Source organism: Aliiglaciecola sp. 2_MG-2023 (genome assembly GCF_030548145.1).
Lineage (GTDB): Bacteria > Pseudomonadota > Gammaproteobacteria > Enterobacterales > Alteromonadaceae > Aliiglaciecola > Aliiglaciecola lipolytica_A.
Genome location: NZ_JAUORY010000009.1, coordinates 1 through 57671, shown reverse-complemented (window position 1 = coordinate 57671; position 57671 = coordinate 1). Strand labels below are relative to the sequence as shown.

General features: G+C 40.1%; 48 protein-coding genes (1 of these 48 running past the window's edge). 22 read left to right on the top strand and 26 right to left on the bottom strand.

Annotated elements, in window-relative coordinates; translation table 11 throughout:
* The 3 genes from Q4567_RS11165 to Q4567_RS11155 all read left to right on the top strand — a co-directional run.
* A protein-coding gene (locus Q4567_RS11165) for a magnesium transporter (protein ID WP_216049090.1) crosses the window boundary here: on the top strand, positions 1-93 show its 3' end. 1245 nt of this gene lie to the left of the window's left edge; only the last 93 of its 1338 coding nucleotides appear in the window; its start codon lies beyond the left edge, outside the window; the stop codon is at positions 91-93.
* 109 nt (positions 94-202) lie between these two features.
* On the top strand, positions 203-1951 hold the full coding sequence (locus Q4567_RS11160) for an autotransporter assembly complex family protein (protein WP_303500442.1): 1749 nt from the start codon (positions 203-205) through the stop codon (positions 1949-1951).
* Positions 1948-5694 (top strand): translocation/assembly module TamB domain-containing protein, encoded by a 3747-nt coding sequence (locus tag Q4567_RS11155; protein ID WP_303500441.1) that lies wholly within the window; start codon positions 1948-1950, stop codon positions 5692-5694. Before Q4567_RS11160 ends, Q4567_RS11155 begins: the two co-directional genes overlap by 4 nt.
* A 153-nt stretch (positions 5695-5847) precedes the next feature.
* Here Q4567_RS11155 and Q4567_RS11150 read toward each other — a convergent pair whose 3' ends face one another.
* Positions 5848-6324, bottom strand: coding sequence for a MarR family winged helix-turn-helix transcriptional regulator (locus Q4567_RS11150; protein ID WP_216049093.1), 477 nt, complete (start codon positions 6322-6324; stop codon positions 5848-5850).
* Between the two features lie 327 nt (positions 6325-6651).
* On the opposite strand from Q4567_RS11150, the gene proB reads away from it, so the two are divergent.
* On the top strand, positions 6652-7755 hold the full coding sequence (proB, locus tag Q4567_RS11145; protein WP_216049094.1) for a glutamate 5-kinase: 1104 nt from the start codon (positions 6652-6654) through the stop codon (positions 7753-7755).
* Positions 7752-8999, top strand: coding sequence for a glutamate-5-semialdehyde dehydrogenase (locus tag Q4567_RS11140; RefSeq protein WP_216049095.1), 1248 nt, complete (start codon positions 7752-7754; stop codon positions 8997-8999). The genes proB and Q4567_RS11140 overlap by 4 nt, the downstream gene beginning before the upstream one ends.
* A gap of 61 nt (positions 9000-9060) precedes the next feature.
* On the opposite strand, the gene Q4567_RS11135 is transcribed toward Q4567_RS11140, so the two are convergent.
* Positions 9061-9471 (bottom strand): DUF2177 family protein, encoded by a 411-nt coding sequence (locus Q4567_RS11135; protein WP_303500437.1) that lies wholly within the window; start codon positions 9469-9471, stop codon positions 9061-9063.
* A 249-nt stretch (positions 9472-9720) separates the two neighbouring features.
* Between Q4567_RS11135 and Q4567_RS11130 the strand changes: the two genes are divergently transcribed.
* Positions 9721-10155, top strand: coding sequence for a hemerythrin domain-containing protein (locus tag Q4567_RS11130; RefSeq protein ID WP_216049097.1), 435 nt, complete (start codon positions 9721-9723; stop codon positions 10153-10155).
* A 122-nt stretch (positions 10156-10277) separates the two neighbouring features.
* On the opposite strand, the gene Q4567_RS11125 is transcribed toward Q4567_RS11130, so the two are convergent.
* Positions 10278-11306, bottom strand: a complete 1029-nt coding sequence (locus Q4567_RS11125) for an endonuclease/exonuclease/phosphatase family protein (RefSeq protein WP_303500435.1) — start codon at positions 11304-11306, stop codon at positions 10278-10280.
* 235 nt (positions 11307-11541) lie between these two features.
* Here Q4567_RS11125 and Q4567_RS11120 point away from each other — a divergent pair, with 235 nt between their 5' ends.
* The 6 genes from Q4567_RS11120 to Q4567_RS11095 all read left to right on the top strand — a co-directional run bounded on the left by Q4567_RS11120 (position 11542) and on the right by Q4567_RS11095 (position 17615).
* Complete coding sequence (locus Q4567_RS11120; RefSeq protein ID WP_216049099.1) at positions 11542-12468, top strand: phospholipase A; 927 nt, start codon at positions 11542-11544, stop codon at positions 12466-12468.
* Between the two features lie 165 nt (positions 12469-12633).
* The gene (locus tag Q4567_RS11115) at positions 12634-14256 is read left to right on the top strand and encodes a diacylglycerol kinase family protein (RefSeq protein ID WP_303500434.1); all 1623 of its coding nucleotides are present in this window, start codon (positions 12634-12636) and stop codon (positions 14254-14256) included.
* Positions 14257-14564: 308 nt separating this feature from the next.
* Positions 14565-15050: a hypothetical protein gene (locus Q4567_RS11110; RefSeq protein ID WP_303500432.1), complete on the top strand. Its 486-nt coding sequence runs from the start codon at positions 14565-14567 to the stop codon at positions 15048-15050.
* A 19-nt stretch (positions 15051-15069) separates the two neighbouring features.
* The gene (locus Q4567_RS11105) at positions 15070-16047 is read left to right on the top strand and encodes a mechanosensitive ion channel family protein (protein WP_216049102.1); all 978 of its coding nucleotides are present in this window, start codon (positions 15070-15072) and stop codon (positions 16045-16047) included.
* Between the two features lie 240 nt (positions 16048-16287).
* A complete protein-coding gene (locus tag Q4567_RS11100; protein WP_303500430.1) occupies positions 16288-16752 on the top strand; it encodes a hypothetical protein in 465 nt (154 codons plus the stop codon).
* Positions 16653-17615 carry a sensor domain-containing diguanylate cyclase gene (locus tag Q4567_RS11095; protein ID WP_303500428.1) on the top strand — a complete coding sequence of 321 codons (963 nt, stop codon included), beginning with the start codon at positions 16653-16655 and terminating at the stop codon, positions 17613-17615. Before Q4567_RS11100 ends, Q4567_RS11095 begins: the two co-directional genes overlap by 100 nt.
* Positions 17616-17716: 101 nt before the next feature.
* On the opposite strand, the gene Q4567_RS11090 is transcribed toward Q4567_RS11095, so the two are convergent.
* On the bottom strand, positions 17717-19117 hold the full coding sequence (locus Q4567_RS11090; protein ID WP_216049104.1) for a hypothetical protein: 1401 nt from the start codon (positions 19115-19117) through the stop codon (positions 17717-17719).
* A gap of 337 nt (positions 19118-19454) precedes the next feature.
* Between Q4567_RS11090 and Q4567_RS11085 the strand changes: the two genes are divergently transcribed.
* A complete protein-coding gene (locus tag Q4567_RS11085) occupies positions 19455-20789 on the top strand; it encodes an MATE family efflux transporter (RefSeq protein WP_303500423.1) in 1335 nt (444 codons plus the stop codon).
* Positions 20790-20841: 52 nt separating this feature from the next.
* Here the strand turns inward: Q4567_RS11085 and Q4567_RS11080 are convergent, their stop codons facing one another.
* The 11 genes from Q4567_RS11080 to tatA all read right to left on the bottom strand — a co-directional run bounded on the left by Q4567_RS11080 (position 20842) and on the right by tatA (position 30198).
* Positions 20842-21393, bottom strand: coding sequence for a BON domain-containing protein (locus tag Q4567_RS11080; RefSeq protein WP_216049106.1), 552 nt, complete (start codon positions 21391-21393; stop codon positions 20842-20844).
* Between the two features lie 391 nt (positions 21394-21784).
* Positions 21785-23104: a DUF2254 domain-containing protein gene (locus Q4567_RS11075; RefSeq protein WP_303500421.1), complete on the bottom strand. Its 1320-nt coding sequence runs from the start codon at positions 23102-23104 to the stop codon at positions 21785-21787.
* Between the two features lie 337 nt (positions 23105-23441).
* Positions 23442-23636 carry a hypothetical protein gene (locus tag Q4567_RS11070; protein WP_216049108.1) on the bottom strand — a complete coding sequence of 65 codons (195 nt, stop codon included), beginning with the start codon at positions 23634-23636 and terminating at the stop codon, positions 23442-23444.
* Positions 23637-23695: 59 nt separating this feature from the next.
* Positions 23696-23872: a DUF1328 domain-containing protein gene (locus Q4567_RS11065; protein ID WP_216049109.1), complete on the bottom strand. Its 177-nt coding sequence runs from the start codon at positions 23870-23872 to the stop codon at positions 23696-23698.
* 517 nt (positions 23873-24389) lie between these two features.
* Positions 24390-25388 (bottom strand): porphobilinogen synthase, encoded by a 999-nt coding sequence (hemB, locus tag Q4567_RS11060; RefSeq protein ID WP_216049110.1) that lies wholly within the window; start codon positions 25386-25388, stop codon positions 24390-24392.
* A gap of 24 nt (positions 25389-25412) precedes the next feature.
* Complete coding sequence (locus Q4567_RS11055; RefSeq protein WP_303500419.1) at positions 25413-27311, bottom strand: diguanylate cyclase; 1899 nt, start codon at positions 27309-27311, stop codon at positions 25413-25415.
* Positions 27301-28095 (bottom strand): TatD family hydrolase, encoded by a 795-nt coding sequence (locus Q4567_RS11050; RefSeq protein WP_303500417.1) that lies wholly within the window; start codon positions 28093-28095, stop codon positions 27301-27303. The genes Q4567_RS11055 and Q4567_RS11050 overlap by 11 nt, the downstream gene beginning before the upstream one ends.
* Before the next feature lie 212 nt (positions 28096-28307).
* Positions 28308-28859 carry a hypothetical protein gene (locus Q4567_RS11045; protein ID WP_216049113.1) on the bottom strand — a complete coding sequence of 184 codons (552 nt, stop codon included), beginning with the start codon at positions 28857-28859 and terminating at the stop codon, positions 28308-28310.
* Positions 28856-29620, bottom strand: a complete 765-nt coding sequence (gene tatC, locus Q4567_RS11040) for a twin-arginine translocase subunit TatC (RefSeq protein WP_216049114.1) — start codon at positions 29618-29620, stop codon at positions 28856-28858. The genes Q4567_RS11045 and tatC overlap by 4 nt, the downstream gene beginning before the upstream one ends.
* Positions 29621-29926: a Sec-independent protein translocase protein TatB gene (tatB, locus tag Q4567_RS11035; protein ID WP_216049115.1), complete on the bottom strand. Its 306-nt coding sequence runs from the start codon at positions 29924-29926 to the stop codon at positions 29621-29623. It abuts the gene before it with no gap.
* Positions 29927-29946: 20 nt separating this feature from the next.
* A complete protein-coding gene (gene tatA, locus Q4567_RS11030) occupies positions 29947-30198 on the bottom strand; it encodes a twin-arginine translocase TatA/TatE family subunit (protein ID WP_216049116.1) in 252 nt (83 codons plus the stop codon).
* A 118-nt stretch (positions 30199-30316) separates the two neighbouring features.
* Between tatA and Q4567_RS11025 the strand changes: the two genes are divergently transcribed.
* Together Q4567_RS11025 and Q4567_RS11020 are read left to right on the top strand one after the other, a co-directional pair.
* Positions 30317-31234: a hypothetical protein gene (locus Q4567_RS11025; protein ID WP_252729262.1), complete on the top strand. Its 918-nt coding sequence runs from the start codon at positions 30317-30319 to the stop codon at positions 31232-31234.
* A gap of 93 nt (positions 31235-31327) precedes the next feature.
* A complete protein-coding gene (locus tag Q4567_RS11020) occupies positions 31328-32290 on the top strand; it encodes a glutathione S-transferase family protein (RefSeq protein ID WP_303500411.1) in 963 nt (320 codons plus the stop codon).
* Between the two features lie 114 nt (positions 32291-32404).
* Here the strand turns inward: Q4567_RS11020 and Q4567_RS11015 are convergent, their stop codons facing one another.
* From Q4567_RS11015 to prlC, 7 genes are all read right to left on the bottom strand, one after another.
* Positions 32405-33382, bottom strand: a complete 978-nt coding sequence (locus tag Q4567_RS11015; protein WP_303500409.1) for an MDR family oxidoreductase — start codon at positions 33380-33382, stop codon at positions 32405-32407.
* A 56-nt stretch (positions 33383-33438) separates the two neighbouring features.
* A complete protein-coding gene (locus Q4567_RS11010; RefSeq protein WP_216049119.1) occupies positions 33439-34074 on the bottom strand; it encodes a TetR/AcrR family transcriptional regulator in 636 nt (211 codons plus the stop codon).
* Between the two features lie 93 nt (positions 34075-34167).
* On the bottom strand, positions 34168-35793 hold the full coding sequence (ubiB, locus tag Q4567_RS11005) for a ubiquinone biosynthesis regulatory protein kinase UbiB (RefSeq protein WP_216049120.1): 1626 nt from the start codon (positions 35791-35793) through the stop codon (positions 34168-34170).
* A 4-nt stretch (positions 35794-35797) separates the two neighbouring features.
* Entirely contained in the window at positions 35798-36439 is a 642-nt protein-coding gene (locus Q4567_RS11000; protein ID WP_303500406.1) for an SCP2 domain-containing protein, read from the bottom strand.
* Complete coding sequence (ubiE, locus tag Q4567_RS10995; protein ID WP_216049122.1) at positions 36439-37281, bottom strand: bifunctional demethylmenaquinone methyltransferase/2-methoxy-6-polyprenyl-1,4-benzoquinol methylase UbiE; 843 nt, start codon at positions 37279-37281, stop codon at positions 36439-36441. Before ubiE ends, Q4567_RS11000 begins: the two co-directional genes overlap by 1 nt.
* 77 nt (positions 37282-37358) lie before the next feature.
* A complete protein-coding gene (locus Q4567_RS10990) occupies positions 37359-38057 on the bottom strand; it encodes a DNA-3-methyladenine glycosylase I (RefSeq protein ID WP_216049123.1) in 699 nt (232 codons plus the stop codon).
* Positions 38058-38083: 26 nt separating this feature from the next.
* Entirely contained in the window at positions 38084-40138 is a 2055-nt protein-coding gene (gene prlC, locus Q4567_RS10985) for an oligopeptidase A (protein WP_303500404.1), read from the bottom strand.
* A 187-nt stretch (positions 40139-40325) separates the two neighbouring features.
* Here prlC and gorA point away from each other — a divergent pair, with 187 nt between their 5' ends.
* Positions 40326-41672, top strand: a complete 1347-nt coding sequence (gene gorA / locus Q4567_RS10980) for a glutathione-disulfide reductase (RefSeq protein ID WP_216049125.1) — start codon at positions 40326-40328, stop codon at positions 41670-41672.
* 100 nt (positions 41673-41772) lie between these two features.
* Here the strand turns inward: gorA and Q4567_RS10975 are convergent, their stop codons facing one another.
* Both Q4567_RS10975 and Q4567_RS10970 read right to left on the bottom strand, forming a co-directional pair.
* Positions 41773-45270 (bottom strand): ATP-binding protein, encoded by a 3498-nt coding sequence (locus Q4567_RS10975; protein WP_303500402.1) that lies wholly within the window; start codon positions 45268-45270, stop codon positions 41773-41775.
* 141 nt (positions 45271-45411) lie between these two features.
* Entirely contained in the window at positions 45412-46335 is a 924-nt protein-coding gene (locus tag Q4567_RS10970; protein WP_303500400.1) for a diguanylate cyclase, read from the bottom strand.
* A gap of 747 nt (positions 46336-47082) precedes the next feature.
* Between Q4567_RS10970 and Q4567_RS10965 the strand changes: the two genes are divergently transcribed.
* From Q4567_RS10965 to Q4567_RS10940, 6 genes are all read left to right on the top strand, one after another.
* Entirely contained in the window at positions 47083-47778 is a 696-nt protein-coding gene (locus Q4567_RS10965; protein WP_216049128.1) for an RNA polymerase sigma factor, read from the top strand.
* Between the two features lie 62 nt (positions 47779-47840).
* Positions 47841-48488 carry a hypothetical protein gene (locus Q4567_RS10960; RefSeq protein ID WP_216049129.1) on the top strand — a complete coding sequence of 216 codons (648 nt, stop codon included), beginning with the start codon at positions 47841-47843 and terminating at the stop codon, positions 48486-48488.
* A gap of 2 nt (positions 48489-48490) precedes the next feature.
* A complete protein-coding gene (locus Q4567_RS10955; RefSeq protein ID WP_216049130.1) occupies positions 48491-49756 on the top strand; it encodes a peroxidase family protein in 1266 nt (421 codons plus the stop codon).
* 9 nt (positions 49757-49765) lie between these two features.
* A complete protein-coding gene (locus Q4567_RS10950; RefSeq protein WP_303500397.1) occupies positions 49766-50245 on the top strand; it encodes a hypothetical protein in 480 nt (159 codons plus the stop codon).
* Positions 50246-50331: 86 nt separating this feature from the next.
* Positions 50332-53622, top strand: coding sequence for a CHAT domain-containing protein (locus Q4567_RS10945; protein WP_303500395.1), 3291 nt, complete (start codon positions 50332-50334; stop codon positions 53620-53622).
* 103 nt (positions 53623-53725) lie between these two features.
* On the top strand, positions 53726-55261 hold the full coding sequence (locus Q4567_RS10940; protein ID WP_216049133.1) for a DUF3369 domain-containing protein: 1536 nt from the start codon (positions 53726-53728) through the stop codon (positions 55259-55261).
* Positions 55262-55341: 80 nt separating this feature from the next.
* Here Q4567_RS10940 and hslU read toward each other — a convergent pair whose 3' ends face one another.
* Both hslU and hslV read right to left on the bottom strand, forming a co-directional pair.
* Entirely contained in the window at positions 55342-56670 is a 1329-nt protein-coding gene (gene hslU, locus Q4567_RS10935) for an HslU--HslV peptidase ATPase subunit (RefSeq protein WP_216049134.1), read from the bottom strand.
* Positions 56671-56723: 53 nt separating this feature from the next.
* Positions 56724-57248, bottom strand: coding sequence for an ATP-dependent protease subunit HslV (gene hslV / locus Q4567_RS10930; RefSeq protein WP_216049135.1), 525 nt, complete (start codon positions 57246-57248; stop codon positions 56724-56726).
* Between the last annotated feature and the right edge of the window lie 423 nt (positions 57249-57671).

Genomic DNA, 57671 nt, shown 5'->3' with positions numbered 1-57671 from the left:
CCTGCATTGTCTGGCTCAGTGATTTTGACCACTGTCACTGACATTGTCGGATTTGTGTCTTTTCTTGGTTTAGGAGCACTCTTCTTACTCTAATCACGCACTATCTAATTAAGTTGTCATGGTTTTTGCTTAATCATAATTTTTGCAGTGATATAAAACCGTTTTCGAGTATGTGGGTCTAATCAGTAGGGTTATTTATTTAGTGTTTAAGAAATTAAAAAATGCTTGGTTTTTAAGCTTCTTGCTTGTTTTGGCTTGTCGCCAAGCTGTTGCTATTGATGTGTCTTTAGAGGGCGTTGATGATAGCGATTTGGAAACCAATATTGCGGCACACCTAAGCACGCTCTCAGCTCCAGCGGATTGCAATTTATCTGTAGATGAGCAAATAACCATTGAAAACAAAGTCACTGAAGCTGGCCGCGCATTTGGCTATTACAATCTCTCCATCGATTCGATTGCTTACAATTCCAGCGAGAAATGTAGCTCACTCAAGTTAAAACTTGAAACAGGTCCACAAGTAAAAATTACTCAACTAAATGTCATAGTTACTGGTGATGGTAAAGAAGACGAAGGATTCAAAAGTATTATCAATAAGTTTCCAATCAAAAAAGGGGAGCCATTAATTCATGGTAAATATAAATCTGCCAAGTCTAGATTCGATTCCGTTGCGTTAAACCGAGGCTTTTTTGATAGTAAATTTATTATTAGTGAAATAAAGGTGGATGTAGAACAAAACAGCGCGCAAATCCGTCTCGAATACCAGACAGGTCCACGTTATCAATTTGGTAAATTAAAGATACCTGAGGATCAAAGAGCCTCTGAACTTATTATGCAAGTTCTCCCATTTAAAGAGGGTGACCCCTATCTCGCGTCTAAGCTAGGCGAATTTAACCAAAGCTTGGGGCAAACTGAGTACTTTCAGCAAGTTGTTGCCCGTCCATTATTGGGCGAAGCTGAGCAACATCAGATTCCAATTGAAGTTGTCGCAGTAAGTCGTCCCAGAGATATTTTTAATGTAGGAGTAGGCGGCGCTACGGATACAGGTCCTAGGGTTACATTGGGTTGGCAGCGACCATGGGTAAATAGCGATGGGCACAGTATGAGCGCAAATATATATGTTTCTGAGCCCAAACAAACGGCTAGTGTGAAATATAAAATTCCCATTGAAGATCCGTTAAATAACTATGTATCAGCCCAACTTGGTGTGAAGTCGCTATATGATAATGATACTAACAGTGACACGATTTCACTGGCTTTACAGCGACATTGGACTGGTGAAGATAATGAGTGGAATAAAATTGCGTTCGTCCGTTTAGAGCAATCTCGCTTCCAACAAGCAGAAACACCTTTGCAAACTACCACGCTATTAATTCCAGGTTTCACCCTATCCCGTCATCGCAGTAGAGGCGGTTTAGATGTGAATTGGGGGGATTTGCAGTTGGTAACTATTGAAACAGCAAGCGACGCTGTTGTTTCAGATATCAACTTGGCCAGAGTGACATTTCAAACCAAGTGGTTACGAAGTATTGGGGAACATCGGTTCTTAATGCGTGCCGAAGTCGGCGCTCTATCAACCAATGACTTTGACCAAGTACCATCAGATTTACGCTATTTTACCGGTGGCGACCAAAGTGTCAGAGGATTCGCCTATCAATCACTTGCGCCTAGGCAAATCGATGATGATGGTGAAGATGGTGAGCTACTTGGAGCAAAATACTTGAATGTGGCAAGTATCGAATACAGCTACCCGGTTTCAGATGAATGGCGAGCGGCAATATTCACGGATGTGGGGGGCGCAAGCAACAAGCCTTTAGAAAAATTAGCCTACAGTCTAGGTGTCGGCGCAAGTTGGATGTCTCCGGTAGGTCCAATTCGCTTTTATCTTGCCAGTGGACATGGTGATTACGGTAATTCAGTACGTTTTCATTTAGCGATGGGGCCTTCTATATGATGTGGTTAAAGCGCACGGGGAAATGGACCGCATACATACTAATCATTTTAATTTGTCTAATCGGCTTTTTATTCACGCCATGGGGAACCTCAAGCGTCATAGCCATCGCCAACAGTTCCGTTGATGGCCTGAACATTAGGCACAAATCAGGTGGTTTACTAGGGACGCTTGAGTTTCAAAAAATCAAATTCCAATCTAGCACTATAGATATTGATGCCAGCAATTTAAAAACCAATATTGATTGGTCATGTAGCTTATTAATGCAAGTCTGCTTGAGCGAACTTTACTTAGGCAAAACCACAATTACTGTGGGCGAGTCTGAGCCAACTGAGACACAAGAAGCCTTGCAAAAAATCAGCTTACCCGTGGCTGTAATTGCACCGAACATCCAACTCAATAATCTCTCAGTAGAGATTGAAAACGTCGCCAAAATATCCTGGCAGTCGTTATTGGCCAACCTAAACATGCACAAGGTATTGAATATAGAATCATTGGAAATACGCCAGCCAAAGATCGTTTTAGCCAATAAGGAACCGCCTGAGCAAGCTGCTACAGATCAACAACCCACGATTAATATTGGGCAAATATCTAACTGGCAATACCAACCCGTTGAGTTACCACCATTGATGATTCCCATTGATATTAATGGCAAAAAGATAGTTATTCGCAATGCCCGTATTATGCAAGTAGATGAGGAAATTTTTGCATTCAACCGTTTATCAACCGGAGTAATTATTGAGGACAGCAGTCTTACTATTGAACAGTTCGAATTGGAACATGAATTGATCAATGTGCAAGTCGATTTAGCGCTAAGCAAAGATTATCTGTTGGCCCTTTCTAGTAAGGCGCAAACCACCGACAACAACCAGAATCAACTAGTGCTCCAGGCTAACGCCAATGGTGATTTAAAAGCCTTAGAATTCGACACCCAAATAACTGGGGACATTAATGCTACAGCACAAGGAAGCGCTACATTAGACTCACCTAAGCTACCAATAAATCTTAAAATAAACTGGCAACCAGTGACCTTGCCTGCAGAACAACCGATACATATTTCGTCAGGAAATCTTAGTTTAGTGGGCGATATGGAGAACTATCAGCTCGATTTGCAAACTAGCCTATCTGCTACCGGAATTCCCACCAGTCAGGTGCAGGTTGCAGCAAGTGGTAACAACCAAAAAATTCAACTGACTAAGGCTCAAATCAATACTCTTGGGGGAAATATTCACACCTCCGGCGTAGTTGTGTTAACCGATGTAGCCCGCTGGCAAGGTAAAGCTCTAGTTGAACAGATTCAACCTGGGTTATTCTGGTCGGATTTAGAGGGCAGTATTAACGCAAGCCTTATGCATAGTGGCGTGTTCGGTTCAGACGTATTGCAAGCCAAAATAGACAAGCTGAGTGCCGATGGGAATTGGTTAGGTTATCCGCTCAAAGCAGCTGGTAACGCTTCCTATGATAAAAACTCGGGGTTAGACATTCCGAGTTTAAGTTTGGCCAATGGTGAAAACACGCTCACCGTCAAAGGAAAACTCGACAGTCAAAATACTCTTGCAGCAAAATTAGACTTTATTGGCAAAGAGTTAACTCAACTGTATCCGGATTTGGACGGAAGCACAGGACTAAGCGCCAATATTTCAGGTACTTTAACTGAACCGAAAGTTGAATATGAATTAACAGCATCGCAAGTTAACTATCAAACAATTTCATTGCACAGCTTAAGCTCAAAAGGAAGTGTAAATTGGGATGAAAATAAACGCTTTGATATTCGCACCAACCTTGAACAGCTGGTGATTAATCAAGAACCTATCAATACGATTCAATTCGAACTAGCCGGTGACGCAAAGCAACATAAACTGATTACCAAAGTCGATAGCCAAGCATTTCAGATAGATTCCACAATCGAAGGTCATCTTGAAGAAACAAAATGGGTTGGCCAGTGGATAACTGGTAACTTCAGCAGCCAATGGGGTGCATATTCTCTAGATCAGCAAAACACCCAACTTTTAGCTGATTGGCAGAACCAGCACTACCAAATAGATGCACATTGTTGGAACGACCAACAGGCCGAACTATGTGTTAATCAAGCCTCCTTTAAAAACCAAATTGCAGAATTCGATATACATGGCAATCAACTGGAACTATTACAAATAATCAGTCAGTTTGTTCCGCAGTTGCAGAACATATCCACTGATACTCAATTCTTTTTCACCGCAAAAGGCAAATGGCAGGCAGATTCCCTACCTGTTGCCAAAGTTGCAGGACATTTTTCACCTACATCTGTAAAAATAAAGGGCTTAAAAAAGCCTGTAGATATGCAAAAACTCGCGTTTGATATGTCTGTGGATGGGCAACAAGTCATTTCCCATTTTGACTTTCAAACACAGAGCTCTGGCGCAATTGATTTAGATTTAACCATCACCGACCTCGAACAAAAGCGCAACTTACAGGGGGAGTTAAAACTAAAAGATATTTTAGCTAAGCCATATCAAGAACTGATCCCCCAATTAACAGAACTATCAGGAACTGTGAATGGCAACTTAGCACTATCTGGCGATTTAAAAACCCCACTTCTAGACGGCAAATTACAACTCAAAAACTTCAACTTTGCTGGAGAAGAAATACCTGGGCGGGTTTCAGACTGGAACCAAGATATGGAATTTGCCGGCCAGAGTGCCAAACTCAAAGGTGACTTTATGTTTGGTAATGGCAAAGGTAGCAGTGCTGGGACATTAGATTGGACGGAAGAGTTAATCGGTGATTTCAGCCTTAAAGGAGATACATTTGAATTGGAGTATCGCGATTTAGTCAGAACCCGCTTTTCTCCCAACTTACAGGTAGAAATGACGAAAGAGGCAATCAATGTGTCCGGCAGTACAGATGTCTTTTATGCCCGCATTAAAGTTAAAGACTTACCGGCCAATGCGCAATCACCCTCTGACGATACCATTATAGTCAATCAACCTGTTGAGGAAAAAACCGTAACTCGTGACCTAAATATGGTTTTTAACGTCAACATTGATCCGAAAAAAACTGACGATGTAAAACTGGAAGCATTCGGCTTAAAGACCGACCTTCGCGGTTCCTTAGAGCTAAAACAGTCAAACCAGAGGTTAACTGGTAACGGCAGTCTTAATTTAGTTAATGGGACTTATAAGGCCTTCGGTCAAGATTTAGTCATTCAAAAAGGTAATATTTTATTTTCAGGTCCATTGGACAATCCGCGCTTAGATATAGAAGCTATTCGTGACGAAAGCAAAACCGAAGACGATGTTATTGCGGGTGTCCGAGTATCAGGTGCTGCGGAGCAACCATCAGTCGAGGTATTCTCGACTCCTACGATGATCCAAAGTGAGGCGTTATCATACTTACTATTGGGTAAAAGCATGTCTAGCGAAAGTCAAACGTCCAATGATCAAGTTCTCGCTGCAGCACTGCTAAGCCAAGGACTTAAAGGAAGCGAAAATAAGGTCGACCAATTAGGCCGCAAATTAGGTATCGAGGATTTAGCCTTAGGCGCCAACAGTGACGACGATGGTACGCAAATTTCATTATCAGGAAATATAGCACCGGGAGTGCAGTTACGTTATGGCGTAAATGTGTTTGACTCTTCAACTGAGGTAGCCTTGCGTTATCAGATATTACCTAAATTGTTTTTAGAAGCAACTAGCGGAATAGAGCAAGCTTTGGATGTTTATTATCAATTTAGCGTAGGAGGGAAATCAATTTCTGATGACGAATAATGACAACCTGAGATTTTGATAACGGGCATACGATTGTTCTAATCTAGCTGGGCATGGGTCATCAAGTGTGGTGGTTAAAATAGAGCCACAAAAATCAATTAGAACACTAAACAATTTAGAGACTGGCCGCACTGTAAAAAGTGCTCTTTTAAACTACTCAGGAGCTTGAATTCCGCCCACTTGCAATAGTGGCGCTGCATCAATATCTTCAGCATTCATCATCATAGCCATTCTCTCCATTGTCGCCAGCATTTGCGATTGTTCCCATTCTTCCATGGCTTCAAATCGTGCAATAAAATGCTGCTGCAACAAGGTTGGAGACTCTTTAATTGCGTCTTTTCCCTCTTCGGTAAGGTGAATTTCTACCTTACGCTTATCAATAGAAGACCTTTCACGGATCACAAAGCCCCTACTCTCTAAACGATCAAGAATACTGGTTACAGTAGCAGAGCTTAAATTTATGCTGTTAGCAATATCCTTCACCATCACGCCATCGCTAAACGAAATATGCTGTAAGACAATAAGTTGCGGCGAAGTTAAGCCTGTTTCTTTACTTAATTTTTTTGAGTACAAGTCAATCGCGCGGATGACCTTACGCAACGAAACCAAAAGCGATTCGTATTTTTTCATAGTGGTAACTACCTATTAATTTGCATTGAACTCTACCAAATAAAGGAAATAGCGCAATAAAAAAGCGTTTTAATATAATAATTTACAATTAATTATATTATTCACAATGATTAGTTATTCGCATTAAATGCATACATATTCACATAGGGTTGATTAGGGTAAATAGCTATCCAGACAGATCTTTATATTAACATCTATAACAACTCGCTCAGAGCCCCCGTCGTTGCTTATTTGAGCAAAAAAAGGCATAATATCGTTCGTATACTAATTAATTCAATACGATTAATTAGCTCAAATCAAATTATTAATAGTTAAAAAGCAGGAAAAATGAATACGTTTAATTGGAAACGAATCGTAATTAAAGTAGGAAGCGCACTTATTGCACCTAAAAATCAGGGGTGTAGCTCACACTTTTTATTGGGAATCGCACAATTTATTGTTAAATGTCGCGCTAAAGGAATCGAAGTAGTATTGGTTTCGTCTGGTTCAGTAGCGGCTGGCCGTCACCTATTCCAAGGTGAAACAGAAAGTATCGCCATCAAAAAAGCTATGGCTGCCGCAGGGCAAACTGAAATGATGGCCACTTGGGACCGTTTATTTGACTTTCCTTCAGCACAGATATTACTAACTCACGGCGACCTACGAGATAGGGAACGCTACGTGAGCATACGCGAAACAATTTTTTCATTATTGCAAAACGGCATCATTCCGATCATCAACGAGAATGACACTGTGACAACCGACAATTTGCGCGTAGGTGACAATGATAACCTTGCTGCCATGGTTGCAGGTGCAGCCGATGCTGATTCTCTCATCATCTGTTCTGATATCGACGGTCTTTATGACAAAAACCCTCATACTCATGACGATGCAAAACTCTTATCTTGGGTTTCAAAGATTGACGAAGACATTTACAAAATGGCTGGTGGGACGACTAGTGCAACAGGCACAGGCGGAATGCGCACTAAAATCGAAGCGGCAGAAAAAGCAGTTTCTCACGGCATCGATACTTTTATTGTTAACGGGTTTACCGAAATCACCTTCAACATGCTGTTAGAAGGTAAAAATCCAGGAACTCATTTTCAGCCACACGAAACACCAATGAAAGAACATGAGCATTGGATGAAACACACATCCAAAGAGCAAGGTGTGGTAGTGGTTGGCAACGACGTCGACATTACTTCATTGGACGATGATGATGCTCTAACCAGTGATGAAATCATCGAAATTAAAGGTAGCTTTTCAGTTGGTGATACCGTTCTTGTACGCAAAGGCGACGGTACAAGGTTAGCAAAAGCTCGGTCAAACTACAGCAGTTGTCTTTTGACATTTATTGCTGAACAAACGGACCAAGATTTCGCCAACGAATTTCAGCGTCAGACGGGTCCGATTATATCAGACAAAAATATAGCACTATTGGAGAAACAATGAGTTTAATTAGAGACCTATCTCTACAGGCTGCAAAGGCAGCCAGAAAACTAGCGGTATTGGATACCGAGAAGAAAGACCGTGTATTACGAGACATGGCAAAAGCACTTAGAAATGGTGAGCAACACATATTGAAAGCAAATCAAGTGGATTTGGATAACGCCAAGCAGGCCCAGTTATCTGATGCCATGATGGACCGACTCACTTTGAATACTCAGCGAGTAGAAGATATGGCGGTGGGTATCGAAACCATCGTTAATCTTGCTGACCCTGTGGGTATCCAACGTGAATTGGGCCAACGTCCCAATGGTTTAGAAATTAGTAAAATGCGCGTGCCTTTGGGTGTTGTGTGCATGATTTACGAAGCCAGACCGAATGTAACAGCCGATGCAGGAGCCTTGTGCTTCAAATCTGGCAATGCGGTTATTTTACGCGGCGGTAAGGAAGCTCTAGCCTCAAGCAAAGCGATTTCCGAAATTCTACAAAACGTACTGGTTGAGCATGATTTACCAGCAGAACTCATTACGGTTGTACCTAATCCTGATCGTAAATTGATGCAGGAACTACTAGAACAGCGTGAGTTTATTGATGTTGTTATCCCTCGCGGTGGTGAAGGCCTGATAAATTACGTAACTGAAAACAGTAAAATACCAGTCATTCAGCATTTCAAAGGTGTCTGTCATTTGTATTTTGATGCTGACGCCGACTTTGAAACCGCTATTCAGTTGTTGATCAATGGTAAAACACAACGTACTGGTGTGTGTAACGCAATTGAAGGTTTGGTTGTTCATAAAGACATTGCTGAACAGATATTACCCATCGTTAGCGATGTGCTGATTCGCCACTCAGTTACAATTAATGCCTGTGAACGTTCTGCTGAACACATAGCCCGCTGTAACGTAATTCAAGATGAGGACTTTGGAGAAGAGTATTTAGATTTGGAAATTGCGATAAAAACAGTGGATAGCATGGATGATGCTCTGGATCACATTGCAAGATTTGGCAGTAATCACACTGAAGTTATTTGTACACAAAACGAAGTATCAGCAAAACGTTTCCAACGCAGCGTTGATGCCTCAGTGGTTATGGTAAACGCCTCTTCACGGTTTTCAGATGGCAGTCAATTGGGCTTAGGCGCTGAGATTGGTATAGCAACAACTAAATTGCATGCTTACGGACCTATGGGTTTAGAGTCTTTAACCACCGAAAAGTACTTAGTTAACGGCAACGGTCAAATTCGGGCTTAAAAAAGTCTTAGATAGCCAATACAATGCGAAAGCTGCCCGTCAGCTTTCGCATTTTTTTGACTCAAGGCGCGTCTTGACTAAACTGAGAAAGTAGTAACCATCCTGATAAACAGCTAGCCGCAGTTACAAAGGTTCCCCAAGCCCAATCTTTTAGCGTGATTCCCAAAGGCCATCCTTCTAATATTGCGTAATTAGTGAGGTTATAAGCGCCATAAGCCGCAGCCCCTAACACAGCACCATCGAGGAATACTTGCCACCACTGCGCATGTTGGTTCTTTAGAACCACTAAATACACAGCCGCAGCGCAATACAATAGATAAAATGTTATCCAAGGCATTAACGGGTAAGACTCCCGCAACATACCTTGCATCGCCTCCAGATAGGTATTTTTAGCAATGAGTCCTAGCCATATACCGTCTAAAATCAGATAGCAAACTGCCACCCCTAAATAAGCGACCAAAAACGATTTCATATTTTACTCCCTGCTATTTACTGAATTTGAACATCAACTCTTTATACCCCGCAAGTCTGAAAAAGATACATTTGTCCTGTAATAATTTCCGTATCAACCTATATTCAGTTTAATTTCACGCGCTAAAAATAATATTTTAATCTTTTAATATCAAAAAGTTAGATGAAACTTGACGTTATGGCACCAAGTTCGCAATAGCTAACACAGAAACGCAAATTAAACGAAATTACATTCTTTAGGGAGAATCCAATGGAAATTTTTGAAGCTATTCGTAGAGACCATGAAAAACAACGTCTACTGATGAAAATACTTGTAGAAACCTCTGGTGACACACAGAGCCGTCGTGATTTCTACGGCGAACTTAAACAAGCATTAGTAGATCACGCAATTGCTGAAGAACGTTATTTTTATTCGCCACTGATGAAGTCTGACCAAACCATTGAACAATCGAGACACGCAATTGCAGAGCATCACGAAATTGATGAGCTAATTGAAAAGCTAGACGAAACTGAAATGAGTTCACCAGGCTGGTTAGCTACTATGAAAAAACTTAAACACTTAGTTGAGCATCACTTGGAAGAAGAAGAACACGAATTTTTCCAGCAAGCTGGAAAGGTATTGTCAGCCAATCAAAAAGACCAACTGGCTGATAAATATCAGGTGGAAATGCAAAAACCTCATTAACGATTTAGTTCCTCTCCCCTACTTAGGGTCCTGTTGCTCTGATTAAGTTCTAGAGCAAGCCACTGTCTTCAACACTACTGGGGGCAGTGGTTTTTTTTATTGTTTAGATGCGTTAGTAAATGTTATCGCCATTCAAAGTGAGTTATCACTGGTAGATGTTCAGATAGCTTAGAAAAAGTAAGCGATTGAATCCCCATACTTTTTTTCTCCGTTGCGGTAATGTCATCGGGATCAAATATGTAACCGCCGACCAACTGAAGTCTATTCGGACTGTAAATTACTAAATCCATCACTCTAGAGGGAAACTTTTTACCTCGACCATCCCAAGTCCAAGTTTGTTTCCCATCCAAATGCTTCAACTCTGCGGCGATCAAACCAAAATGGGGTTTAGAGTAAGGCCCTGAAAGTATCAGCAAAGGCATTACTGTACTAACCAGATTGAAATCTCCCGCTAAAATTATTCCATCCACATGGGTGCGTTCAATTACTTTTCCAATTAATCGGCGTATTTCCCTTGCCTCAATTCTTCTTTTATCTTCAGCCCAACTGCTCGGGTCACTACCACAACATTCTAAATCAGCAGAAACCACCAACAATCTATTTCCACCCTCGAGTAATATCACTCCGTTAACTGCTATTCCGTCATCTAAGGTATTGGCGTACTTCACATCACCTGCATTAATCATACGCTGGTGTATGCGCTTTTTTTCAGACTTTGGATAGGGGATTATGTTTGAGAATTCCGGCAAGACTTCGTGAGGAAAACGGCTAATCACAACATTTCGTTGCCGTCCCCCACTGCTGCCAAAATTGATATGCCAATCCGTGTTTTGTGCCAAACTATCTTTAGGTAAAGCGTTATATAAGTGCGATTTATTGGTTAAAGGGGAAACTTCGTCTAATAATAAAATATTCGACTTGCCTCTAGCGACAAGTGCTTTAAGTACCTCAGGAGACTTCACAAACGCATCTCCTGACACATTCCAAGATAGCACGTTGATATTCCCTTTATGACTTCCCCCCTGCGCTGCAGCATCAGGTTTGAAGTCGACAGAACGATTAGTTGATAAGTTTGCAGTAACAATTGTGTTTTCAGCTGATATGGCAGTTAAAGGGATGAACATCAGCAAAACGGTGAATATGATTGGCATAATCGTGTTTTTCTTATTGTGAATAAAAAACGGAGATTAGATTATAAACAATTTACTATTTAATGTCCGCAAACTCTCAGCCCCGCAGTAAGCTAAACAACTAAGCATTGTCATAAAACGAAAATACTGGTTTAACGAATTCTGAATATTTAAAGAAAAGTTGCCTTTTGTGCTTTTAAAAGTCAGTAATTAATGAAAAGATCTGTTTACTTTATCTTCATCGAGCAGCAACCCCATGGAACGTTTAAAACAAAGGATAGTGATTCTTGTCAGTCTGATAAGTTTAACTGTTAGCCAATTTGCCGTGGCGCAAGTAATTACCGATTCAGATCTGGAAGAAGAATCAAGTAAGGTTGAAGAAACCTTAACGGAAAAACGCGACGCCTCAGATGACTTAGCATTAAAAATTCCCTTTGCAATAACCCAATATAAAACCAATTATATTTTGCCAGTTACTTACGTAAAAGATCCTAACACTATTGGCGTAACTGAGCTGGATTCAGAAAACGTCGATAATCTAGAAGCAAAATATCAAATCAGTGTGAAGCTGCCAATTCACATTAACGATGACAACTTATCTGGGATATACGCCGGTTTCAGTGTGACATCTTTTTGGCAGGTGTATAACGATGAGGCATCAAAACCATTTCGTGAAACTAATTATGAACCGGAAATATTCTATTTTTGGAAAACCCATTATCGATTCCTAGGCATAAAATTTGATCAAGTTCACTTGGGGTTAAATCATAATTCCAATGGCCAAAGCGGGTTAAAATCGAGGAGCTGGAACCGTTTATATGCGTCTGCATTGTTTAGTGACAAAGACTCAGTGTATTACCTTAAAGCCTGGTATCGGATCCCAGAAGATGAAAAAGAAACAGTAAATAGCCCAGAAGGGGATGACAACCCAGACATTACCGATTATCTCGGGCATTTTGAGATCGGATATGGAAAAAAGGTCGGCAACTTCAATTTTCTCACTTTAGTCAGAAATAATTTAAAATCAGATAATAAAGGCAGCATTGAGTTGAATATCACCTATCCTTTAAACAAAAGGTACGATGTCGTATTCCAATATTTTAACGGTTATGGTGACTCTTTGATTGACTACAACCGTCACCAACAACGTTACGGTATAGGAATTCAACTCAAATATTTGTAATGTGTAAAAAATGCGAAAGCGCCTGTATTTATTGCGCCCATTTAACCTTTAAACACATAGGACTATAATTTTTATTTATATATCAATAAGATAGAAAACATTAAGGTTGGCACGTAGTTCGCTTTACTTTGTCGAGTAGATTCAATTTTCGAAATAGGGTGAAGTATGTTTATTATAAAATACTATGGACTGGGCGGGATTTTATCATTAGCTCTTGCCTTGCTGATTGATAGCTTTTTGTTCAAAGTATTGTTTATCTGGATTGGCCTTTCGCTTATTTTGGTCACCTTTGCCTATTCAGTCCAATCACCTAAAATTTTTAGAAAAAAAATTGATGGTTCAATCCCATTCTATGTGAAGTGGGTTTTTGTGCCCTTTTTTGTTGGTGTGCAGTTGTATAACGCTTGGGCTCGTAAAAACGACAGCGTCCCGCCAATCCAAAAAATTCGTGACAAGCTATTTCTTGCCTGCCGCTTATTTCCTTCCGATATGCCAGAGCTAAATCATTTAGAAGTCAAAGCGGTACTCGATGTGACGGCTGAATTCGATGGGCTAGATGTTTCTGCCCATGGTGAAAATATGGACTATCTGAATGTTCCCGTATTAGATCATCAAACTCCTTCGAAAGATGATTTGATGCAAGCCATTAGCTGGATAGACAATCATATTAAAACCGGCAAAGCCGTCGTTGTCCATTGTGCGCTAGGTAGAGGTCGCTCAGTATTGGTTATGGCCGCTTACTTGTTAAGTAAAAGTCCAGAATTGTCAGTAGAAGAAGCCATCAAAGAAATCAATCAAACCCGCGCCACCGCAAGGTTGAATAAACATCAGTTAAAAAAGCTAAAAGACTTGCACAGCCAAGGCGTATTTACTCAAAAAAATCGACTCGCTATAGTTGCCAACCCTGTTGCTGGCGGCGGTAAATGGCAAGACAGCAAAGAGGAAATTATTCAACGCCTGTCACCTCACTTTGATTTGCAAATATACCAAACAACGCCAGAACAAGATGGCAAAGAAATGGCTCAACAAGCCATAAAAGAAGGTGCAAAATGCATTATTGCATGCGGCGGTGATGGCACCTTGACAGAAGTTGCGACTCAATTGGTCAACACAGATTTAACGTTGGGCATAATGCCTATGGGAACCGCTAACGCGCTTGGTCACGCACTCTATGGCCCTTCTTCGAAAGTAACGCCTGTAGCAGTTGCCTGCGATGCTATTATTGCCGGTAATGTTATGCAAATTGATACTGCAACTTGCAATGATGAACTTGTACTTTTAGTGGTAGGCATTGGCTTTGAACAGAAAATGATAGAAAAGGCTAATCGTGATGAAAAGAACAATAGCGGTCAATTCGCTTATTTAGGGGCATTGTACGATGCCATAGAAGTCAATAACAGCGCCAACTTAAATATCCAAATTGACGACAATGATCCGCAATCGATTCATACTGGAAGTTTAGTCATTGCCAATGCGGCGCCAGCCACCACTGTATTAGCACAAGGTGGAGGACTACCAGATTTTACTGACGGTTTGTTAGATGTTACTTGGCTTACTAATACCTCAAGCGCCAGTGAAAATTACTTAAAATTAGCGCAACTAGCGCTGCGAACCATGTTTGATAGTGGCGACGACGAAACTATTCAGCACACCACAGCTAAACGCATAACAGTCAAATCCGAAGGCAAACTAAAGTATGTAGTAGATGGGGAAAACAGAGAAGCTGATAGCATTCAAGTAACCCAGAACCCGCAGTCCTTGAAGGTCTTTTCTCAACCCAAAAACTAGGCTGGATGCCATGCAAGCGATACGATTTTCAATCAAGCAGTAGGTATTTACTGCTTGATTGAATTCGGCAAACTTACAACTCCCTCGAACATAAGTAAGTAATATTTACTCAAGCTCAATATATCACCAATCAAGAATTGCCAATAAATACATATAAATCAGTAAGTTAAACTATGGCGTAAATATTGAATAACAAGTAAAGCATAGCGATTAAACAAGATTGGTAAGTAGCAATACTTTTCACATAGCGTAAACAAAGAACACATGCGCACCTAAATTTAAGGTAAAGATTCACTAAGGAGCTCAGAATGTCAGTGGTTAACAATAATAAAGAAGATAGATTAGAAGCCAACCGGACGCTTCTCAAAGCGGTAATTCAAATGTGCCGATTAGGTGGTGATTTTTATAACCTTATAGGTCAAAACATTAAACACTATGCCATTAAACAAGTCTGTTTTGACATGGCGAAAAGCTATTTCAAACAGATACCTGAACTTGTCGAAATTGCCCAAGACCGCTATCAATTATCCGAACAAGAAACCATGACTTCTACTTCCATAGAAGACTATTACCATAATATTTTGAGCAAGCAGGTCAAATTAAATCCCCCAGACCTACTTAAGCATTTGATTGAAGTTGAAGAACAGCATTTAGCAGAATTAAATAACGCGATCGACGCAACAAGTGAACTTGATGTTAAAGGCGCTATTTCAAAAGTAGTCGCGCAAATAATCGTGACTTACCAAAAGTTAACGGACCTAACACATTCAATTTCAGATAACCAAACCTCATAGAAAATGGGAAGTATTGAATATGGAACTTATTGAAATAGATAAATTTTGGACATTAATTCACGACAAGCTTGAAGGGTGGCTGGAATCTGGAATCAAACATTTACCTAATTTTGTAGTGGCCATACTACTCGCCATTGTTTTTGGCCTTATCGCTAAGTTTGTGGGTAGAGCGGTTCGAAATGTACTGCGAAGAACCTTAGAGTCAAGACAGATAGCTGACTTACTAGCATCCATTATTAAAGTAATGGTGCTAATTGCAGGACTCTTTATAGCTTTAGACTTCCTTGGATTGACCGGCACAGTGACGTCATTGTTGGCAGGGGCTGGAATCGTAGGTTTGGCGCTAGGTTTTGCGTTCCAAGATATGGCAGAAAACCTAATTGCAGGTATTGCCATGGGGATAAGAAAACCGTTCCAAATTGGTGATGTGATAGAAGCAGATAAAGTATTTGGTACTGTGCAAACCATAAATCTGCGAAACACCTTAGTTGAGACCTTTTTCGGTCAAATTGAAGTCATTCCTAACAAAATTCTGTTTCGAAACATACTCACTAATTATTCTGCTACAGGAAGACGGCGAATAGAAGTTCCTGTTGGCATATCCTACGCCGATGATCCCGAACAAGCAGTTAAGGCAATAGTCGAGGTAATTAATCAGTGTGATTTTGTGATAAATAAGGAAGAAACAGACGTGTTCGCTAAGGGCTTTGGTGCAAGTAGTGTTGATCTACTGGTTTGGTTTTGGATTAGATATCCAGGAGAAACGGGATTTATGCAAGCCAGACACAAAGCGGTTGTGGAAATTAAAAAAGCTTTAGAAGCCTCAGATATTTTAATCCCGTTTCCAATCAGAACTCTGGATTTTGGCGCCAAAGGTGGCGAGAAACTGAATACAATGCTGAGCGATCGGCACAGAAAAGACAGTAACGAAAATCCTGAACAAGGCTCAGAGTCGGCTTCTCAGTCAGCCGAGGATTCAAATCCGGATTCAGAATAATTATTGGGCAAGATTAAAAGTCCGATTGATGTAATTTTGCAGTGGATTAATCGATAAATCGACCTACCGCCAGCTAAGTAAAATTAGCTGGCTTTTAACCATCAAAGTATTCTTCAAAGCATCTACCTATTGAATTTATGCTAACGTTATTCACTATCGTGTTAAATACTCGTTCATTTTTATCTTTTATCTGTAAAATATCGCAAAGAGGTGATTTCATGAATAGGATATTAATCTAGCATGGCATTAAAAATCGAAGATCGGACTTTAGAAGATAAAATCCTGTTAGCTATTACGGCCTCCGCAACCCTAATATTATTCCCTTTCCTGATGATTAGTCTTTTGGCTGACGATCGCGCTCATATTCTGGTGGATCTGGTCGCGGTTGGCGGTATCTTTACTATTTTTCTTGGCGTATGGTTTACTAGTAGAATTAAGTTATTCAGGGGGTTATTCGCGGTTGTTGCTCAAGTTACCATTTTGTTGGGCATTTATTTTAAAGGGGCTGGATTAATATATTGGATTTTCCCAATCATCATTCCCAGTTTCTATTTATTACCAACCATAGCCGCTAGCTTATTTAATTGCCTTTTAGTAACGGTTGCGTGCTTACTAACCTATCAGCAATTACACAAGCTATTGAGAATGAAATTCCACATGCCGTATGCAGTATTTTATTACTCGACAAAGAAGGCAAAAAACTGACTCTAGGTGCAGCGCCTAGATTGCCAGATTTTTTCAATGAAGCCATTGACGGTCTAGCTAATGCTTCAGGAGTCGGATCATGCGGAGAAGCTGCTTTTACAGGTAAACGTGTTGTCGTTTCTGATATCGCAACCCATCCCAATTGGAAAGCTTGGGCAGACATTGCACAAAAAGCAGGGCTGGCGGCTTGTTGGTCTGAACCGATAATTGGTAACCAAGGAAACGTACTAGGCACTTTTTCCATTTATTTTCGTGAAATATCCACTCCTACAGCCGATGAATTCAAACTCATAGAGCAATTTGTTAATCTCGCACGTATTGCAATTGAACGACAAAAAGCGGATAAAATCATATGGCAGCAGGCACATTATGACAGCTTAACAAACTTACCTAATCGCAATTTATTGCATGAACATTTAAGCAGCGCTATTGCCAACGCGCAACGTGATAAAAAACAATTAGCTATTGCGATGTTGGATCTAGATAACTTTAAAAATGTTAACGATACATTGGGCCATGAAGCTGGCGATACAGTGCTGAGAGAATGTTCGAAACGGATAACAAAATGCATAAGAAACAATGATATAGCGGCTCGCTTAGGTGGCGATGAGTTTATTGTGGTATTTATTGGTACGTCTGCACCTAAAGACATCGAAAGTGCGGGTAAAAAGCTATCTAGCGCACTGGCTGAAGCATACAATATTCAAGGCAAAGATGTTTATTGTACTGCCAGTATTGGGATTGCGTTATTTCCTACTGACGCACAAAGTATTGAGGCATTATTCAGGAATGCTGATCAAGCAATGTATCGAGCTAAAACCCAAGGCCGCAATAAAGTCCATTATTACAGTGCTGACAAATGAGCATGATTTTAATCCTAAATCATGCTCAACATTAAGTCACAACTAGCCCATGTGCTCAATTAGGCGATAACGACAGCGACTGCCTGCTTATTCCCGTATCACTACCAATCCACCAATCCCAGGCTTTCACGGAGTTTTAAGATGTGGTCTGGTGCTCCATCGCGGTCGAAATTGTCGTGCCATCGCCAATAATTTGTGTGCGTAAATAACCGTGGATTTCGCTTAGGATACGCAGCCTCCACGTCAATATCTAAAATAGGCGAAGCCGGTTGTTCTTCAGACACCAAATCTTTGGAAATTTGCGGATTTGAAAAAGCTCTACTCACTGGGCCTGATATAAGGTCACCACAGAAAATGTTGAAAGGCTTTGAATAAATATTAGTCCATCGAACCAAACTAAACACGGCACCATGATGCAAAAACTTGGCGTCTGTAGTTTGATAGTAGTAATGCTCATTTTCCTTCACCGGCGGAGAAGTTGGGTATTCACGATCTAACTTCCTATCAACAAAGTCCATTTTATTATCGAACAATAAAAAATCTGCATAGGTTAAGGGACTGCCCAAGGTTACCAAGTCGGACACCAGCCACTGCGACATCCCAGATGCTTCACCATGGGCTTCGCTGTCTAGCTTTAGTTGCTCAAACAGCTGGTACTGGAGTTTGCGGTACTCTTCAACTTTAGGCTGATGATCCATTTCTTCCATGGCATGAATGAGTTTTAAGGCGTTTTCAGATAATGGAAGAGACTCACCCGCGGCATTTTTAAACTTGTTTTTGCGAGCCCAGTATTGGGTTAAAACATCATATGCAATGATGGAACCTAAGCTATGACCCACTAAAACGATACGATCGTATTTCCCAGTTTGAGCGATACTTTCCAGCAATTTAACACCGCCATCACGGATCTCTTTTCTTACCTTAATATTCGATGGCGTAGCAGTAATGTATCGTGCGACGTCGCCCAAATAACTGACAATTTTAGCCACTGCAATACTCAGCACAAAAAGCAAAATAGGACTAATATAACTTTCATAGATTCCATGCAGACTGGCTCCTCCCTGCCCTTTTTCTGTGGGTTCAAAAAAGCCAATGGAAATCAAAATTAATAAAATCGTAAAGATTAAGCCCCACAATAAATAAATCATGGGTTTTAACGCCGAGGGATAATCACTTGGTTTGCGTCTTAGCATCGAAAAGACCCAACCACGTAAATGTTCCAGCGTAGTGCCGACGGTATGATGCGCCCAATAATATTCGTAGAAATCCACTCTAGATGTGGTTTTTTTCTCGGCATTATTTTTTATAGTGGCATAATCTGTAGTAAGCCGGCGATGTTCAAAAGAACCTGACACCTCACTAGGTTTATTCCAAAACCGAGTATTTTCAATGTTGCTGTCTTTTACCCAAACCGATTTTACAAATTCTCTGACCGTTTCCATTGGCCTTTGCTCACCAATACCATGAACCAGTACTACTGCTTGTTTTTTTGTAGTCGCCATAAGATTCCCTCCTGTTAATTACAATAGTATAAACATTAAGCTATTTTTCGCTATTCAATATTTGATATTCTGAAGCCGTAAAGAGCCACCTATTTCAGTCGAATTAAACATAAAACAGGTACTTTCAGGCTAGCCTTAGCAATGATTCCGTTATGAATCGCGCTCGCCTTAGTTATTCCCTTGTAAATTCCTTTGTTACATAATAGTTTGCTATGTAGAATAATGTTATTCGTAATATCGCTGTATCCATCAAAAATGGCTCGATTTACATTTCACTCGAGTCAAATGAGTCCACAACCTTTAATTATTGTGGCGCGTTTTTAATAAAGATAATCCATTGATAAATTCCAATTCGCAAATTAAAAGAAACTTTGCACTTGCGTGGCCCTTAGCTTTTAATGCCTTGCTCGTTCAATCCATGTTGATGATTGATACCCTGCTCGTTGCTCCCTTGGGCGAATTGCCCGTGGCCGCTATGGGCATTGCAACGACCATAGTGGCGTTTGTGTTGGGCATAGAAATAGCTATTGGTAATGGCATACAGCTGCTGGTTGGCAGAGCATTTGGTTCAAAAAGCCAAGCAGAATTAGCCATTGCCTATTGGTCAGGCTTAGTTATAAATATATCTACATCATTGATTTTTATATTTATTTTGACCTTTTTCAGTTCCGATATAGTGGCTGGAATTACCGACAACCCCGAACTTGCAGAACTCACCGAATCTTATATTTCAATTACTAAGTATATTGTTTTGCTGACCGCATACACTCAAGTGTGTACTGCATTTTGTAATGGCATTGGCAATACTATGGTACCGCTTAAAGGCTTTATGATTGAGTTGCCCGTCAACGCACTATTGAGTTATGTGTTGATTAATGGATTTGCTGATTATAAAGGTCTAGGTGTAGAAGGCGCCGCTTGGGGAAGTTTAATATCGATATTTTTAAGGGCTAGCTTCCTTTATTTAGCCCTGAAACTGGATAACAAAGTCGACCTCACTTACCCCAAAAATAGGCCATTTCTAACAGAAATTGGCCCACAATTTGCCGAAATTTATCCTATCGCCGCGAATTTTTTTGTGCTTTATGTTGGCGCCACCGTTTATCAACTGTTATTTGCTCAATTAGATTTATTTGCATTCGTTGCAATCACTTTGATCTTCCCCTGGGTCCGGGCAGGCACCCAATTTCCTAATGCTTGGGCGCAAGCTTCGGCAATCAGTATAAGTCAGGCACTAGGACAAAGGGGTAGCAAAGAGCACAAAACCTTTATCTCTAAATGTACCAAAGTGGGAATGATCATATCGCTTTTTATCGCTGCCATATTTTTACTACTCAGCCAAAATATTCATTTTATTTACCCAGATATTGAAGCAGAGGTACAAACTGCGTTGATGGTAATAGCTCCTTTATATATCGTGCTGCCGATTATAAGAGCCTACAATACGGTTGCAGGAAACATCTTGCGCGCACTGGGAAACAGTAATCTTGTCCTGAAAATTCACTTTATCACCCAATGGGCTATTGCTTTGCCAATTTGTGCTTTACTGATTCTATACTTCGAGGTGTCAATTTTTTGGGCATTTGCGATGATCCCAATTGAAGAGTTACTTAAAGTTATCCCCTTTTATCGATACAAAGAATTTTATATAAAACGCTTACACACAACGTAAAAAAGCGCCCGAAGGCGCTTTGGAATTATCAAATTGTAGACTTTAGTGAATACTATTTGCCAATTGTAAGATTAGAAACAACGTTTTTCACGTCGTCTGTATTCTCGGCAATAGTTACCGCTAAATCACGTTCAGCGTTTGAGTCTAGCGTACCTGTTAGGGTCACCACACCGTTTTCAACTTCAACTTCAATGTCAGTACCACTGACTTCAGATTCGAATAGTAAACGGGTTTTAACCACAGACTCCACTTTTGAGTCTTTCAGGGTTTGCATTATTTGGGCGGTGTCAGAATCATCTTCATCTTTGATAACGGTTAATTGATTATCAACCTCTTCTACACCTTCAAGTGACAACATTAACTCTTCTGCTAACGCTTTATCCACATCGGTATCAACTTTACCGGTTAGCACAATCACGCCATCATTTACGTCAGTATTAATGTCGAAAGAATCTAGGTTGCCATTGAATAATAAAGTTGTTTCAGCTTTACCGTCAATCCATGCATCTTTTGCTTTATCTGACCATTCGTTTTCTGCGTTAGCACTCATTGAAGCAGTTGTTAAAGCAGCGGCTATAATTAGTGAACAAGTAGTACGTTTCATATCAGTCTCTCCTTTTTGTTTAGACACTTTAGCTAATGCCAATTCGATGCCAACTAATAACTAATTGTTTTTTATATAAATTAAATAATTCCCATGTTCATAGCGTAAAAGGAGTATGTATTTTCGAAATACTCAAATGTAATTTCTACAGCTTTAAGCGCAAGCAAATTTTTCACTGATTAGAAGTATTCGATATTGGCAATTAGAGATTTTGCGGGGCGGTATTTGCAGGCTTGTAAAATAAACTTCAGCGCTACTTAGCGCTGAAGTTTATGGAAGCTGTAGGTTATTAGTATGTAGCAGATTTAACGACAGTGACCTTGTAGAGCAGTGATACAGATCATCACCTAAGCATTTCACTAAATGGTTTATTCTAGTTGCTCTACAAGATCTAATTCAAAGTTTCAACAGTTAGAAGAGTTTTAACATTTTGTGCTATTTTGACAAAATCCTTTGTGTCTTTTTCAGTGTATTGTGCGCTTTCTTTGCCTTGCTCAATAGCATGCAGTTGACGTTGAATCACCCTATGCACGTCGATCTTATCTGATACCAATGCAATACGTTCTAGACTCTCAAGTAGCCGAATTGTCACCGCCACAGAGCCGACAGCATATTGACGAATCTGATCAAATGCAGAGTTCGCTAACCCCACAAAATCATAAGGTTTGCGAGATAATCTTAATCGGCCACTTTGATCAAAATATTGTCCGGCGTGCAACTTTTGAATGGATAAGTTACATAGCACTAAACACAATTTATCAACGCAGGTTATCGCCGTATAGGGATCATTAACCCCTGGAGATAGCGCGCGTACCGCGATTTCTACCATTTGGTGTATGGCATATTCAGGATCTTGAATCGGTGTTCTATTACTGCCGATGACACAACATTCATTTACCGCGTTATTTAAGTCACTTGTAATGGGCGTCAGACTCTTCACGCTAGCCAGTTCCGTGCTTTGGTTAATCAGATCGCCGGGTCGCCAATTCAACTCGATTAAAACATCATGCTCAGTGGCGACATCAAGTAACTTATCATTACTTAAAAGTTGCAAATAGCCACTTTGCTTCGCTTTCACTGACAAAGTATAAGAAAAGCTGCTGTCCGCCTTATTCTGTAAAACAGAGGTTTGCTCATTACAAAATAACGGTTCTATTGCGTGGTTTATTTCCTCACACAATTCATTAATGACGTTATCTGCTTGAATTGAACGGGCTACATGATGAATAAAATAGATGAGAACAATGACACTAAATAATGTGGCCAGTAGACACCAAATAATAGCCAAGCCCATTTTGATGCCTTGATTTGAATCCAGACTCATGGAGTAAATTAGTACTACGCAGTATGAGAAGATTGAAATGAAAGTTCCTAGTACGACTTGGGTTCCTCTGTCGTCCATAAAATTACGAATCAAGCGCGGACCAAACTGAGAAGATGCTAAGGTTAAGGTAACAATTGTTATTGAAAACGCGATACTAGTAACCGTTATCATTGAAGCGGCGATGGTATTAAGTAATGAAAGAAGCGTGCTCTGATCGGTTTGATAGAGGAAAGGTAACCAATCTAAAGCCCCCCAAGCTTGAGCATGATCAATCCATACCATTAACCAAGCTGAAGTAATCGATGTCACAACCATAAGTAGCGGGACAAACCAGAAACTAGTCTTTATTGAGTCAAACAGTTTATCTAATCTGGCTAGGTTTTTCATTCATACATCCTTATTGTAACCGCCACCGCCAATCAAACATGAAGTAACCTCACTTTCGTGCATCGAGTGAGGTTACTAAATCAATTTATTTTTTCGATCTTTTCTTGGCAAAAAGTAGCATGCTAACTACCAGTATAATCATAAATAGACCAAAGGAAGCCAAGAATGTGTAGATTGGACTGCCACCTGCTAGTCCGGTAGATGTCACAAAAAATCCTACACTGATGACAATTGCGATAATAATTATTTTAAAGTCCATAAATCACCTCATCTGAAAATAAAAAAGGGCTCATTGAGCCCTTTTATTCTGCGTGAAAGCGCTTCGGGTTGACATTTATTAACAGTCTTTGTCTTCTGCTTTAACGCCTTCTTTAACGTCTTCGCAAGCATCTTCTAGCGCATTACCTGCGTCTGTTACCATTTCATCAACTTTCTCACCAGCGTCCTCTGCAGGACCTTGCTCACAAGCAGCTAGAGCGAATACTGAACCAGCGATTAGTAAGATTTGTAAAGTATGTTTAAAATTTTTCATGTGTATCTCCATTAATTATGAATTTTTATAAAGTTCATTTAGCGTGATGATCGAGTTCTCTATACTTTCGGACCTTTACCGCGAACGGCATTGGCTACGAGTGAAATCACCAGTAAAACTACGAAAACAAAAAAGATGATTTTAGCGATACCAGCTGCAGTACCTGCAATTCCACCAAAACCAAATACAGCTGCAATAATTGCGATAACCAAAAATGTTAGTGCCCAGCTCAACATGATATTCTCCTTTTGTTTGTGTTCGATATTCTTAATGCGCATTACGTGCCAACATCGAACAACAAAGTAAGTCATTGATATATAAATAAAAATAACAACTCTAAATAATCCCTATACCTTCAACGTTGAGTTTAATTTGCAAAAAGTACACTGAATCTAGAAACTTTTTCACATCTACAATGTGATTGTTCTGTATTTGCTTGGTTGAGCTGATATTGCTTGACTATAAACGCTTAAATTTAGGTTGGCTGTCATGCTTAGTTCTTTTATCATAGGTCAAAGCAGTATTTAATTGACAGCGGTGAGCACTAGTCAACGAAGTATTTCGCTGCATAAACGGCTAGCTATCCGAACTAATCTTAGTTTCATATTAAAGTGTGAGCGTCATTGCCCAAAGAGGGGGAAGAGTTTAAGCCAAGCACAATTAAGGTTAACTATGCTTGGCTATGTAACTTCGATATTAGATGCAAACCTTGCCGTATCTGGAATATGGCGCGATTAGCAAACCGGCGAATAATTACCTTGCCAGTATTTGCGCGGCTTGCTTTGCAAAGTAGGTCAAAATGCCGTTTGCTCCAGCACGTTTGAATGCCACCAAAGATTCCATGATTACGGCTTCTTCATTTAACCACCCATTTTCAAATGCAGCTTTGTGCATCGCGTACTCACCACTAACTTGATAAACAAAAGTGGGAACTTGAAAGGTATCTTTGCAACGCCGAACTATATCTAAATACGGCATACCTGGTTTAACCATCACCATATCTGCACCTTCTTTTAAATCAAGTGCGATCTCGTGAAGCGCTTCATCGGAATTAGCAGGATCCATCTGATAACTATGCTTATTTCCCCCTTTAATATTGCCAGCTGAACCGACTGCATCACGAAAAGGGCCATAGTAGTTTGACGCGTATTTAGCGGAATAAGCCATGATACAAGTATTAATATAGCCATGCTGTTCTAGGGCTTGCCTAATCATTCCAATACGTCCATCCATCATATCTGAAGGAGCAACGATATCTGCGCCAGCTTCCGCGTGTGATAAAGCCTGTTTCATCAATACTTCACAGGTTTCATCATTTAAGACATAACCTGACTCATCAATCAAACCATCTTGTCCGTGAGAGGTAAAAGGGTCGAGTGCGACATCGGTAATCACCGCAATATCAGCAACATTCTGTTTTATTGCTCTTACCGCTCGCTGTGCTAAACCTTCAGGGTTAAATGCCTCGCTCGCACAATCCGATTTAATATCGAGGGGAGTCACGGGAAAAATAGCGATAGCGGGTATTCCTAGGTCGACCAATTCTTTAGCTTCTTCCACCAATAAATCAATAGATAGACGCTCTACACCTGGCATAGAGGGGACCGCAACTCGTTGCTGTGTGCCTTCAACAACAAACATGGGGTAAATCAAATCCTTCGCAGTTAGGGTATTTTCTGCCATCATCTCCCGGGTGAAACTGTGTTTGCGCATTCTTCTCATACGGTTGGCAGGAAACTTTTGATCGAACATAGAAATATTTACCTCTTTAGTTATTTATACAATATCGCGGGCGTGTAAATGTATACTTCTCACCCGGTTTCGGCCATCTCGTTTCGCCTGATACAAAGCCTTATCGGCACTCTCTAAAAGATTTTTTTCATCCTCTACACCACTCACGATAGTAGAAGCAACGCCAGCACTAATGGTGACTTTGAGTTGTAATTCATCAACTTCGGTAACGGTGTTTTCAATGATTTCTCGGAGTCTTTGTGCCAATGCTTTAGCACCTTCAAAATCAGTATTCGGCAATATAAGAGCGAACTCCTCTCCACCGTAGCGACAGGCATCATCAGTTGTGCGTTTTAAATTCTGTTTTAAAATGTTAGCCACATTTTTAATTACTTCGTCACCGGCAACATGACCATAAGTGTCATTAATATTCTTAAAATGATCTATGTCCAGCATGATTAAGGATAGATCAGAGCGCTCGCGGCGACAGCGTCGAGCCTCTGCTTGAAATTTTTTATCAAAGTGTTTACGGTTGCGAATACCGGTCAGACTATCGGTACGGGTTTGCTGTTCTAGCTCATTGTTTGTTTCAGACAACTCCCGCAGTGCTATTTCGAGCTCTAGGGTACGCTCCTGAACGTTATATTCTAAACTCTGCTGGGCTTGCTCTTTTAGTTTAAGTGCTTCCTCTTGCGCTTCTCGGGCCATACGTTCTTCAAGCAAAGCGAGTTCCTGACTCTGATATTGCTCCTCGCGCTGAATGGAGTACGAAATAACTAAAACAAAAGCCAACATAAAGGTTTCAATGGCCGCACCTAACATAACAAAATATTGTGCTGGCAAATCTATCTCGAGTAAATTTGCGCTTTCTAGTCCTGCTAAAACGCCAGAAACAAGTAAAACCGACCAAGCAAGCAGATACAAACGTGCGAGTTTAACTCCTCGTAACATCATTAATAGTGAAACCACAAACACCAAAATAGATGCGAAACATAAGATCACAAGGAAATACATGATGTAGTAATAGTAAGGAATGCTTAAGCTCGCAAAAACGGATAACAGAAGCCACCACACTGAATATTTCAATAATTGATCTAAGGTTCTACTATGTTTGTAAACTTCCAGTAACTGTCGTGTACATATGCATGCGAATAAAATGGTGAGGGTGGCGAAAATGCCCACGCTGCGACTTTGTAGCCATACCCAATCTGGCCATATATATTTAAATCCAATACCGTGCAACGTAGCAAGAGTTAGTGCAATCGATACCACGTATAAACTATAACTTAGGAAGCTGGGCTTTTTGGTTGAAACATAAAAGAACAAATTACTCAGGGCCATTGCCAGCATAAAACCGAAAAACAATCCCAATAGTAAATTTTGCTCACTATTGTAAATCAAATACTCTTTTTCTTCCCAAACACGCAGCGGCAATTTCACAGTGCCACTTGTCTGCACTTTGACAATGGCTGAAATTCGTTTCTCCGAATTTGGTACAGGAAAGAGTAACTTTTCATTTTTTATCTGACGGGAATTAAACGGATAACTGTCACCTTCGTGGTATTCCGAAATCAATTTTCCATTACTAAAAAACCATATATCGACTTTGTCGAGCATGACGTAGTCGATTTCAATTAATTTTGGATTTTCACTAAGGTTGTTGGGCAGAAAAAACTTAAACCAATACGGCGTTTTGCTCATTCCATACACTAAAAAGTCTGAGCTTTCTTGATTCCACTGTGAATTTTGATATTTTCGCAACTTCTCTATAGTAAGAGAGTTCGTGGGGTCCTCAAGATAAAGGGTGCCTTGATTTATATCGAGTAAATAGTTGTTTGTAGAACCTAGTTTTGCGATGGACAAAATACTGATTAATCCAAACAGTATAATTAGGCCAATAAACCAAGTTTTGTGGACGCCCACAGAATTTTTATTAATGTTCAAAACTTGCGCCTACTGCAAATAAATCCATAGTATTTTGCCAACAGTTTTGCTTCAAGTCCTGTAGCTCCTGATTACGTAAATTTGCAATAAATTCAGCAATGTGCGGAATATGAGCGGGTTGATTGTTACGGGACTTTGCCTTTAGCGTTTTAGGAAATAAATAAGGAGAGTCTGTTTCCAAAAGCATTCGTTGTGATGGTAATTTTAATACGGCTTCACGCAAAGATTCACCACGCTTAGGGTCACAAACCCAGCCTGTAACACCAATGTAGAAACCTAACTCTAAATAGGCTTCCATTTGAGCGAGGCTGCCAGTAAAACAATGGACCACAGCCCCCGATAATTTGGGGGAATAGGCTTTTAACAGGGCGATTTGTTCAGCAAATGCGTCTCGTTCGTGCAAATAAACCGGCAACTGTAATTCGCAAGCTAATTCCAACTGTTGCTCAAATACCCGCAATTGTGTCTGTGCTGGCGAGAAATTACGATTGAAATCCAATCCACATTCGCCAATAGCAACAACCTTTTGGTTAGTCGCTAGGTTTTTGAGTTGTTCGATAAAGTCGGGGGCGGCATCTTTTGCATAGTGCGGGTGAATACCCGCACTGGTAACCAAATTGTTTGGAAATTGTTGGGCTATCGAAAGCGCTTCTTGGCTTTGCTGGATATCAGTACCAATGAGTAATATACCAGTTACGTCATTATTAAGGGCATGGTCAATAGCATCCGGAAACACTAAACGCTTATCCGGTAAGTTTATGCCTATATCAAACCAGTGGGTCAAACTAGTAGGCCTGACTCAGCATTATGCAACCAACAACCTTGATCGGTCTTTCTATACTGCTCATTAAGAGAACACTCCTTGAAACATCTTGTTTATCCCCATAATTCATGGGCTAGGCACAATTTTATAATTTAAATACTATAGCCCATTAATGTATCACAAGGATTTACCCTAGTGTGCATAACCTCAGGGTAACTTGCTTCGCTGTGAGGTTAGTTAATACGCTTCACTCTAATACGGCGATTTTGACTATCTTTTCCTAAATGATAGGAACCTAGTGCACCGCGTTCTATATAAATTACTTCATTGACCTTCACTTTAAAATTAGTGGCTTCCTGTTCACGCCAAATATGTCCATTGTCTAATTTGAAAACAGCCCGTTTAAGGCCATCTTTAGTGACTTCAACCACAGTTGCATAGATTTTATCATCGGTATCTTCAGGCAGCTTTGCTTGCCTACCAAATTCAGCATTACGCTGACTTTTCGTTGCGTTTTCAGGCTTAGCTTCTAGTACAATATTTTGCTCAGAATTTTGCGCTGCTAACTGATTATTTGCAGGTAAAGGTGCCGGCACTTGCATCAAGTCCTGCAACCCGCCGTAACGGTTTAATTGATTGACGATTTTGTCATAACAAACTAGGCGCTTTAAACTATTTTGAACTTGTCCACAGTTTTTAAGAGCCTCACCAACGGTTTCAGCTTGTGCTGACACAGTAGTGACATAAACACAAACTGACAAAAACAATATAATTAATTTCTTCATGATACTTCCTGATTTTTTTCTTTTTCTTGTTGTTCGTCTTCGTCATCTGCTTTTGGTGTATATAACGCCCCAATAATAATTCCTATTTCAAATAGTATCCACATGGGAACAGCTAATAACGATTGCGAGATTATGTCGGGCGGTGTCAACAACATCCCCACAACAAACACCCCCACTATGACATACGGCCTTTTCGCCCTTAGCGAGGCTGCATCGGTAATTCCAGCCCAACACATCAGAATCACCGCTACCGGAATTTCGAAGGCGAGTCCAAAGGCAAAAAACAACTTCAATACAAAGGTAAGATAACTACTAATGTCCGTTGTGAATGCAACACCGTTAATTTCTATACCTGCGAAAAACGCAAATATGACCGGGAAGACCACAAAATAGGCAAAGGCAATTCCAGCGTAAAAAAGCAGTGTGCTTGAAAGCAAAAGAGGCGCGATCAATTTTTTCTCGTTGCGATAAAGCCCTGGTGCAATAAATCCCCAAATTTGATAAAGCACAAAGGGTATTGCTAGAAAAAATGACAATACTAACGTCAGTTTAAAAGGCGCAAAAAATGGCGCCCCAACATCAGTTGCAATCATTTGGGAATTATCAGGCATTGCGTTCAACAACGGCGTGGCCAACAAATGATACAAATCTTGAGCAAAAAACGCTAAAGGTACGAATACCACTAGTATGCTCAAAACCGCTTTGAGCAAGCGGCTTCGCAATTCAATTAAATGAGAAATAAAACTATTAGGATCAGACATTTAAGATTTATCTTTATCGTAAGGCTTATTGACAGATGCTGCGGATGCTTTCAGTTCATCAACTGTTTTTTGCAGATCCGGAGATAAATTTTCTAGACCTTGCTGCTCTGCTTTTTTGAGGTTTTCATGCAATTCATGAACCCGTAACTGCTCTTCTACTTCCTGTTTAAAACCCGAAGCCATGGAGCGCACACTGCGAAATGTTTTCGCCACACTGCGCATTGCTCCAGGCAGCCGTTCAGGGCCAAGCACTAATAAAGCGAGCACACCCACAACCAGTATTTCTAAGAACCCGATATCAAACATAAGCTAGCTTTTCTTTTCAACTATTCAGTTTTTTGCGGTTGCTTTTCAGCTTCATTTTGTTGCTGGACATTTTGTTCTTTGGATTCAATCTTTTCTTCAGTTTTTTTCGCTGTGTCTTCTTCGAAATCAGCATCTTTATCTGATATTGCTTTCTTGAAACCTTTAACAGCAGAACCCAAATCACCACCTAAAGAACGTAATTTTTTGGTTCCGAACAACAATAAAACGATAACCAAAACAATCAACAATTGCGCCCAACCAATATTACCCATTTGAAAACTCCTATAAATTTAGTAAGGCTATTATACGTAGCTAAATTGAAACGTCACTGGATTTGATACATAGATAAAAAAAGAGCATGATTTATAGACCCAATTTGGAGCAATAAGTTTGCCTAATTTAAGAATTGTTGCATTATTCTTTCTAATTTTACATTTTAGCAATGCCGCTGTAGCCCAAGAAGAGCAGGACGTGTGGCTTGATTCTATGCATAAAAATATTTCCGAGTCGGTATTAGACACGGCACAATGGTTTGATAATTTTTTTGCAAATGAAAACCTTCAAGAAGACCAAAAAGCACTTGGCGAAGTGCGTCTTCGACTCGGAATAGAGCCTAGGTCTCGAAATTTAGAGGAATTTGAGGCGCGTTTAAAGGTCAGAGTAAAGCTACCTAACCTAAAAAATCGCGTTGATTTGATACTTACCGATTTTGACGAAGAGCAAGACGACCGAGTCGCCAGCAGCGGAAGTGGTGAATTTGCTCGTGAAGATAGTTTTAACTTAGCGCTACGTTACAAGGTGTCACCTGATAGCGGACTTTCCCATCGAATCGGTTTTGGTCGCAGATTTCAATACTACGCGAAGTCTAGATACCGAGATGCCATAGGTCTGAGTGATTCAGTGGAAATGCGCTACGACGCATCAATCTACTATTATAACCGAGATAAATTAGGTACCTCCTTCAGTCTTACCTTCAACTACGACTATTCAAAAAACTTACTACTTAGATATCACAATCGCTTTGAATATAGAGACAAAACTAATGATTGGTTATGGCAGCATAGTTGGCAGGGTTTCAAACAACTTGATGATTCGAGTGCTGTCATCTACGGTTATTACATCGAAGGTATAACTCGGCCAAATTATCGATTAGAAGAATATTTGGTCAGTGTTAAATTACGTAAACAAACCGATAGAAGTTGGTTATTTTACGAAGTTGAACCTTTTGTGTTGTGGCGTAGAGATGAACAGTTTTCAGCATCCTATGGCATCGCTTTGCGAATTGAAGGGTATTTTGGCGAACGTTAACCCTGATTTCGCAACAAAAGTGCGCTACTTTTTTAAATAAATCGTACCTTATATGTTTGATGAAACCGTTCAACATATATAAAAGGGGGATACATGGGATTGTTAGTGGATGGAAAGTGGGTCGACCAGTGGTACGACACTGAATCAAGTGGTGGCAAATTTGAAAGACAAGCTTCTAAATTCAGAAACCAAATATCAATCAAAGCAGATGCAAAGTTTAAACCCGAGTCCGGTCGTTACCACTTATACGTTGCATTAGCTTGTCCATGGGCACACCGAACACTTATTTTCCGAAAATTAAAGGGCTTAGAGCCTCATATTGATGTATCAGTGGTGGCCCCAGACATGTTAGAAAATGGTTGGGAATTTTCTGACTTTCCAGATGCAACAGGGGATAAATTATTTAATTTTGATTTTATGCATCAGGTATATACCAAAGCCCAAGCTGATATCACCAGTCGGGTGACAATTCCGGTGTTGTGGGATAAAAAAACCAATTCAATTGTTAATAACGAATCTGCTGAAATAATTCGAATTTTCAATTCTCAGTTTAATTCACTGACAAATAACCAGATTGATTTTTACCCTGAGAATTTGCGCGTTGAAATTGATGAAGTAAACGAAAGGGTATACAACACTGTAAACAATGGTGTTTACAAAGCTGGCTTTGCCACTAATCAAATGGCCTATGAAGACGCCGTTATTCCATTATTTGAAACCTTAGATTGGCTCGATAAACGACTATCTAAACAACGATATTTAGTAGGTCAGCAAATTACAGAGGCTGATTGGCGCTTGTTTACTACTTTAATTAGATTTGATCCCGTTTATGTTGGGCATTTCAAGTGTAATATCCGCCGCATAGCTGATTATCCAAATCTTTCAGGCTATTTGCGTGAGTTATACCAATACCCTCAAGTAGCAGACACAGTCAATTTTGTGCATATTAAACGACATTATTATTTTAGCCACACCCAGTATAATCCAACCCAGATTATTCCCGCGGGTCCGATAATGGAACTAAACAAACCTCACAATCGTGATTTGTTAGTGTAAGTCAATTACATGCAACATCAGAACTCAAGGAAATTGAGCAAATTACAAAGTTGTTTACAGGGAATAAGAGAATAGCGCCGCTATTTAAACTCAGCGCTATTCTCGCAATCAAACCTAAAGAGTTACTACCACTCTTCCACGAACCTTGCCATTCAGCAGTTCTTTCGCGGTCTCTATTACGTCACTTAAGGTTATATTGTTCGCAATATCATCTAATGTCGTTGGATCGAGTAATTCACCTAGGCGTTGCCATGCTTCAATACGATCTTCTAACGGACGCATTACACTATCAATCCCCGCAAGGGTAATCCCGCGTAAGATAAATGGTGCGACTGATGCTGGAAAATCCATACCTTGGGCTAAACCACACGCAGCCACGGTTCCACCATACTTAAGACCGGCACAGATATTTGCTAGGGTATGGCTTCCCACTGAATCAACGGCCCCAGCCCATCTTTCTTTTCCAAGGGGACGGCCTGCTTCAGATAAAGATGCTCGGTCGATGATCTCACTGGCTCCGAGCTTTTTCAAATAATCTGCCTGTTCAGGGCGGCCTGTTGAAGCGACCACCTGATAGCCCAATTTCGCTAGCAAAGTGATTGCAAAACTTCCCACCCCACCATTAGCACCGGTGACCAAAATATCGCCTTGGTCTGGCGTCACACCATTTTTTTCAAGAGCAATAACACAAAGCATCGCCGTGTAACCAGCAGTACCTATAGCCATAGCTTGGCTAGCAGTAAAAGCCTCAGGCAAAGGAATTAGCCATTCACTTTTAAGTCGTGCTTTTTGCGCTAGACCGCCACAATGCACTTCCCCGACTCCGAAGCCGTTTAGCAATACTTTATCGCCAACTTTAAATTTATCGGTCTCAGAGTGCTCAACCGTGCCCGCCAAATCAATTCCTGGTACCATAGGAAACTTACGAACAACTGGACTTTTGCCCGTTATGGCCAAACCATCTTTATAGTTCAAGGTGCTATGAGTCACTTTAATAGTAACGTCACCTTCCGGCAGAATGCTGTCATCAAGCTCTTTCAATTCAACCTGATATCCGTTGTCGTCTTTGTTAATTAATATACCTTGAAACATATAGCCTCCGAATATAGACCAATCGTCTATAAATAGTTAAAACGAATACCTAAATACTATCTAGGTAATCCCGCAATAAATTGTGATAAAAAGTTGTTAAGGGGTTCGGCATCTTGTACTAATCGAGCCCGACTCACAGCACCTTCCCAGCCCACCCAAAAAAACTCGGCTTGAAGCTGACAATTTGCCTTAGCAGAAATCAATTTTTGCTGCTGGGCTTCTAATAAACAAGCTTCTATGCGAGCTTGCCAGTCAGTGAAAATATTGAGTAGCAATTGTCGATAGCTTTCTGGTAAAACATCGACTTCTTGTCCAAGGTTTCCGACTAAACAACCCCGTTTGTACTGATGTTTTTGCATCCCTGATTTAGCGTCTTCAACAAAATTGGATATTCGTTGAATAGGATCGATATCGCTATTTAACAGGTGGCTGTCTAACTTCTTGGCAAAGTAACTTGCATAACTTTCTATAACTGCACGCCCAAACACTTCTTTACTAGCAAAATAATGATAAAAAGAACCTTTAGGTACGCCTACTTTTTTTAGTATTTTATCAATACCCGAGGCGAAAAAGCCTTGCTCAGTTAAAAGCTCTACGCCACTGCGGATTAATTCAGCTCGCGTATCCTGATTTTCACGTGCCACCTTAGGTGGTCTTCCGCGCTTGGGAATTGGTATTTTTGATGTGTTCATAGGTATATAATAGACCGACCGTCTAGTAAAATGCAAAAATAGTTTTAAATAAGGCGATCTAATTAAAAATAAGGAGTTAATATCGAGCCGATACTAGTGCCTAAACCACGCATAAATCCAAGCACCCAAACCACTTCCCGCCATTAAAACACTGGGAATAAAGCTATTTATGTAAAGCGGCAAGAGACCGGACAAAATAATCAGTGTAGAGCCAGTGAGCACATAAAATAAGTTTTTTTGAGCCCGACGTTGCTGTAATTGCTGCTGTTCAAAATGTTTTTGTTGTAGCGCAGGAAGTTGTTTAACTTGTTTTAAACTGTCATAGATCAGATCAGGAATTTCAGGTAGCTTTTCTGACCAAAATGGTAAGTTAGCATTAATTTTTTTAAACATAGCCACAAAGCCAATCTGGTCTTTCATCCACTGCTCCAAAAAGGGCTTTGCCGTCTGCCAAAGGTCTAACTGGGGATAAAGCAAGCGTCCTAAACCTTCCACATAAAGTAAGGTTTTTTGCAGTAACACCAATTGCGGCTGCACTACCATATTGAACCGCCGAGCAGTGTTAAACAGCTGCAACAACACATTACTAAAAGAAATCTCAGCCAAAGGTTTCTGAAAAATTGGCTCACATACAGTGCGAATAGACACCTCAAAGGCTTCAATATCGGTATCTGCAGGGACCCAGCCAGAATCCACGTGCAATTCTGCAACCTTACGATAATCACGATTGAAAAACGCAATAAAATTCTCAGCTAAATAGCGCTTATCGTCTCTATTTAACGTACCCACGATACCAAAATCAATAGCGATATATTGTGGGTTTTCTGGGTGCATTTTTGAAACAAAAATGTTTCCTGGATGCATATCTGCATGAAAGAAACTATCACGAAACACTTGGGTAAAGAAAACTTCGACACCTCGTTCAGCTAAAAGCTTCATATTGGTATTCTGAGCTTCCAATGCTTCAATATTGGAAATGGGAATACCATAAATGCGCTCCATTACCATCACATTGGTTGAGCAATAATCACTGTATATCTCTGGTATATATAACGAATCAGCGCCATCAAAATTGCGTTTCAATTGAATACCGTTTGCCGCTTCTCTTGCTAGATCCAATTCTTCAACAATGGTTTTTCTATATTCATCTACTACTTCAACCGGTCTTAACCGCTTACCATCGGGCAATAATTTTTGTACTGCAAATGCCAGTGAATGCATTAATTCAATATCAGCATGAATAGTGCCAGCAATATCTGGTCGAATAACCTTTACGATCACTTCTTTGTTGTTACTTTTTAATACTGCGCTATGAACTTGTGCAATGGATGCAGAGGCTAAAGGAGTGATTTCAAACTCTGAAAATAACTCATTCAATTCAGAGATATTTAAAGCACGTTTAATGATTTCAACGGCCACGGCACTATCAAAAGGTTGCACTTTATCTTGCAAGATAGCCAATTCATCAGCAATTTCAGCAGGCAGTAAATCCCGACGAGTCGACAGCATCTGCCCAAACTTAATAAATACCGGACCTAGGGTTTGCAACGCCAGTCTTATCCTCACCCCTAGCGGTTTATCTGGATGCTGGTTACGTAACCAAAATTGACAAGACCTGCCCAGCTTGGCATACCAAGGTAGCCAGTGTTCAGGAATTAATTCATCTAATCCATGTTGCAATAGAACTTTGTTAATCTTATATAGGCGAAGAGTCCGCATTGGTTTAACTGCTCTGCTTGTTTGATGAGGTGCTGGATTGGTTTTCTAAGCGACTTAACTTTGCTGCAAGCCTGTCGGTAGCACTGCGCAGTTCATTCACCTGGTCACAAAAATCTACCACTAAAATAGCTGGCGCAGCGATGCGCTTTTCTTCAATTGCCGCATCCGCCAAGGTAACGGCTAACCGATTAGCCTGACATTTTGCAGTTTGAATGAGTTTTTTGCCTGCTCTAAAGGTTTTATGCGCTAGCATATCACCTGTATATTTTGATAGCTGTTCTTCCCAATCAATATCTAACTCAGTCATTAACTGACTAAACTGTTGAGCAATTGCCACATCACCTTCTAGCACAAGTTCACCGTTTTGAATCAAACGGGTTATTTGGCTGGTGTCCTTTAACTTCTGTAAAGTGGACAACGACAATGCTAAGTGGCAATCAGTATTAATCTCTTCATCAGGCATAGCAACTAATACATCTACTTGATCAGAAAAACTAAAGGTTAACGTCCATGGTAATTCATGAATATCAACGCTGAGCTGTTTTCCTGCCATTTTTTTGAGTGCAAAAACGGAACTAGGATCAAGTTTCAGTAGATGATTAAAAATACGTTCAATGCCAGAAGACACTAATTGGGCTGCAGGCATTAAAATTTGAACCCTCTGTGCAGCGCCACTATGCCACCGGTTAGATTATGAAATGTGGTTTGCTCAAACCCCACAGCTTCCATCATACCTTTTAAGGTCTCTTGGTCAGGATGCATTCGAATTGACTCTGCCAAGTACTGATAACTTTCACTATCATTGGCCACTAACTTTCCCATTTTAGGCAATAAGTGGAACGAATACAGATCATAAGCTTTGCTTAACATGTCACTTTGCGGTTTTGAGAACTCCAGTACCAACAAACGACCACCGGGCTTTAATACACGGTACATAGAAGCCAAGGCTTTGTCTTTGTCGGTGACATTACGCAGTCCAAAAGCAATGGTAATGACGTCAAAATAGTTATCTGGGAACGGCAACATTTCGGCATTAGCTTGAACATAATCTAAATTGCCAACGACCCCTTTGTTTCGCAGTTTATCGCGGCCTACTTTCAACATGGCGTTGTTAATATCGGCTAATACCACCTGCCCAGTTTCGCCAACGATTTTAGAAAACTTTGCGGCTAAATCACCGGTTCCACCAGCTAGATCTAAGACCTTATGTCCTGCTCTAACACCACTACAATCGATGGTGAAGCGTTTCCATAAACGATGAATCCCCATAGACATCATGTCGTTCATAATGTCATATTTGGCCGCCACCGAATGAAATACATCGGCCACCATGGACGCTTTTTCGGTTTTGTCTACTTGTTTAAAACCAAAGTGAGTTTGCGAGTCTTCTTCTCGAGTGACTGGCGAATCTTCAGCAGTCGACACAACACTTACTTGATCCACTTCGTTTGTCTCAATTTCAGACTCAGGGACGTGACTATTGCTCATGGTATTTCCTTTTAAACTAATCTCATCAGTTTACCGAAAATCTTCATGCATGACTATTAAACCTGAACCTAGAATCACTATTCAACTTGAACATGGTTATCACCTACACTATAAGAAATAATTTGACTGATTTCTTGCAGTGAAAGATTGCTCTGCTGATGAAAATCGTTAAATGCGTTTTGCATAGCCGTTAAACTGCGTTTAGATGAAGCAGAGCCGCTGATTACATCTCTTTTGGCAAAATAGCTCACCACATCTTGGCTAAGAATAAACGTATCTTTACCCAAGGCGCGCAATGCGTAAGGTCCGGTATTGCCACCTAAACGTGCGCCATGTTTTTTCAGATATGCCCATAACCCAATAATATCGTGAGTGGGCCATTGGGCCACAAACTTGGCAAAGCTACCTTTGTCCTGTTTAACGGTTTGAATCATTAATGCGTTTTCACGAATGGTTTTTACTTTGTTGTAATTACGAATAATACTGGGATCTTGGGCTTTTTTTTCGAGCATCTCATCTGGCATTAAAACGACCTTTTCAATATCAAAATTGAAAAATGCTCGCTCGAAATTAGGCCACTTATCCCGCACTACTCTCCAAACAAAACCTGATTGGAAAACCTTTTTACTGAATTCTGCTAAAAAACGATCATCACCAATAGCTTCTATCTTCTTAGGTGTCAGAGGCTTCGACAACAATAAAGCTAATTTTTTAGGACCTCCTTTACGCTCACAGGCTCGTTGGTAAAGGTGTTCAAATGTTTCTAAAGTTGCCAAAAGCACACTATCCTTTTTTAATTTGATTAAGCGGCAATACCCGAATGGCGTAATAATGCATCAACGCTGGGCTCTCTTCCGCGGAATGCCACAAATAACGTCATCGGCTCTTTACTGCCGCCCATTTCCAGAACATTGTGTAAAAAGTCTGAACCCACTTGCGGATTGAAAATCCCTTCTTCTTCAAACCGACTAAAGGCGTCAGAACTTAATACTTCTGCCCATTTATAGCTGTAATAACCAGCCGCGTAACCGCCGGCGAAAATATGCCCAAAGCTATTTTGAAAACGATTAAATTCCGGAGCTTTAAGTACCGACACTTTTTCACGCACTTTTTGAATAAATTCTTGCACATTAACCGGATTTTCTTGCTGGTATTGTTCATGTAAGGTGAAGTCGAACAAACTGAATTCTAATTGTCGCATCATTTGCATCGCCGATTGGAAATTACGCGCTGCTAACATCTTGTCTAACAGGTCTTTGGGCAAGGCTTCGCCTGTTTCATAGTGCCCCGATATGAATGCTAGCGCTTCGGGTTGCCAACACCAATTTTCTAAAAACTGACTAGGTAACTCCACTGCATCCCATGGCACACCATTGATTCCTGAAACGCCGGCCACATCTACCTTAGTTAGCATATGATGAATACCGTGACCAAACTCATGGAACAAAGTAATGACTTCGTCATGGGTAAACAGCGCAGGTTTGTCGCCCACGGGTCCATTAAAGTTGCATGTTAAGTAAGCCACAGGATATTGTAATTGCCCGTCGATTCGCGTTCTACGAACCTGACATTCGTCCATCCACGCTCCACCGCGCTTGCGAGGCCGCGCATACAAATCTAAATAGAAACTACCACGCAATTCACCGTCACTGTCGACAATATCGTAAAACTTAACATCTTTATGCCACACATCAACGTTTTGACGCTGCACAATATTAACTTTGTATAAACGTTTAACCACTTCAAACAAGCCAGAGACCACCTGCTTTTCTGGGAAATAGGGGCGCAATTGTTCGTCTGAAATGGAATATTGTTGCTGTTTTAGTTTTTCACTGTAGTAGGCTAAATCCCATGCTTGTAATTCTGTTACCTGATGTTCAGCCTTGGCGAATTGGGTGACTTCTTGAAGATCTTTTAAAGCTTGCGGTTTTGAGCGTTTTGCTAAGTCTTCTAGGAATCCAGTAACCTGCTCAGTAGACTCGGCCATTTTAGTTGCTAGCGAACGTTCAGCGTAACTTGCAAACCCCATAAGATTGGCTAACTCATGACGCAAAGCTAAGGTTTCTTCAATAATCTGGGTATTGTCGAACTCGCCTGCATTAGGACCTAGCTCTGATGCACGGGTGGTGTAAGCGCGATACATTTCTTCTCGCAACGAACGGTTGTCGGCATAGGTCATAACGGGCAAATAACTTGGAATATCTAAGGTGAACAACCAGCCCTCTAGATCTTTGCTTTCAGCCAATTGCTTAGCTGCTTCTAAGGCAGAATCTGGTAACCCCGCCAATTCAGATTTGTCAGTAATATGTTTTTGCCAAGCCAATGTCGCATCCATCACATTATTGCTAAATGTAGAGGATAAATCTGACAGCCGACTTTTAATCTCACCATAACGTTGCTTTTTCCTATCTTCCAACGCAACCCCAGACAAGGTGAAGTCGCGGATACCATTATCAATAACTTTCTGCTGCGCAACCGAGAGTGTGGCAAATTCTTCAGAGTGCTTAATCTGAGTATAAGCATCATAAAGACCTTTATGCTGCCCAACCCAAGTGCCATAGGAAGATAATAGTGGTAGACATGCATCGTGGGCTTCACGCAACTCGTCATTACTCACAACAGAGTTCATATGCGATACTGGTGACCACAGCTTACCCAAAATATCATCTATTTCGTCAATTGGTTGAATGATAGTGTCCCAATTCACGGTCTCTTGCTCTAATACCCTATTAATAGTGTTTTTACAGTTCGAAATCGCCTCTTCTATTGAGTCTTTTATTTCGCTAATTTTGATTTGCGTAAACTGAGGCAAAGACTTGATATCTGATTGAGAATGATGAGTGGCGACTTGATTCATAAATGTATCCATTAATATTTTAAGGGTTGGAACTTTGTACGTGAGGCCTTATAAAGGCAATTACAAGAGATAGGCAAATATATTTATTACCTTCATGAACTTTTTGTCTGAAAATTGAATCCACAGGATTTGTGCTTCTTATTCATCTACAATAACCTAATTAATACAACTAACTTCAGGATAAAACATGGCAGATTTTGATTACATATGTATCGGCGGGGGCAGTGGTGGAATTGCTTCAGCAAACCGCGCAGCAAAGTATGGCAAAAAGGTGGCAATAATTGAGGCAACAGCGGTTGGCGGCACTTGTGTAAATGTGGGCTGTGTTCCTAAAAAAGTGATGTGGTTCGGCGCCCATGTCGCTGAAGCCATAAACCTATATGCACCAGACTACGGATTCGATGTCACAATCAATAAATTCGATTGGAAAACCTTGGTTGCAAGCAGAGAAGCCTATATCAAGCGCATTCATGGTAGCTACAGCAGCGGCTTTGAGAAAAATGGCGTTACTTTAATTTCAGGTTTTGCTACTTTTGTAGACAAAAATACCGTTGAAGTGAATGGCAAACAATATACCGCAGAGCACATTCTTATTGCTACTGGCGGTCGCCCTACCATACCAAAGATCCCAGGTGCAGAATTGGGAATCGACTCTAACGGCTTTTTTGAATTAAACCAACAACCTAAACGTGCGGTTGTGGTTGGTGCCGGATATATCGCTGTAGAGCTAGCAGGTGTAATGCACGCTTTAGGTACAAAAACCGATTTAGTCGTGCGTAAACACGCGCCATTAAGAAGTTTTGATACTATGTTATCCGAAACCTTAGTAGAGCTTATGGCTCAAGATGGTCCTACTCTGCACACTCATGCTACTCCCACACAGGTAATTAAAAATACAGATGGTTCGTTAACCATTGAATTTGAAAACGGTACCAGTATTGAAACAGACTGTGTTGTTTGGGCCATTGGACGTGAACCTGCTAATGATAAGATTGGCATCGAAAATACTGGCGTTGAACTCAATGAACGTGGATACATCAAAGTCGACAAATTCCAAAATACCAACGTAGATGGGATCTATGCGGTAGGCGATAACATTGGTTATGTTGAACTCACACCTGTTGCGGTTAAATCAGGACGTTTATTGTCTGAGCGTTTATTTAACGGTCAGACTAATGCACACATGGATTATTCTCTTATCCCAACAGTGGTATTTAGTCATCCTCCAATCGGCACTATAGGTTTAAGTGAAGATGAGGCGATCAAAGAATACGGTGCTGACAACGTTAAAGTATATAGCTCTAGCTTCGCGGCTATGTACACAGCAGTGACGAAACATCGTCAAATGACTCGAATGAAACTAGTTTGTGCAGGTGAGGAAGAAAAAGTCGTCGGCTTACATGGCATAGGTGCCGGTATGGACGAGATTCTGCAAGGATTTGGCGTGGCTATGAAGATGGGCGCTACTAAAGCTGATTTTGATGCTTGCGTAGCCATTCATCCTACTTCTGGAGAAGAATACGTCACTATGTGACCCTAGCCGACTAACAAAGCGAACCGTTTCTCCCTAGTTTTGGCTGTCAATACAGTCGAAACTAGAGGGGTTTACTAAGCCAATACCTTGGGCTAATAATCTAATCTGCAGCTTCGATATGTTTTTCAAGCAGGTTAACTAGAGTGTCATATTGCTGTTCCATGGTCACAAGCAAACTTTCAATCGCGGCAATATTCGGTTTATGAGCTTCAATCTCTATATTACCAAAGGTTTCATGTAGCTGCATTGCACCAATATCTCCACAAACACCTTTAAGTGAATGACTCAATTGGCAAATTTCTTCTAAAGATTGACTCTGGACGCTGCCTCGCAACTTTGCAATTTTGTCTCCAGTGCTTTGCAAAAATATATTACATATTTTGTTCAACAGGTTTTGATTATTCATCAACCGGGTAAGTGCTCCCTGTTTATCCCAAACCACGCAAGAGGTAATAGCTTGGGCAATAGATTGTTCCGTATCTCCACTGTCATTAATAATTTTAACCTTGGGTTTAAACACAGATAACACCCACTTAGTCAGTTTAGTTATCAATTTTTCAGCAGAAATTGGCTTAGTGACATAATCATTCATGCCAGCCTCTAAGCATTTTTGCCTTTCTCCCAGCATAGCATTTGCGGTCATAGCTATGATTGGAACATCAATATATAACTGACCAGCCTCACCGTTACGGATTTGCGCAGTTGCTTCATAACCATTCAAAATCGGCATTTGGCAATCCATTAGTACACAGTGAATAATTTCCCCACTGGCAGCAGATGCGAGCAATTTATCGATTGCTTGTTGTCCGTTGGCAGCTCTCACTGTTTCTACTGAAGTAGGTTTTAAAATGCCTATTGCCACCTCGACATTTATATCATTGTCATCCACAACCAATACTCTAGCACCGGTTAATTTACTGTCTACGGGAAGATCCACGTCAGTTATTTTAGGCTTGTTCTGCTCTGCATTGGCGTCGGCTAACGTTTGCTTTTTGTCGGTATATTTCAATAAAAACTCTGAAATAGACACGGGTTTGGAAATATAGATGGGCTTAAGACGTTTAAACATGGTTTTGGCATCACGAGTATTATACAACATGGCCACTTTAGCAGAGCTGTTGTTGGCATATTCTATAGCGTCCCAGCAATGTTCAAGTAACTGTGCCCGAGGATCAAGTTGATCAACAATAAAAATGTCAGGCAATTTTGCCGGCAGTTCAGTATTCGATTCTAAGTAGCCGGTAATCTCATTATCAGGCATAACCTTAGCGCCGAGTTTGACGACCATATTGCATAGACTTTGATGGAGTTGTTGATTCGCGACTAAGATGGAAACGAGTTTGCCACTGAGATGTTTCTCTGGACGTTTGAACGTCAAGTTAACATTGGGGATATGTACTTGGAAATGAAACGTACTGCCTTTGCCTTTTTCTGATTTGAAGGTCACTTGGCCATTGAGTAATTTACTCAATTGTTTGCATATCGATAGTCCAAGGCCTGTTCCACCGTACTTAGAAGCGATAGCACTGTCTTCTTGGGAAAATGCACTGAATAATCGTTTCTGATTTTCTTCTGCGATGCCTATTCCAGTGTCTGTCACCGCGAAATGCAGACTGCAATGATTATCATCGAGTTGTTCTGAATAGGCGTTGACTAAAATATGTCCCTGATTGGTAAATTTAATTGCATTATTTAAAATGTTAGTAAGAATCTGTGAATAGCGATGCGGATCACTGATGATTGATTCACACTTTATATCAATGCTATCAAGTATAAATTCTAGGCCTTTCTCTTGCGCTTTGACTGCCATACTTCCGCACAAGCTTTCAATTAATTTACCAGGTTTAAATGCTTTGTAATCCAGGTCTAATTTACCCGCTTCTATTTTTGATAAATCTAAAATGTCGTTAATCAACACCGAGAGCGAGTTAACACTCACTTCCGTCATATCAAGGTACTGTAACTGTTGTTCACTAAGTGGTTCTTTTTTAATGAGATTTAAAGTGCCAATTATACCGTTAAGTGGGGTGCGCATTTCATGGCTAATGTTAGAAATAAACGCGCTTTTAACATCGCTCGCTTTTTCCAATTGGGCGGTACGTCGAGCGACTTTCACCTCTAATTCAGCGTTTACTTTACGGATTTTTTCATCGGCCTTTTTTAAGCTAGTAATATCCCGTGTAATCACCGCAACTCCACTGAAAGTAACGCCATCTTGAAGAATTGCAGACAGTGAAACCAACAGCTTAATGTTTTGATCCTGCTGTAAACAGGTTTCTAAAGACTGCTGACTCACGCCACTTGCCAATTTATGAATAAGTTCATCAAAATTGACCTCAGGAAATAACGATAGCTCCACAACACGCCGACCTTCTACTTGCTCGAAATCTAAACCAAATAACGCCTTTGCGGCGCGATTCCAGCTTGATATTCGCCCATCGGTTGTTAACCCGAAAATAGCATCTTGCGAGCCATTAACAATAGCCTCGGATTCCGCCCTTGCTTCAGCTAATTCCTGACTTCTACGCAACCCTCTCTGAAAAACCGCCAAAACGATTACTATTACAATAAATACAACAAATAAAATGGCATAGACATTGGTTCGTCTTTGCATCGCTAAATCACTTATTACTGCCTCTGGGGTTAGAATATGAGAGAGCAGAAAGCCATCATTAAAATCACCACTGATAATTAATTTTTTAGCAGAAGAATAGAACTCTCCTGTTGGGTAGTGTTTCACTCTAGTAATATCGATTTGACTGCCCAAGTCTAGTTTCTGATTGTAATAACTGTCCCAACTTGCTTCTGGGTTTAGATCCTTGCTGTACATTAGTTCTGGATTAGGATGCACCAGAAAAAAGCCGTTACTATCGGTTAAGATTAGTTGGTTCGGTTTATCAACAAGGCCTTGAATCGAATTCAGCAGTTCACTGGCATTGATATTTAGGATTAAGAAACCTAAACGTTCGATTTGATTATTGAATACCGGTATAGATAATCTGAGCATAGGACGATAAGGAAATTCTATTTCGCCAAACTCACGATTTAGTGAAATTTCGGACAGATAAATTTGTCCCGCAGACAGTTTTACACTTTGCTGGTAGTAGTCTCTATCGCTCTTATTTTGCAAGTGAGCATCGCCTACCACTTTTATGCCACCGCCACTTCGTTCAACGCGCACTAACTCTTTGCCTTCATTGCCAATGCCGATAAAGCGCATTTGTTCGTACTCTGAATTATTTTCAACAAAAGCTACAAAGATAGTTTCTAACCTTTGTTTCCATTGTTCATGAGTAGAACCATCTACTTCAGAATCTTGCACCATAGTATTGGCAAAACCTTCAATAGGAGGTGTACCAAACAAAAAGCGTAAGTCATTTCGATATTTGGAAAGGGATTGTTGTACCTGAGTGTCAATTCGACTATTTGTTGCCCGCTGATTTTCTTCAACTAAAGCCATAATAGTAGTATTAATTTGAGTTTCGAAAATGATAATAGCGATAGAAATTATTGATACAAATAGAAAAAAGGTAGGTATAAATAAGTTTTTCCCGCCATACCAAGATTTTATCTTGGGCAAACGTGGCTTTATTGACATTAAATACTCCGTAGAAAAAACTGCACCCAAAACCCTCTGTGCTTTTCAATAAATTGAAAGTTAACCAGATAGTAACTAATGATATAAAAGATTATGCGTAAATGACTTTAAACTTTAGTAGTTCGCTAAAAACAACGCAAGTTAACCGGTGAATTGATTCCGACCTTTTTGTTTTGCTAAATAAAGTGCTTTATCGGCATTTCGGATAATTTCATTGACTTTGTAAGATTCATTATTGCTTGTGCTATACAAACCAATACTTGCGGTAACGATTCCAAATGGTGACGCTTCGTGAGGCACCTTTAAATTCGCTATTTTTTGTAAAATAGTTTTCGCGATATGCTCAGCTCCAGCCCTATCGGTATCGGGCAAAAGGCATAGAAACTCTTCTCCGCCATAGCGAAATGACATGTCATTTGGACGATGTAAAACGTCTTTTAAAACATTACTGACCGAAATTAGGCATTTGTCTCCACTAATATGCCCATAACTGTCGTTAAAGCGTTTAAACCAGTCGATATCCAGCATAAGGAGTGATAATGGAGACTCGGTGCGACTAGACTGAAGCATATACTTATTCAATACATCTTCGAGTAAATGTCGGTTGTATAGCCCGGTTAAACCGTCGGTAAATGACATTTTTCGCAGAAAGTCAGATTGTGCTTTTAAAGTAAGGTGAGCTTTCACGCGGTTTAACAGTGTAATACCATTAACCGGCTTGGAAACAAAATCGACTCCTCCAGCCTCCCAACATTTATTTTCATCGTTTTGACTTTTAACCGAGGTGATAAAAATAACTGGGATGTGTTGTAGATTTTGATTATTCTTAATTGTCCGACATGTTTCTAACCCCGAAATCCCAGGCATCACTACATCCAATAGAATCAAATCCGGTGTCTGGTGCTGGCAAAACTCTAACGCCTCTTCGCCAGAATGGACAATTTTGGTATTATACAAGTTCGCCAATAAGTCAGCGATAACCATAGCATTGATGGGTTCATCATCGACAATTAAAACAAGAGCCTCTTGCAAGGTACCTTGCTGTACATAATGTTTCCCAACCAACTACTTTTACCTTTTTAGTTATTTATGAAGGTTTATTTTTTGCTTTTTTTCGTCTTCTTTCGGACTCATTTACTAGAATCAAAAAAAGTAAAAATTACTTTTCCACCAATCAATCGGTAGACGATTATTCAGCTAGCCATCAGAGTCATGAAAGGACGGAGTTACAACAAAAATTTCGACTTTCTGATGATATCAAAAAATAGATTAAATTCCTTTGATTTTTCTCCATTTTGAAATGTCTTTAATCGTCCTCAATAAGGAGCTGATAAATAGCCGAAAGAACAAACTAATGTCTGATAAATAATTAACAATTTCAAGAACCTAACCCCCTCATTACCAAGACAAATTAACGATAGAGCAGATTTTACTCACAATACATCGGACCAAGGTGAATGCTTCTGACAATTGTTAAAAATGAATAGGAAAGAAGTAATAAAGCAATGCGTCGTGCTGATATAACAACTAGGTGCTTGTTTTTGATTTCTAAAAAGCGGCTTGGGTTAAATCAAAGGGAAAATGAATTACCCACAATATAGAAGCCTATTAATTAATCAAAACTCATTAAACCTTTTGAATACAGCCGAATAAATTGAAATATCAGTCCTCTAGCGGTTGCATCATGTTTAAAATTCCACTAAGTTTTAGCATTCAGGTCTGCTCAGTGAATCAATCGATAGTAGATCAATAATTCGATTGTTCTTTATGCAGTAGGAGTGAACGTTGGAGATGATTACGTCGGAGTATCTGGTGGACAGAATTGCCTCTGGCGAGACTCAAGCTGAGCAACAATTGGTTAATAAATATTGGAAAAGTCTATTTTTTATTTTGAAAAAACAGGCTGACGATGACGAATTAGCCAATGACATAGCCCAAGATACTTTCCTCATAGTTATCGACAACATTCGCAATGGTAAAATTGAAAATAGCTCAGCAGTCGGCGCCTATATTCGTCGGACCGGGCTTAATTTGTTGATAGCCCATTTCCGCAAGGAGTCGCGGCGTAAAACCGAATATTCAGATTCAATCGACTTGGAATACCCAGACACGTCGAAATCCATTTTTAATTCACTCAATTCTGAAAAATTAGTACAAATTGTACAACAGGTTATTGATGAATTACCTGCCCAACGAGATCGAGATTTATTGTATCGTTATTTTGTCTATGGCCAATCCAAACAACTAATTTGCGACGAGTTTGAATTGAGCCCAGCGCACTTCGACAGAGTGTTATACAGAGCGCGCGAAAGACTTAAAGATGTCATTCAACTTAAATTAGGTATAGATCTAAATAAAACAACATTAACATCACTTTTGAGCCTTGCCTTAGCCTGTCAAGTTTCAGTTTCTGCCCAGTCTTCTTCAATTGATAATTTTTTTCACAATCAGGTGAGAGAAATCCAAATCCCGCAACACTTGGTTATTAACACCGACACGGAAGAATAGAACGGCCATTTGGGAAAACTATATAATTATGGTTTGTTGGCTGGAGAAAATAAGAGGTTCTAATGACACCAATGGATCAAGCATATATCGAAAGACGTGATATCGCCAATCGCTATATGCAAGGCAAGCTCTGTGCAGAAGAATGTGAAGAATTTGAAATTTACCTAATGGAAAATCCTGACGTTGTAGACCAATTGCAGCTCGACTCGATGTTTATTAAAGCGTTACCGTTTTTAGCTCAAAGCCCGAAACAAAAACCAACGTTTTGGCAATTGTTGTTTGCGACACCTGCGCGCGCTAGCATAGGTACTCTTTGTGCCGGTGCTCTGCTGTTTTCGTTAGTTGTCAATTTTGAACATTTGGTCACGTCGAATAGTACGTTCTCTTCGCCTTCCATGGTTTACGTGTCTTCAGCAAGAGGCAACACCTCCAATGTTGATCAGACATTTTCTCTTAATGATGTCTCATCATCTGTTTCTCTAGTCCTTCAAGACGAGTTTGATGTTACTAAAACATATCAAATCAACATGTTTATTAACTCCTCATCGAGTCCAATCTATACCGCGTCCTACACCCCTAACACCGAAGGGGAAGTAGTCATATCGGTAGATAAAGAGATGTTGCAAGTTGGTTTGATAGAAATTCAATATTCCCTTGATGAATCAAACAATAGAAATAAGAAATCGTTGGTAGTAGCAGTAAGAGATTAGTTATGTTGGATTTTAGTTTCACCCACAAACTTAAAAAGATGTGGAATCCCGATTATTTGAGTGATCCTGTATTACTGCAAATTGCAGAAAAATTATTGGAAAATAACAATACAGTACCATCAAGTAATCTTGATGCGGGAATGACTTATTTTGGGCAAATGATTGCTCACGATATTGCACCACATACCACCCCACCAGATCACCCAGTCAGAACGGTAAGCAATGAATTGTTACTGGAAAGTCTATATGGTCAAAACAATAGTATTGTGAATGACAGATTTGAGTTGCGCCCAATACAATGGCAAGGGGTAAAAGGTTTCGACGTTGCAAGAGACGACAATGGTAAAGCGCGAATTCCCGAACACCGCAATGACATCAACGATATTATTTGTCAGCTACATGCATTCTGGCAGAATTTTCACAACCAATTAATAGAAGCGCCATATCATTTCGATTTTGAAAATGCTAAATGCCACACCATACTAACCTTTCAGTTTGTGACCATTGAATATTATCTAAAAAATCTTTTAGATCCGCACATTTTTGAGGTGTATTTTAATCAACAGGCAAAGCCTGAATTACCCTTCAAAACCGAGCAGCGCTTAGATTATTTTCACAATAGTGCATTTCGTTTTGGTCACAGTATGGTGAGAAATAGTTACGCACTAAGGCGCTTTCAACCTGAAGTACCGTTGACCTCGTTGTTTGCATCTTCACAAAAAGTACAAGATAAACACGTAATTCAATGGCGTCGTTTTTTTGGAGACAATCAAAAAGCCAATAAAATTGATCTGTCTTTATCAGATGCCATGTCAAAAATACGTTTTCCTTCTGACAATTCAGAAATGATCCGTATTATCTTTAAAAATATATTGGCTGGGCTAAACAAACAAATTCCATCTGGATACAACATTGTTAAAAAAATCAATGCTCAAGCCGAACTAAACGACATTTTTCAAATGACTCCTCTGGAAAAACTGTCACCGCAATTTGATGGCATTGAAAAGCTCAATATCCAGAACTTGCCACTTTGGACATATATCCTGCAAGAAGCCGCTACCACTCAAAACGGAGAAAGGCTTGGTAAACTAGGGAGTATTCTAATTGCAGATGTATTACATGACGCTATCAATACTAAAGCCCTATCAATTTTCAAAAACGGTACTTATGATAAACGTCATGCATTGATGGTATTAGACGAAGTGAAAGATAAGTTACTCGACGAGAACAACAATGTAGACTTGCATAAACTTTTCAATGTGAACTAAGGAAACTGTATGCCCGACCAAATAATAAGAGAAATTACAGCTTTAGGCATAGAAGCGGTCGAACAATCTGTCGGAACTAAAACGCAGGAAGAAATAGTTTCACAAATTAGTCCTTGGTTTTTTGTTCCACAAAAAAGGTACTTTATTGAGATCAGTAAGAAAAAAATTGCTGATCTACTATATGTACAAGAAACGGCTGTCAATCAAGACGGTTCAAGTGCTAACGAATGGCCTGAGTTATTCAGATTAGCATCAGACAACACCGTATTTGTATTAAATGAAGATAAAACGCAACTGGTCAATATAAACGATGGCATCTCAACCATTATGTTTGATGATTTAGAAGGGTGGCACATCAAAGAATGGACCAACTTTCTACCGGCGGATGACAATCCAGATAGCGATATTATTGCCCATGTGATTTGGCAAGATAAATACGGAAACATAGCTAAATCAAAACACAGTTGGATAGTTTACCTTCTCGATTAACCCGCATCGCTGACTAAAAGTGCCACTTCCTCAAGGTGGCACTAGCTCCAAGTTTCTTATCCCAAACAAAATTTATAGGTTACAATGTGCCATCCATTGTTAACCAAAGACGTGTTTTGCTAAATATGTTCCGTTTTTTGTCCTACAGTCTTATCTTGTTGTGTGCCAGTTTTACCTGTAGTGCAATGGAATCTACCGCATTAACAGTCAATCAAGTTGGCCATGCAGCACTATTGAAGTTGAGTCATGCCGACCAGCCTTTAGAAATTGAAATTTTCGTTAATAATCAATTGATTGAAAAAAAAGATATAGACAGCAAAGATACCGAGTATTTTAGCCTATTTCAGTTCCCACAAACCGATACTGAAACCAATAAAATTAGGGTGCTGGTAAATTATACTAAAATTTCTCCTAAAATCAGTTTGATAGAATTAGACAATACAGATTATTCTGCGTACCAAAACGTTATCGATATTTTGGCTACTCCTGCACAAACGCAAACTAATCAGCCCTATTCAATTGTTTCGCAAATAACCAATAGTGACGTAAATAGCGACTTCTCCAGATGGACGCTTCGCCGACTAATGGAAAATGCAAAGCAAGTTAAAAATGGCTCTCTTGGCTTTATTACTAGCTTTAATTTAAATCAATTCAGCGCCCAAGACATTATTGCTCAATGCGCAGTTTGGACTTCATCTTTTGAGCCTGAGAGCCAAATAGATGACCCAGTCAAAACTCAAGTTGCCGCACAATTAGCTGCAACTCTGTATGTTTATTCTAAACATCATGGCCAACTTAGTAATGATCAAACCGCGCTTCTAAACCAATCAAAATTTATTCAACATTGTGGAAGCATGTTTGCTGATATCGCCCATTCCCAACAAGCAGGTTTGGATCTGGATGTATACGCTAAAAATTTATATCAACAAGTACTCGAAGCACTATCTAAATCTCCTAATTGGCTGACGGCAGACATACTTCATCACCTTTGGTTCTATTACAATTTTGAAGACAAACATAACTTGGCATTAGAAACCGTTAAAAATGCGATTTCTAAAGCAGAAAATGCCCCTGAATATCGATTTTTAATGGCCGAACTCTATAGTAATGCTTTTTTATCTTCCTACCGAGAAGGCGCGTTTGCTCAAGCTCATAATTATTTAAATAAAGGGTTAAATATTATCAGTGATTCTAACAGCCCAGGTATTGCCCCCTTGTTATTTAGTAAAGGTTTTCTGCTTTTCCAAACAGGTGAATATGACACAGGTTCACGTTACTTTTCCAATACCATAAATCAGGTACAAAACACCTTGCCCAATCAGCAATGGGAACTTGCACGTTGTTTGAATTTAGGTCAGCAAGATTTAATGATTGCAAGAGCCGCGGTTATGATAGGGGCGACAAGTCGAGAGGAAGGTGATTTTGATGGGGCCAATCAATGGTTAGAGTGCGCCGAGCATTTATTGAAGAACCAACAGGATTATTATCAAATTGTATTACAAGTCGAACTCGCAAAAACGGCAATTAAACAAAAAGAATTCACTAAAGCCCAAACACACTTAAACAATGTATTTAACGATCCAAGAACACTTCACACCACTCAAATTGATGCAAAAATCCTGAAATTCAAAATAGACAATGTGTATTTAGCTAAGCCGATTGATAAAAATAAGCTTCAAGAATTAGCAGCACTATTAGATTACGACAGTTTTTATAACGAAGATATTATTGATATTGAAAACAAAACCTACCCCATTAAACAGATCGAAGTATTTACGTTATTAGTCCAAATAAGTCAGCAAGAAAAATCCTTTAAGTGGGTTGATATCTTTGCTGAGAAGGCAATGTCATTAATAGAAAAGAGTCGATTAACCGTAGCCAATCCGCAAGCTTGGAATGCGGCTAGATTTAGTTTTATTAATACCTATATTACCTCGTTATTAGATAATGAGCGCATTAAAAATCAACCTCGTCATCACTACGCCAGACTTTTCGAAGTTTTGGAAAAGTACTATTCAGTTGACCCAAAACAAGAGAGAAACCTGTTTTCTATCGATGAAGTTGCGAGTGAAAATGAGGCGCAAATTCAACTTTTGTACAATATTTGGTTAGCAGAAGAAAAACAGATGTTGTTAAGCGACTCATCAAGCGAAAAACTGCGATTAGTTGAAGCAAGAGATGATTATCTAGCTAGAGTATTGAACGAACAAAATCACGATTCGAAAATTGCTAATATATCCTTAGATGCATTTCAACAATCGTTGCCATCAGATCAAATGTTGGTTAGATATTTTTCTGATGGACACACCATGTTTTCACTTAACGTCACACACAACGATATATCGGTTCAAAAAATAGCAAAAGTGGCAGAGATTGCGGAGATGGTAAAAAACTACGTTCACGGCACATATGCTTCTAGTAAACCATGGTTGAACACACAGTTTCGGGATATTTCTTTACTGCCAGTTGATGTCATTGAACAGCAAAAAATAACTAAAATTTTGATTATTCCCGATGAAAGTTTACATAAGATGCCGTTCTCTATGTGGAATACTGCCACAACAGCAGAAAACTACAAACCATTAGTTGAAACCTCACAATCGGTTTTTATTACATCTGCCACTTCATATTTTGAGCAGACATTTTCAACTGACGCTGAGAACTTTGAAATTTCCATTTTTGCAAACCCTGATTTCACTGCACAGGTGAATGACATTACACCTGGATCCATATCTGAACGTTTAACATTAGCGGCTTTACCAGGCACGCTTAAAGAAGCAAAGTACGTAGCTAATTTATTTGCTGGTCACCAAATAAATAAAGGCTTTGCCGAAAATGCGACTAGTCAATTTTTAATGTCTAAAAAAGTTCGTAATTCAAACATTCTGCATATTGGAACACACGGCTATTTCGATAAAAAATTACCGGATATTGTTGGCGTATTAACCGCTGGAGAGAATATTAAAGGTAATTTAACCCCTGGATTTTTAAGCTTAAATCAATTGCTAAGTAAACCTGTATCTGCTGATTTAGTGTTTATTAGCGGCTGCGAAACTATGGTTGGGAAAAATTATAAAGGCTCAGGGATGCGTAGTATTACGCGAGGATTTTTAGCCCAAGGTGCTAAGACGGTGGTGGGTACTATTTGGGCTATTCAAGATCGACCGACTTCAGAATTCGTGAAACAGTTTTACGCAAACTTAGTGGAATCCGAAGGGGACGCCCCCAAAGCGCTACAGTTAACCCAATTTAGATTTCACTCTTCGGGCAAATATCGTCATCCAAAATACTGGGCAGGATTTGTACTCACCTCTTCAAATCAAGGCGACAGTCAGATTTTCGGGCCAGAATTAGCGAATAATTTATTTCCTCAGTAAAACGTGTAAAATTATACCCTTAAAAATCACAAAATCTTCGTGTTGCGACTAATCTATACACAAACATAACGTGAAAAGTACACGGGGCAGCAGGGGCAAAAGTATGAACGATACATTTTTATTCGCTGATGATATGCCGGAAGAAGAGGATTCCTTTGATTATAAATGGAATGTTTTAGTTATTGATGACGAACCTGAAATTCACAACATAACCAAAATCGTACTCAATGATCTAGTCTTTGATGATGGACGACTAGCGTTACATAGCGCCTATACTGCAACCGAAGCTAAAAATATAATTTCAAATAGCCAACACGACTTTGCCGTTGCGATAGTGGATGTTGTGATGGAAACAGTTCATGCCGGTTTAGATTTTGTCAAATGGGTTAGAGAAGATTTAAATAACCATAAGATTCGGCTATTCCTGCGTACAGGACAGCCTGGTGAAGCCCCAGAAGAAAGTGTTATTCGGGAATACGATATCAATGATTACAAAAATAAGACCGAATTAACCGCGTTGAGATTAAAAACCTCTGTTTATTCTGCACTACGTGGTTATAGAGATATCTTAACCATAGAAAAACACCGTATCGGTCTGGAAAAAATCATTGCTGCTTCTTCCGAGTTTATTGAATGTGACACACTTCCTCAGTTTGGTTCGGCAATATTAAAGCAAGTAGCAGTTGTCTTAGGTATCGAGGAAGAGGCGGTAATTTGTTGCGCGGTTGCCAAAGACGCAAATAATAATTTGAGTAATGTTCATATACTTGCGTTGAACCAACCGCAACCGGTTCAGATAGAGACCCCGTTGTCATTGAGTAGCGAAGTTAATGCGCGAATCAAACGGGCATTGGCGCTCAAACATTCGATTTACGAAGAAGATTATTTTATTGGTTACTTTACCACTAAGCGCAACACAGAAAATGTACTTTACGTTGCTCAAAATAAGCAATTAGAACCCATGCAACATCGTTTATTGGAGTTTTTCGCCAACAATATTGCCGTAGCTCATGAAAATCTGAAGCTACGCGATGTCATTAAGGACTCTCAAAAAGAATTGTCTTATATTATTGGCGAAGCGGTTGAAATGCGCAGCAAAGAAACCGGTAGTCACGTTAAACGGGTAGCGCAAACTAGCTACATGCTAGCAAAGCTATATGGTCTAGATGATTTCGACTCAGAGATGATTAAACTTGCCTCCCCACTTCATGATGTGGGGAAAGTAGGGATTCCTGATTATGTGCTAAACAAGCCTGACAAATTAGATAGCCTTGAATGGGAAGTGATGCAAACCCATGCTCAAATCGGGTTTGAAATGTTGGCTAGAACTGATAACCCGATTTTGCAATTAGGGGCTACCATAGCAAGACAGCATCATGAAAAGTGGGATGGCACAGGCTACCCGCAAGGTCTTCAAGGTGAAGAGATTGCTATTGCTGGGCGCATAACTGCACTTATGGATGTATTTGATGCTTTAGGAAGCAAGCGTTGTTATAAAAAACCATGGGCTAATCAGGAAATTATCGATTTCCTAAAGGAGCAAAGAGGCAAAGCATTTGAACCTAAACTAGTCGATTTATTATTGACCAATATTAGTCAGTTTAATCAAGTTAGAGAGCAATACCCTGACAAATTTTAGGCCATATTGCCCACATAAAAAAACGCATTTCAAAGTCAATTTTAAAATGCGTTTAATGGTTCTTGATTATTAAAATGAAGCTACAAGATAAAGCGACTCAAATCTTCATTATCAACAAACTTATCTAGATGTTCATTGACGTATTTAGCGTCTACCAGTACGGATTCGTTTTCCATTTCAGATGCATCAAAAGAAATATCTTCCATTAACCGCTCCATCACAGTATGCAGACGTCGAGCACCAATATTTTCAGTCCGCTCATTCACTTGCCAAGCGGCTTCAGCGATACGTCTTATACCGTCTTCAGTGAAGCTAACTGCAACTCCTTCAGTACCCATTAGCGCAATGTACTGCTCAGTGAGCGAGGCATTTGGTTCTGTTAGTATGCGAACGAAGTCTTCCACACTTAACGCTGAAAGTTCCACTCGAATTGGCAAACGTCCTTGCAATTCAGGTATTAAATCAGAGGGTTTACTCATCTGGAAAGCACCTGAGGCGACAAACAAGATGTGGTCCGTTTTAACCATTCCATGTTTAGTCGATACAGTAGACCCCTCAACTAAAGGCAATAGATCCCGTTGCACACCTTCGCGAGAAACATCGGCGCTGCCAGTGCCTTCTCGTTTACAGATTTTATCGATTTCATCAATAAAAACGATACCGTTTTGCTCAACGTTAAACAGTGCTTTATCTTTCAATTCTTCCTGATTAACTAATCGCGCAGCTTCTTCTTCAACTAAAAGTTTAAATGCTTCTTTAATTTTTAGTTTCTTTTTCTTCTTTTGAGAACCAGATAAATTCTGAAACATGCCCTGAAGTTGATTGGTCATTTCTTCCATTCCAGGAGGCGCCATGATCTCTACCCCTACTTGAGGCAAAGCAACATCAATTTCAATTTCTTTATCGTCTAATTGACCTTCTCGTAATTTTTTACGGAAAGTTTGACGAGTACCTTTATCTTCAACTTTCTCTTTTTCACCCCACGCATTTTCTGGTGGTGGTAAAAGTGTATCAAGAATACGGTCTTCAGCAGCTTCTTCAGCTCGATACTTCACTTTTTCAGTTTCTTGCTCTTTGGTCATCTTAATAGAGATGTCTGCAAGATCTCGAATGATGCTTTCTACTTCTTTACCAACATAGCCCACTTCTGTGAACTTGGTTGCTTCTACTTTAATAAAAGGAGCATTGGCCAATTTAGCTAGGCGACGGGCGATTTCGGTTTTACCAACACCAGTAGGACCAATCATCAAGATATTCTTTGGGGTTACTTCCTGACGTAATTCAGGTTCTAATTGCATACGACGCCAGCGATTACGAAGTGCAATTGACACTGCTCGCTTTGCATCTTGCTGACCAATAATGTGCCTGTCCAACTCGTGGACAATTTCTCTTGGGGTCATCTCAGACATAAAAAAACCTTTAAATAGTGTCGCACTGAGCGATTAAATCAGTGCTATTAAAATTAGTAATTCAACGTTTCTATTGTTTGGCTGTGGTTGGTAAACACACATATGTCACCAGCAATCGTCAGACTCTTTTCTGCGATTTCTTGTGCGCTCAACTCTGTATTTGCCAGTAACGCGGTAGCTGCCGCTTGGGCATAGGGACCACCTGAACCAATAGCGATGAGATCTTGCTCTGGCTGCACCACATCACCATTACCGGTAATGATAAAAGAAGCGGTATGATCAGCCACGGCCAATAACGCTTCTAACTTACGTAACATCCTATCGGTTCGCCAATCCTTTGCCAGTTCTACTGCAGCTTTAGTTAAATGCCCTTGATGCATTTCCAATTTACTTTCGAAACGCTCAAAAAGAGTAAAAGCATCGGCAGTGCCACCAGCAAATCCGGCGATTACTTTGTCGTTGTAGAGTCTACGCACTTTTCGTGCATTGCCTTTCATAACAGTGTTTCCTAACGAAACCTGCCCGTCACCTGCGATGACGACTTGATTATTGCGGCGTACGGATACAATGGTAGTCACGTCTGCTCCTTGTTTAGATCAACTTTATCAACCCACGTTAAATGCGAGTCACGATTCATGGAGTATATGTGGGGAGCGGGAAGGAATTTTCAAGCATTAAGGTTTGAGTATCTTAAAAAATGAAGACGATATAGGTGGATCAGCCCCAAATTTCACGTTTTGGCCTGAAGGCCATGCTACAAATGCAAAACAATCTGTAGGCGGGCGCTTTAGCCCCGTGAGAGATTTTAAATCCATGTCCTAAAGGCCATGCTACAAATGCAAAACAATCTGTAGGCGGGCGCTTTAGCCCCGTGGGAGATTTTAAATCCATGGCCTAAAGACCATGCTACAAATGCAAAACAACCTGTAGGCGGGCGCTTTAGACCCGTGGGAGATTTTAAATCCATGGCCTGAAGGCCATGCTACAAATGCAAAACAACC

Coding starts and splice junctions, on each gene's coding strand:
- Q4567_RS11105 (WP_216049102.1), top strand. CDS start 15,070: ATGGAACTTATTGAAATAGATAAATTTTGGACATTAATTCACGACAAG.
- Q4567_RS11125 (WP_303500435.1), bottom strand. CDS start 11,306: ATGCCAATCATATTCACCGTTTTGCTGATGTTCATCCCTTTAACTGCC.
- gorA (WP_216049125.1), top strand. CDS start 40,326: ATGGCAGATTTTGATTACATATGTATCGGCGGGGGCAGTGGTGGAATT.
- hslU (WP_216049134.1), bottom strand. CDS start 56,670: ATGTCTGAGATGACCCCAAGAGAAATTGTCCACGAGTTGGACAGGCAC.
- Q4567_RS11015 (WP_303500409.1), bottom strand. CDS start 33,382: ATGTTTCAAGGTATATTAATTAACAAAGACGACAACGGATATCAGGTT.
- ubiB (WP_216049120.1), bottom strand. CDS start 35,793: ATGCGGACTCTTCGCCTATATAAGATTAACAAAGTTCTATTGCAACAT.
- Q4567_RS11075 (WP_303500421.1), bottom strand. CDS start 23,104: ATGAAAAACCTAGCCAGATTAGATAAACTGTTTGACTCAATAAAGACT.
- Q4567_RS11065 (WP_216049109.1), bottom strand. CDS start 23,872: ATGTTGAGCTGGGCACTAACATTTTTGGTTATCGCAATTATTGCAGCT.
- Q4567_RS10940 (WP_216049133.1), top strand. CDS start 53,726: ATGAACGATACATTTTTATTCGCTGATGATATGCCGGAAGAAGAGGAT.
- ubiE (WP_216049122.1), bottom strand. CDS start 37,281: ATGAGCAATAGTCACGTCCCTGAGTCTGAAATTGAGACAAACGAAGTG.
- Q4567_RS11135 (WP_303500437.1), bottom strand. CDS start 9,471: ATGAAATCGTTTTTGGTCGCTTATTTAGGGGTGGCAGTTTGCTATCTG.
- Q4567_RS11020 (WP_303500411.1), top strand. CDS start 31,328: ATGGGATTGTTAGTGGATGGAAAGTGGGTCGACCAGTGGTACGACACT.
- Q4567_RS11115 (WP_303500434.1), top strand. CDS start 12,634: ATGTTTATTATAAAATACTATGGACTGGGCGGGATTTTATCATTAGCT.
- Q4567_RS11155 (WP_303500441.1), top strand. CDS start 1,948: ATGATGTGGTTAAAGCGCACGGGGAAATGGACCGCATACATACTAATC.
- Q4567_RS11150 (WP_216049093.1), bottom strand. CDS start 6,324: ATGAAAAAATACGAATCGCTTTTGGTTTCGTTGCGTAAGGTCATCCGC.
- hemB (WP_216049110.1), bottom strand. CDS start 25,388: ATGTTCGATCAAAAGTTTCCTGCCAACCGTATGAGAAGAATGCGCAAA.
- Q4567_RS11110 (WP_303500432.1), top strand. CDS start 14,565: ATGTCAGTGGTTAACAATAATAAAGAAGATAGATTAGAAGCCAACCGG.
- Q4567_RS11080 (WP_216049106.1), bottom strand. CDS start 21,393: ATGAAACGTACTACTTGTTCACTAATTATAGCCGCTGCTTTAACAACT.
- Q4567_RS11140 (WP_216049095.1), top strand. CDS start 7,752: ATGAGTTTAATTAGAGACCTATCTCTACAGGCTGCAAAGGCAGCCAGA.
- Q4567_RS10950 (WP_303500397.1), top strand. CDS start 49,766: ATGCCCGACCAAATAATAAGAGAAATTACAGCTTTAGGCATAGAAGCG.
- Q4567_RS11010 (WP_216049119.1), bottom strand. CDS start 34,074: ATGAACACATCAAAAATACCAATTCCCAAGCGCGGAAGACCACCTAAG.
- tatB (WP_216049115.1), bottom strand. CDS start 29,926: ATGTTTGATATCGGGTTCTTAGAAATACTGGTTGTGGGTGTGCTCGCT.
- Q4567_RS11130 (WP_216049097.1), top strand. CDS start 9,721: ATGGAAATTTTTGAAGCTATTCGTAGAGACCATGAAAAACAACGTCTA.
- Q4567_RS11120 (WP_216049099.1), top strand. CDS start 11,542: ATGGAACGTTTAAAACAAAGGATAGTGATTCTTGTCAGTCTGATAAGT.
- Q4567_RS11090 (WP_216049104.1), bottom strand. CDS start 19,117: ATGGCGACTACAAAAAAACAAGCAGTAGTACTGGTTCATGGTATTGGT.
- Q4567_RS10955 (WP_216049130.1), top strand. CDS start 48,491: ATGTTGGATTTTAGTTTCACCCACAAACTTAAAAAGATGTGGAATCCC.
- tatC (WP_216049114.1), bottom strand. CDS start 29,620: ATGTCTGATCCTAATAGTTTTATTTCTCATTTAATTGAATTGCGAAGC.
- Q4567_RS11070 (WP_216049108.1), bottom strand. CDS start 23,636: ATGAAAAATTTTAAACATACTTTACAAATCTTACTAATCGCTGGTTCA.
- Q4567_RS10975 (WP_303500402.1), bottom strand. CDS start 45,270: ATGTCAATAAAGCCACGTTTGCCCAAGATAAAATCTTGGTATGGCGGG.
- Q4567_RS11000 (WP_303500406.1), bottom strand. CDS start 36,439: ATGCCTGCAGCCCAATTAGTGTCTTCTGGCATTGAACGTATTTTTAAT.
- prlC (WP_303500404.1), bottom strand. CDS start 40,138: ATGAATCAAGTCGCCACTCATCATTCTCAATCAGATATCAAGTCTTTG.
- proB (WP_216049094.1), top strand. CDS start 6,652: ATGAATACGTTTAATTGGAAACGAATCGTAATTAAAGTAGGAAGCGCA.
- Q4567_RS11100 (WP_303500430.1), top strand. CDS start 16,288: ATGGCATTAAAAATCGAAGATCGGACTTTAGAAGATAAAATCCTGTTA.
- Q4567_RS10960 (WP_216049129.1), top strand. CDS start 47,841: ATGACACCAATGGATCAAGCATATATCGAAAGACGTGATATCGCCAAT.
- Q4567_RS11045 (WP_216049113.1), bottom strand. CDS start 28,859: ATGAAGAAATTAATTATATTGTTTTTGTCAGTTTGTGTTTATGTCACT.
- tatA (WP_216049116.1), bottom strand. CDS start 30,198: ATGGGTAATATTGGTTGGGCGCAATTGTTGATTGTTTTGGTTATCGTT.